Origin of the sequence: Bacillus sp. MRMR6 (genome assembly GCF_001940785.1) — a bacterium.
In the GTDB taxonomy this organism is placed as follows: Bacteria; Bacillota; Bacilli; order Bacillales; family Cytobacillaceae; genus Neobacillus.
Genome location: NZ_MSLS01000032.1, coordinates 1 through 55,956, shown reverse-complemented (window position 1 = coordinate 55,956; position 55,956 = coordinate 1). Strand labels below are relative to the sequence as shown.

Below are 55,956 nucleotides of genomic sequence, written 5' to 3'. Positions count from 1 at the left end.
TGATGCGTGAAAATATTCATCACGGCTATTTGGCTCTGTACTAAAGAGAAAAGAATAAATGAGCCGATATTCAACGAGCATAAAGATACATGTCATGTAAGCAATGGATAGCAAATAACGGAAATTCCAGCCCTTTCTGCGTAACACATCTACGATCCATAGCATTCCCATTGAACTAAGAAAAAAGAAAAATCCGAGAACGATACTTGCATAAAAGGGCAGCAGGGTTAGGACAAGGAATTCCTTCCACCCTCCACCGCCGGCTCTAATCGTTAGAAAGGCCCAAAGCGCAAGAGGCATCCCTAACGTACTCAGCATCCCCGAGGGCCAAAATGGAGTAAGTGCAAAGGCTATAGCAGTGGAAGTCTGAATAAACAGCCATTGCTTACCTGGCAGCAAGTGTTTTTTTAGCAGTAGATACATCCCCAAAAAGGCAATAAATCTAGTTAGTGCCTGGCTTAAACCATAGGCAAGCATCGTGGGAAAAAGAGCATACAGCCACACAATGATGCTATATTCTGTCCCAAAAGCGTTTCTTGGAACACCATTAATGATCTGCGGAATACTAGCATTCACGTCGCCAAACAACTCACCACTTTCCGCCAGTACCTTATACCATGCTAAATTCGAATCCAAATTATCATGGACTCTAATGTGTGCATTTTCTTGGAGAATAAAGAGCGGAGATAGATATATGGCTATAATCAGCAAAGCTAAAAAAATGTATCTTCGCTCTTTCTTCGCTTCTATGATCACCCTCTACACCCCATAAATCTCATTTTTTTACATGTCATTGTTTAATAAAGTTCGCATCACAGAAGTAAATTATTCCTATTTAACGTAAACGGGTATCCCAATAAGTCCTTTAACAGAAAAAAAATAACCCTCCAATAGTCGGAAGGTTATTCTATATAAACTAATAGTTATTTGTCTTACTACGATAATCATTTAGAAGAAGATCGAGTTTTTGGCTGCATTGCACAACGTCCGGATTTGAATATCCATAGGTTTTTGCTAAATCAATCATTTCAATTCTCGTTTTTTCAATTGTAGATAACAATAAGTTCATGCTTGCCTCCATTGTCCCAACCTCCTTCATGTTAATACCATATTTATATTAATAACCTAAATTTAATGGCTTTTATACACGAAAACAAGCACTAAAATAAGAAATATTTGAATCTTTCGTGAACCTTATAATAAAATATTCGCATTTAGTGTAATAATTTAAGTAGGTTATTATTAGAAAGTTCTTATTCGTTAATACTAGGGATCTATAGTCTATAAACCGAGGTGACGTTGATGACGAACCGAATTTTTCTAAGCTTTTTACGATTACCTCTATTATTACGTGTATTGTTAATTGCCTTGTTTGTCTTTCTGCTCTTTGGTGTACTAATTCATTTACTAGAACCCGAAACCTTCCCTACCGTTGTAGATGGAATTTGGTGGGCAATCATTACTACTTCGACTGTCGGTTATGGAGATTATGCCCCTCATTCCATATTGGGCAGGCTTACAGCGGTCTTGCTAATCTTCTTAGGGGCTGGAATTGTATCTACCTACTTTGGTACATTAGCTGCAGCAGCGGTTACAAAGCAGGATGCATTCTCCGAAGGGAAAATCCCTTTTAAGGGTGAAGGACATATCATCATCATTGGCTGGAACGAAAGATCTAAAGAGTTAATTAGCAAATTAACGCAACCCAACCACTCGCAAATGATTGTCTTAGTCGACGAAACCCTAGAGTCCAATCCAGTTCATTCACGATTAGTCCACTTCATTCAAGGAAAAAGTCATGTAGACGACACGATTATAAAAAGTAATATTAAAATGGCGGAGAAAGTATTAATTACTGCTGATCGAGGAAATGATGAACTTCAATCTGATATGAACAGCATCTTGGCGCTCCTGACGATAAAAGGCTTGTGTTCTGAGGTAAAGTGCATTGTAGAAATTTTAACCGCTGAGCAGGTGGTGAATGCAGTCCGTGCAGGGGCAGACGAGGTCATACAATCAAATAAGTTAACAAGCGTCTTTATGATAAACAGTCTCCACTCAAATGGTGATGGTCTCTTGCAAGATTTTGTCCATCAATTACAGGAAAGCAGGTTATCTTCCTATATGGCTGATGATCCTTCAGTAGGGAAAAGCTATCTAGAGTTAGGACAAGAGTTATTTAGTACAGAGCGATTCTTAATCGGTGTCAAAAGGGGGGAGGAAACAATCTTGAACCCCTCCCACCCATTTTTAATAAAAAAGGAAGACCAGCTGCTTATCTTTAAATAATGCTTAAAGTTTCAAGGCGGCTTCGAGTTCTTCAACAAGCCTTTTCCCAATATGGATGTATTCTTCAGGAAAACTTGCATCTTTATCCACAGGTTCTTGGAATTGGTTTACCGTACCTGAAAAAGTGCCCACGTCTGCATGGTCATCCAGTCCAATTTGGTATTTATGGGACAATAGGAATGGCCGGCCGAGTTCGACCGTGCAATTCCTAGCATCCAATTGACCATCAATAGATGTAAAGGGCAGCCTTAAGAATTGATAGCCGACTTCGTCATCGATTTTATAGTCGAAAGCTCCGTGATCATAATCCCAGTTTCCGCCGATGGAATAGCCCGCTGGCTTTAGTGTCTGTTCAAGCTTATACAGGTCAAATTGTTTTCCTTCTACTTTTGACGGTATTTCAATCATTCTGATAACCCCCTTTAATTCCTTATTTATTAGTTATCCCCAATTTATAAAAAAAGAGTGCTGAAAATTAAATTCAGCACTCTTGTCTTTACTTTGGATCATCGTGTTATTCTTGCGATTATAAACGTTTTTCTAGTTCTGCTTTTTTCTCTTCGAAGCCTGGTTTGCCTAGTAGTGCGAACATGTTTACTTTGTAAGCCTCTACACCTGGCTGGTCAAATGGATTAACACCTAGGAGATATCCGCTCATCGCACATGCTTTTTCAAAGAAATAGACAAGGTATCCGAAGGTGTACTCGTCAAGTTCCGGAATGGAAACAATTAAGTTAGGAACTCCACCATCTGTATGGGCAAGCATGGTCCCTTGGAATGCTTTATTATTAACAAAGTCAACCGTCTGTCCGGCAAGATAATTCAATCCGTCCAAGTCTGTATCAGCTTCTTCAATCGTTAATTCATGGCGAGGTTTTTCGACCTTGATTACCGTTTCAAACAAGTCTCTGCGACCTTCTTGAACGTACTGTCCAAGAGAATGAAGGTCAGTTGAGAAATTTGCAGAAGATGGATAAATACCCTTTTGGTCTTTTCCTTCACTTTCCCCAAACAACTGCTTCCACCACTCAGCAAAATATTGAAGTCCTGGTTCATAGTTAATCAGCATTTCAATCGTTTTCCCTTTATTATAAAGAGCATTTCTTACTGCTGCATATTGGTAAGCTGCATTTTCTTCAAGCTCAGAATGGCCGAAGTCATTTACTGCTGCTGCAGCTCCCTCCATCATTTTTGTTATGTCAGCTCCGCTAACTGCGATTGGAAGCAGACCAACTGCTGTTAGAACGGAGTAACGGCCTCCTACATCGTCTGGAATGACAAAGGATTCATACCCTTCTTCTGTAGCTAAAGTCTTAAGAGCACCTCTGGCTGTGTCTGTGGTAGCATAAATGCGTTTACGCGCTTCTTCCACCCCATACTTCTCTTCTAGAAGCTTACGGAAAATACGGAAAGCAATGGCAGGTTCTGTAGTCGTTCCAGATTTAGAAATTACATTTACTGAGAAGTCCTTGCCATCTAGTAAATCCATAACATCTCTCATATAAGTAGAACTTATATTATTTCCAACAAAAATGACCTGCGGGGTACTGCGCTTTTCCTTCGGCAGTGCATTGTAGAAGCTATGCTGAAGCATTTCAATCGCTGCTCTTGCACCTAAGTAAGATCCCCCGATCCCAATGACTAGTAACACATCGGAATCCTGCTTAATTTTTTCAGATGCTTTTTGAATGCGGGAAAACTCTTCTTTATCATAATTGGCAGGAAGGTCAATCCATCCTAAAAAGTCATTGCCCGCACCCGTTTTTTCGTGCAATGAATGGTGTGCTACCTTAACAGCATCACGCAAATATGTAAGTTCATGTTCTCCAAAAAAGGTGAGTGCTTTCGAGTAATCAAAACGAATATGAGTCATGTATGATCCTCCAGTATTATAGTTTCATTAACACTTTAACTAAAGCTGACAAGATTATCAAGGAACGTCTATCATTGTAAGCGTACCCAATTTCGATATTTTTCTTACAAAACAGAAAATAATGTCGAAAAGGCTCGAACTTGAAAAGTCCGAGCCTTGAAAAACTATAAGGATTCACGATAAATTGCAAATACATCTTCACGATTTAACTTTTTAAAATTCCCAAATTCTCCATAGACCATAGCTCTGTCAACCATCAGCTCAAGTTTACTATCATCAATCTCATAATCGGCTAATCGAGCAGGTGCACCGATCCTATTCCAAAAGTCTCGTAATTTCTGAATCCCTTCAAGACCTGCTTCTTCAGCACTCTTGCCCTCTGGGTCTACTCCAAATACTCGGACCGCCAGCTGCTGGAATCTTTCAGGTTTAACCTCTAAATTATGCTTCATCCAGTGCGGGAATAGAATCGCAAGTCCTCCGCCGTGTGGGATATCATAAACGGCTGAAACCGCATGTTCAAGATTATGGGTCGCCCAATCACCGTGATATCCCATATTTAAGATGCCATTTAAAGCCATTGTCCCACAATATAGGATGGTGGCTCTATGTTCATAATGTTCCAGATCAGCGAGTAATTTTGGTCCTTCTTCCATGACAGTCAAGAGCAACGATTCGCACATTCGATCCTGATACTGGGTATTTTCTTCTAAGTGGAAATAGTGCTCTAATACATGTGACATCATATCAACAATCCCATAAATGGTTTGATCCCTTGGAACCGTAAAGGTATTCACCGGATCTAATATGGAAAATTGCGGGAAGGTAAATGCACTTCCCCAGCCATACTTTTCGTTCGTTTCCCATTTAGTAATAACAGAACCAGAGTTCATTTCTGAACCAGTAGCTGCTAAAGTTAACACTGTTCCAAACGGCAGGGCTGCTTTTACACCTGCTTTTCTTGTTACAAGATCCCAAGCGTCACCATCATACTTCGCCCCGGCTGCAATTAGCTTTGTGCAATCGATTACACTTCCTCCGCCAACCGCTAAAAGAAAATCAATACCTTCGCTCTTACAAATCTCAACACCCTTACGAGCTGTCGTAATTCTAGGGTTTGGTTCAACTCCGGGGAGTTCAAACACCTGTACATCAATTTCATTTAAATATTGAATGACCTTGTCATATAGACCGCTTCGTTTAATGCTTCCTCCGCCATAAACTAGTAATACCTTTTTCCCGAAACGGGGAACTTCTTTTTTCAATTGTTCTAGCTGGTCTTTGCCAAAAATTAATTTTGTTGGGTTATAAAAAGTGAAATTTTTCATCTTAGCACCATCCTTTCCTAACCATTATTATTTAAAAAATTTTTTTTTGCAAAAAAGATGGTTCTTCCTTTTTTTGTAATAACATTGAATAATTTCAAGAAAAAATATCAAGCTAATAATGCTTTCCCAAATATTATTAGGAGGAACTAAAATTGAGTACAATACAACGCATTGCCCTAATCCTTACAATTATCGGTGCTATTAACTGGGGATTAATTGGATTTTTCCAATTTGATCTTGTTGCATCTATTTTTGGAGGGCAAGATTCAGCACTTTCTCGAATAATCTATGGACTAGTTGGAATTGCAGGTCTAATTAATTTAGGACTTCTCTTTAAGACAAGTGAAGGTTATGCAAAAGAACCAGAAACACAAAGATAGTTCAAAAATGTCCTTGCAACCAATGCAAGGACATTTTTGTGTGACTTTTTTAGGTTTAAGGTTATATCCACCCTCTAAAGTTCGAGGCTTCTGCAATTTTCTTAATGCCGACCATATAGGAAGCTAGACGCATATCGACCTTATAGTTTTGAGCGAGATCATACACTTGATTAAACGAATGATTAAGCCTTTTGCGTAATTTACTTATTACTTCCTCTTCGCTCCAGTAATACCCCTGCTTATTTTGCACCCATTCAAAATACGAAACCGTCACTCCCCCTGCCCCAGCTAAAACATCTGGAACAAGCATTATCCCCCGTTCTGATAATATCCTGGTGGCTTCTAAAGTTGTGGGACCATTTGCAGCCTCTACAACAATTTTTGCTTTTATGTTATGTGCATTTTCGCTAGTAATTTGAGTGGAGATGGCCGCAGGGATCAAAATTTCACATTCCTGTTCGAGTAATTCCTCATTTGGAATGGTATCATCAAACAATGTTGTAATGGTTCCAAAGCTATCTCGCCGGTCAAGCAGGTAGGCTATATTTAATCCATCAGGATCGTAGAGTGCCCCATAAACATCCGAAATCCCAATAACCTTTGCCCCAGCTTCGTGCATAAACTTTGCAATGTAACTGCCTGCATTTCCGAATCCTTGTATAATCACTCGAGCACCTTTGATAGATATTCCCCGTTTTTTTGCTGCCTGCTCAATACAGAAGAAAACACCGTGTGCCCCTGCTGTTTCCCGGCCCTCTGAGCCACCAAGCACAAGGGGTTTTCCAGTAATGAAACTAGGGGAGTCAAATTGGCGGAGACGACTGTACTCATCCAACATCCAACCCATGATTTGTGAATTTGTATACATATCGGGTGCAGGGATATCCTTTGTTGGACCAACAATTTGGCTAATAGCACGAACATACCCCCGGCTTAATCTTTCAAGTTCTCCCATGGACATGCTTCGTGGATTACAGATAATCCCTCCTTTTCCGCCGCCAAACGGCAAATCTGCAATTCCACATTTGAAACTCATCCAAATAGCCAGTGCTTGTGCATCTTCTACACTAATCCTTGGATGAAAGCGGACACCCCCCATAGTTGGTCCGATTGCATCATTGTGCTGAGTCCTAAATCCACTGAATACCTTCGTAGAACCATCATCCATTCGAACAGGAATCCGAACTGTGAGGGTTCTTAGCGGCTCCTTTAACAGTTCATAAAACCCTTGATTATAGCCTAGCTTCTTTAATGCTTCATTCATAACGATCTGTGTGGATGCAAGCAGATTTCGTATTTCTCTGCCTTTATCATCTACACCGTTTGTTACATCAGTAGTCCCCATATTTGGCACCCCTAAGAACTCTTACTCTTGCCTAACATCCTTGACTTTATATTTCTATTGTAGCCGAGCAAGCAAAAAGAATGAACCATCCTAATAAACATTTGTAAAAAATAAAAAAGACTTAGACACACTGAAAACATTTTTTCAGCAGTCCAAGTCTTTTATCTTATTTCTTAACTAAATCTTCGCTTTGTGATTGGTCAATCCACTCTTGAAGTTTTTCTTTTAATGTGTTGAAACCTTGTTGTCCTTCCACCTCAGGAACGATTGCAGCAGCTTGACGTTTGCGCGGTTTCTTTGGTTTAGCAGCTTGTTGTACAGGTGCTTCTTCCGTAGCACGAATAGATAAACCAATCTTACCAGCACCTTCATCAATTGATAAGACTTTAACCTGTACTTCATCACCAACTTTAAGGTGGTCATTAATATCTTTTACATAGCCGTGTGTAATTTCTGAAATATGCACAAGTCCTTGTGTATTTTCGTCTAATGCGATAAACGCACCATAAGGCTGAATCCCAGTTACTTTACCTGCTAAAACACTTCCAGTTGCAATTTTTTCTGTCATGAAAACACTCCTAAGTATATATTATTTATCCCTTTTATATGCAATATAAAATTATAGCACAATCTTGAAATTTAATCAAAAAAAGCTTTTAATCGAACTGGTTGAGAACGTTAACATAATAGTCGAAATTGGAAGCAAATCCCTGTAAGTAATATATGGTAAGATATAGAGGGGTAATCTCGTTCCAAGGAGGTGAACAGCTTGAATACCATTGGGCAAAAGATTAAAACTCACCGCGAATTACTTAATATGACCCAGCAGGAATTAGCACAAAGGGCACGAATTGGTACACACACCATTATAAAATACGAAAATGGTGAACAAATTCCAAGCAATCAAACAATCTTGAAATTATCAACTGTTCTAGATATTCCAGCATCTGAGCTTTTAGATCACGAACCAAACTCGGCAATTAATCACCCTTTATAGTATTAGTCATTTGAAGCGGTTAAATCAACCGCTTTTTGTTTTTTTCTTTTATTTGGTGATAGGAGTATAGATAACAAAATTATTGGCTATCCTTTATGTATAAGCTTTCTAGTATTCCCCCTTTTTGAAGTGGACAACTGATCATGATCAAGTTGTCCTTTTTTTTGTGTAAAAAAAAAACGGCCGCAAGGCCGTTTTTTAGAAGGAGCATGATTCACTTTCTTTTATCATTAGTAGTTCCTTTGCGACGTTTAAGCATTGTTCTATTGGGATGATTTTTTCGAATGAAAATTCATAGATGGTTTGAATTCTTTCTGCTAGTGCTTGAGGGTTATCCAGCTCGTGGACTGCTTGAATGGTATCAGCAATTTCAGTGTCATAGTCCCCATTCTTTAATTCAAATGGGTCCCATTCATTGAGCAGGTCGACAAGTTGCAGATTTGCCTTCATTAAACTTTCCATACGGATTAACTCCTTTCTATTTTAATACATATTCTGCAAGAACGGTTTGAAGCTCATAGATGTTTAGGTTTTTATTGAATTGTTTTTGAAGAGGCAGTGCATTGCCTGATATCCAGATTTTTAATTCTGCATCAAGGTCAAAGCTCCCTGCTGTTTCAATACTGAAATGTGTAATACTTTTATACGGAATTGAATGATATTCAACCTTTTTTCCTGTTAAACCTTGTTTATCAACTAATATCAACCGCTTATTTGTAAAAATAAATAAGTCTCTAACTAGCTTATACGCTTTTTCAATTCTCTCATTTGCTGAAAGGATTCTAGCAAATTCTCTCCCAGCCTCTGCTGGACTTACTTCAGAAGCATTTCCCATCATTCCATCAAAAAAACCCATTGTCTTCACACCTTTTCATCTCTATTTTAAGTATACTTTTATTTAACGCTATGAGAAGCCCCAGATTCTTTTAGTAAAAACGCCAGCATTTCTTCACCGGGGATGATTGCCTTGCCCCCACCTTGTGCAAAGGAGGCACTCCCGCCGCCTTTTCCATCAATTAATTGGTTGGCACTTGTAATGGCTGCTTTCATATCTTCATCCCGAGATGAACCTCTTGCACAAACTAACTGCATTTGACCTTCATTGACTGCAACGAACAGAGTCATGACATCAGGATTTACAGTTGTTATGTCCCTTGCTAGCTTTTGCAACTCCTGAAGAGTGCGATTTTCAAATAATTCACTAATCACCTGGTTTGCGTTCTTATTTGCAAGCAATTCTCTAGCTTCATATTTAAGAAGTCTTTCCTTAGCATCTTCGAGTGTTTTTTCGAGTATCCTTCTTTGCTGGAGAAGCCGTCCAACAGCCGTTTCCATTTCAGGTTCCGGAGAATTAAGCAGTTTCGTAAGTTCTACCATAACCTTCTGTTTTTGACCCAACTGTTTACTAACACGATTTCCACAAACAAACTGTAAACGGATTTTCTTTTTTTGTTTTTCCCAACCCAATATTTTTATAGACTGCACTTGTCCTGTTGAGTTAGGATGTGTGCCACCACAACCATTGTAGTCAAAATCTGGAATAATGACCAATCGAATATCAGCTTTTACCTTTGTTTCTTTTCGCAAGGAATAGGTGGATAATTCATCTTCGCTTACCCATTTAACATGAATAGGTCTATTCTCCACTATTATTTCGTTTGCAGCTGCCTCTGCTTTTTGTGCGTCCTCTTCCGTGATGTGATTTGTGTCTAAATCAATGGTTAGAATTTCTTTTCCTAAATGAAACCCTATGGTCTTGTACTGAAACAAGTGATCAAATGCAGCAGAAAGGATATGCTGTCCGGCATGCTGCTGCATATGGTCAAATCTAAGTTCCCAATCAATTTCTCCATGAACTTCACTCTTGGATTCGGTTATTGGCTGAACCAGATAATGACGGATTTCTCCGTCAACCTCTTCCACGTTTATTACCTTCTGTCCATCAATTGTCCCTAAATCACAGGGTTGTCCTCCGCCTGTTGGGTAAAAAGCTGTAGCGCTCAATACTAAATACCAGTTATTCCCCAGGTCCCTTTCCTGTTTTATTACACTTGCTTTAAACGCTTTAAGATAAGGGTCTTGATAATACAATTTGTTTTCGATCATACTTCCACTCCCTATGTGCTTTTAAATATAAAAAAAGGAACAGTTATTGTTCACTGTTCCCCTTTATTGATGATTGTTTCATTATTTTTTCTTCTAATTCTTTTGCTTTTTTGGCTTCTCGCTTTGAGATATTTATGATCCATTTCATGGTAAGCAGAGCCGCTATCATAAAAAGGATAAAGGTTACTGCTGCTGGGCCGTATTCCGATTTATCTTCAGGAAAATATAAAAATAACGATAGTACAAATGGCTGAAACATTTTTTTCTCCCTTTCATTTAAAGGAATAACTATTTTTATTCATTATAGCAACAAAAATCGTTTCTTACCATTTGAAACATTCGTAAATATTTCTAGTTACTTTAAAACGGTAATTTTCTTAAGGATTACATCTTCTTCTGGCTTATCCTGGGCTCCTACTGGTGTCTCAGCAATCTTATCTACTATGTCCATTCCCTCAATCACTTGTCCAAAAACGGTATGACGATTATCTAGCCAAGGAGTTCCTCCTCGTTCATCATAAGCGTCAATAATTTGTTCTGGAAAGCCTGCCTTGTTCATCTCATCCTTCATCGCAGGATCAAGTGACGTCTTTTGAACAATAAAGAACTGACTGCCATTTGTGTTTGAACCTGAATTTGCCATAGATAAGGCACCGCGGATATTAAAAAGACTAGTAGAGAATTCATCTTCAAAGGGGTGGCCATATATACTTTCTCCACCCGTTCCGTTCCCATTAGGGTCGCCGCCTTGAATCATAAAGTCATTGATTACCCGATGGAAAATCAGACCATCATAGTATCCTTCTTCTCCGTGCTTAACAAAGTTTTCAACTGCTTTTGGAGCCTGTTCAGGAAACAATTTAATTTTGATTATTCCCATAGAAGTTTCCATTTCAACCAATTTTTCATTTTCAGAAACCTCATTTGTAAGCTGAGGATAAACTGCGTCAGTCACTTGATTACTCCCTTCCTTATCCGCTGTTTTTTGCTCTGTTTCTTGTGCTGCTTCCTCTTTTTCCTTGCTTGTCCCACATGCTGCTAAAACGAGCACAGCCATTAAAAATGTTAACCATACTTTCAAACTATTTCTCATTATCATCCCTCCACTTTTATAATTTAACCGAAATCATCCATTTTTGCACAATGTTTTTATTTTTAAATTTTTCATAGTAAAATAAAGTAATCAGTGGATATTGGAGGGGTTATATTGTCAGAGTTTCAAATAGGGGATAAGGTTACGGGCATTTATAAAACAGGGAAATACTATGGGGAAATCACCGAAATCCGACCTCAGCATTATACGTTAAGAGTTTTAGCTGTTGCAAAACATCCGATGCAAGGCGATTTGCATAATCCTAGAGAAGCAGATGTGATGATCTTTCACGAAAGAAGAGCACTGGCATTTAGGGAACAAGCGAATATTCCAAAGCAAATGGTTAAACATTTTACTGAAGATCTCCCAGAATATCAAACTTCTTTAAGAGAAGCCATTGATAAATTAAAAAAGGAGTTAACTGAAAACTCTTCACCTTGGGCAGAACTTAGCCTAAAAAGTATCACATCTCTAGAAAAAGATTATTTCTAATCATAATATAAACACACAAAGGCCAAATCAATATGAATGATTTGGCCTTTTATGCAAACTCATTTAGAAGCTTTGAGAAATCTACACGGTCACCAATTGTGGTTGGTTTTGGTTTTTCTAAATACCTTTTATCCTTTTCCACTAGACGGAATATATTATAAGTGGTCAGGGCATCATCCAGGGCTCGATGGTGTCTGCCTGTCCCTTCTTTTCCATATTCCTTAACTGCTTTCCATAATCCTGTTTGATTCTGGTCACCAAAGAAGCGTTTATACTCCATTGAGAGATCTAGTTCTGAGGCTTTAAAAGGAAATACTACTCCGGCCTCTAAACAATTATGTCGGAGTACCTTCATATCCATATTTCCCCAAGTAACAATTGTCGTTTCAATATTTTTATTGAACTCTTCTAGCTTTCGGTTGAGTTCATAAAAAGATATCCCATTGTCCACCTGCTGTTGGGAAATATGTAAGAATGATTTACAACGCTCCGATAACATAGGAAATTTAAGCGGAGTTACATAAGAAGAAAATTGTTCTTTTATTTGATCATTCACAACCAATACAAGCCCGACCTCAATAATCTCTGCATAGAATTCCTTCATTCGAACATTCCGCTCTGGCATGGTAAATTCAAAGTCAATAAAAATATGCTGCCGTGCTTCCTTCATTCTTACACCACCTTTCTATATATCTTTTTTACTACTATTATATTGAGAAACCTGTACAAAAAATTGTACTTATTATCTATTTTTTTTACATTATATCATGGAAACAGCAGAAATATTTTCAATTTTTACACAATGGCAGCGAAAAAATAAAATTTTACATTTACTAGTTATTTCTTGATTTTAAAAATAGCCATTGTACATCTTGAAACACAGATTAAACGATCGCGTTCATCGGTAATTTTGATATCCCATACCATGGTTGTTCGTCCCTGATGGAGTATGGTTCCTACCGCTGTAACGGATCCTTCCGTAATGGGGCGTACGTGATTGGCATTTATTTCAAGACCTGCTACACCTTCTGTTTCTTGGTCAACCAACTCGTAGGCTCCGATACTCGCAACCGTTTCCGCTAATGCGACTGAAGCTCCTCCGTGTAATAATCCAAATGGTTGGCGAGTACGTTCGTCTACCGGCATGGTCGCGATCACCTTTCCAGCCTCTATATGCGTTACTTCAATCCCCAGAGTTTCAATTAATGTGTCTTTTAACATGATTAACTTCCCTTCTAATTTATTTAGTTAATGTTTATATATTCGCTTTCAAAAATAAATTCCCTTTTATATAAGGGGATTAAAAAAAGAAAAAACAGCTCAGTAAGCTGTTTTTTCTTGATATTAATAAGGGATACCGTAGCCTGGGACACCGTAGCCTGGGACACCATAACCTGGATAGCCGTAGCCTGGGACCGGACCTATAAATGGTGCTGGACCTACAAATGGTGCTGGACCGAAAAAAGGTCTAGGACCGATAAAGGGTCTAGGACCCAAAAATGGACGCGGGTAGAGTAATGCACTTCCTAATAGTCCGCCTACCAGACCACCTAGTAACGGAATACCGAAACCCAATGGTGCAAATCTACTGTTACGTGTTTGGTATGGACTTTGATAATAATGCACGCAGCCTTACCTCCTTCTTCATCTATCTTGCCTACACTATTGCATATGCGAAATTAGAAGAAAATGAGTGGGCCATGCAAAAAATCTACCTGTTTATTTAGGTGAAATTGGTTCAAAGCGCTCAACAAATAAGGCAAGTGTCCTGGTCATAACACCTGTAGCACCAGCAGGACCGAGGTCATAGTCTTTTGAGGAAGTAGATGTCCCAGCAATATCTAAATGTACCCAAGGGGTATCTTCGGCAAACTCACCGATAAAGGCACCTGCTACGATTGCATGCCCTTCTCGTCCTGGTGAATTATTTAAATCAGCAACCTGACTATTTCTCACTCTTTCTTTATCTTTTTCAAATAAAGGGAGCTGCCAAACCGGTTCGCCGGCCTCTTTCGATGCCTCAAGTACTTGTTGATAGAGTCGATCATGGTTTGTCATCGCTCCAGTAGTATGGACACCCAGGGCGACAATCACCCCACCCGTTAAAGTCGCTACATCAACTAAATATTCGGCACCATGGTGCTTGGCATACGTGACGGCATCTGCTAAAACAAGCCTTCCTTCCGCGTCAGTATTCAGCACCTCAATTGTTTTTCCACTCATCGAGGTTATGACATCATCGGGTTTAAAGGCATTACCACTAATCATATTATCTGTAGAAGGAATAACAGCTACAACGTTTTGTTCAGGCTTTAGTTCACCGATAATTTCCATCGCACCAAGGACTGCTGCTGCACCACCCATATCGGTCTTCATGCCAACAATTCCATCCTTTGGTTTAATTGAATAACCGCCAGTATCAAATGTGATACCCTTTCCTACTAAACCAATAACATCCTTCCACTCATCTTTTCCTTGATATTTAACGACAATCATTTTCGGAGGCTCAGTAGAACCTTGATTTACAGCAAGGAAAGCCCCCATTCCGAGCCTCTCAAGATCCTGCTTTTCCAATATTTCCACTTCAAAGTTATATCTTACAGCAAGTTCTTCTGCATAGTTAGCCATGTCTGTGGCAGTTAACAAATTACCAGGAGTATTAACAAGTGTTCGGGCAGAGTTCGTTCCCTTTCCGAATGAATATCCGACAGATAGCGAGGCCTGAATCTCCTCTTTGTCCTGGTTAGCACTATAAACTACGATTGATTCTAGCCTTTTTTCCGGTTCATTTGACCTTTGTTTATAGTCATCAAATTTATAGGTAGATAGTGCAAATGCTTGACTAGTGGCATGTGCGGCATCTAAGTGATCAACTGAATCATTTGTGAGAGTATCAAACAGAATGGCAGTTTCACCTAGCTTATTAGCCTGAAGGGATTTAAAAACCTTCCCTAATGCTTCATTCAACTTTTCAAAGCTGTATTCCTTTTCTTTTCCAAGTCCAACAAACCAGATTCTTTTAGCACCGATTTTCCCAAAACTATGTACTTTGCTCATGCTCTTAAACTTTGCTGACAAATCACCTGATTTTACTAGCTCGGTTAATTGTCCAGCAAATAATTCGTCTAGCTTTGCTAATTCACCATTGAATTTCTCCGGTTTATCAAATAATCCGACAATTAAACCCTCATGCTCCGTAGAAAATTGAAATTCTTGCTTTACCTGAAACATACTGGTGTTCACCTCCAAATAATTACCTTATTTATTATATCGGAAATAGCCATCTCTTTCGACTCTCTAATGATCCTACATGTATAAAAATCGATCGCGGGCTTTGGTAATGCTATTTTCCCATAAAAATAGCAGGCTTAGCCTGCTTGTTATTTTCTCTCAGACCCTATAAATTGCTGACGAAAAACTTGCATCGTCTCGTCCTCATTTAAAGCTTTTAACTGTTCTTCCGTAAGTTTCCCATTACCCTCTTGAACAATATAAACATCGATTTTCTTCTTACCCCACATATTATAGACATCATCTACGGTTTCATAGTACAGGTCCACCTTATCGCCTTTAATGGCACCGCCTTTATCTGCCACCACTCCATAACCGTAGCCAGGGATAAATAGAATCGTACCAATCGGGAATACTTGTAAATCAGCTGCCACCGTAGAGTATAAATCACGCTTAACCTTTACACCTGAATACGTAATACCATATTCAGGATGCCCTTCATTCTTTCCAGTTGATTCGTATCCTGCCGTATAGCCCGTTGCAACGACTGTCTTTTTCGGATATTTTGACCAATCGAAGGCATCCTCCAAAGCTGGCGGAGGTTCTGCCATTGCTTTCTTTGGTGCAAATACAGCATATACGAATTGCTCTTGTACCTTTTTAAAATAAACTCCAATATGACCCAATGTATGATGTAAATTAGAACTAGCTTCTTTGGCTTTGTTCTTTTCCTCTACTTTTAGTCCATCATAGATAAGAGATTTTGCATCGACTCCGGTGATGGATTGATATGTTACAAGCAGTGCCAAGAAGAAAAGAATTGTCATCAAGAATCGTTTGATCCATTTTTTCATTTTATTCATTAAAAATTCACTCCTCCCAAAATATTCATTTCCCAAGATGGGAAAAAATATTCAAAAAAAGGAGTATGGCATCATTTTATTCAAAAAATACGGCAATAAAAAAAGACCTTATTAGGCCCTTAGAACATTTGATAACCATTTTTTCTAAGCAGTTTGATTGTAAACCCAGCAGCAATTGCTCCAGCAAGACCGCTAAGCAGGATCAGAATATCTGCAGTTGCTAACGAAGTTATTTTTTGTCCTAGCTCAAAAAATGCTGCTTCGCTATTTGTAATATACTCAGTAAACTTCACTTTATCTATAATAAGAACAGCTATTAATGGATAAATAAGGGCCATAATCCATGACATTCTTAATAGCATATTAAGAATAAAACCAATTCCAAAAAATAATACAAAAAATAATAAAATCGAAATAATTAATACCACTATGCTCATCTGCATTGATATTCCCCCTTTACGCACACTAATAAGTTTACTTAAAGTCCGAAAGGGAGTCAATATAAGCGCATGTGTTACTTAAAGAAAAAAATAGCCTCCGATATGAATCGCGGAAGCATCCTTTTTACTCTTACGATTCAATTGTTTTACTTTCTAGTCACCTTTCTTTCCTGTCCCCCCACAGCAGGTACATGTTTCAGAACCTCCTAGGAGTAATTGAAAATATCCAATCCCAGCACAGTAATCACAATTTTTTGTTTCCAAAGTTGTCGTTTGCATCCAAATCATCTCCTTTAAAATATTATTTAAATTTTCTGATAATATATCAAAAAAACCTAAATTAGAAAAGGATGAAATTCACCCAAATCAGAGGAAGAAAACGGATACATACTATATTTTCTTGCATTTACGATTGGTTGCTTAATTTTTCGGAAAATTAAAAAAATATTTTATATGCAGTATAGTGAAATTGCTCGCCTGGGTTTAATTGATCATTCCCTGGTTTACAATCTGGTATATTTTGTTTAATTAAATAATGTAATAAAATCGAAGCATCTTTTTCTAATAATAATTCTTCTGGTTCCATATACTTTGCCTCATATAGTTCATTTTCTTGGTGCTTTATTTCTCCACCTGTTAGAGGTTCAAGCAGAAACAATAACATATTATCGCTAATTTCTTCCGCAATGACACCCGTTCTAAGCCCGATCAGTCCTTTAACTTCACAGTTAATACCCGTTTCTTCTCTAACTTCTCTAATAACTGCCTCATCTGCAGTCTCACCTTCGTCCACAAACCCTGCAGGCAGGGACCATTGTCCTTTTAAACCTCCATAGCGCTTTTTTACAACAAGCCATTTACCATCAGAAGACTTTACTAACCCAGACACAGCTAACCAAACCTTACCGCGTTTCTCCTTACCCATACTACTCTCCTCCAATCTAATCTTCTTCTAATCATAACAAAAAGGGCAGATCGCTCTGCCCCTTATCTTAAACCTATAATTAAAATACGTTAAACTTGCCTTTTTTCAATACTAGACCCGCACCGCCAATCATATATAAAGAGCGGTTATCAACTACTTTCTTCATAAGCGAAGCCTTAGAGCCGGTAACTTTTTTACCAAATACAACCCCAATTGCATCGTCGTGACCAAGTGAACAAACAGTTCCTTTGTTTTCAAAACTGAAGGTTTCAAGCTCAGACTGGTTACGAATTAATGCCGCTAGGTTGCGAGCCACTACTTCACCTTGCTGCATAGCAATTTGTGCTGTAGGCGGATATGGTCGATTGATTTCTTCATTGATAATAAGTGAACTATCACCGATAATAAAGACATCATCAAAGCTAGGGACACGAAGGTCGGGCTGTACCTTCACACGGCCTCTCATTGCATCAAAACCAGATTTTTCAATGATAGTATTTCCACGAACACCCGCCGCCCAAACAACTGTGTTTGCTTTAATTTCGCGTGGTTCCTCCTCACCCTTAGCAACAATTATACCTTCAGGTGTAGCTTCTTTAATAGCCGTTCCAATTAAAAATTCTACGCCTTTACGCTCTAATTGAGATACTGCGTAGTTCACCAATTCAGGATCAAATCCCGGAAGAACAGTTGGAGCAGCTTCAACACAGATAATTCTTACCTTTTGGAAGTCAACATCATATTCATGACATAACTCAGGAATACGATTGGTTAATTCACCTAGAAATTCAATCCCAGTGAATCCTGCACCCCCGACAACAATTGCCAACCGGTTATCGTTCTTTTCTTCTTCCATATTATAGGTCGCAAACTGATATTCAATATGCTCACGTAATTGGCGAGAAGAGTTAACATTGGTAATACCAAATGCATATTCTTTTAAGCCTTTAATTCCAAAGGTTTCTGGTTCGCCGCCAAGGGCAATAACTAAATAGTCATATCCCACTTCACCTTGTTCCAGAATTACTTTTTTATCTTCTTTATTGATTTCAACTACTGTGCCTTGAACAAAGTCTACCTTACTTTTGTCAATAACATCACGAATATCATAACGAACACGATCATGGTGCAATGTACCCGCAGACGCTTCGTGCAGCCAAGTAGTTTCGTAATGATAGTCATTTTTATTAATTAATACGATATCCGCTTCATTTACACCCACTAACTTTTGCAAACGAACTGTAGTCATAAGTCCGCCATATCCAGCTCCAACTATTACAATTTTCGGCTTTCTCAAAGTGATCACATCCACCTTTTTTATTTTGTATAAAATTTGTTTTTCTTATCTTCCTCTGCATCCAATAAATTTATTTTGATTTAAGGAAAAAAGTTTGTGATATACTTCACGTACCACTTCATAAAAATGTTCTGTTTTTGTCACAAAATAGTAACAATATATCCACAATACATCTTATGCTATTCACTTCATATTTTCAAGTCATTTATCTAATTTATATTAGGAATTTTTCTACATTTTTCAGCCAAATTATAGGATAACACAAAGATTGTAAGCGCTAAACATGTGAGGATTTTTTTATTTTGTGATATGATTAAAAATAGAGTTTATTTATATCTACATAGCTGGGGGGATACGGTGTGCTAGAAAATCAAAAGGTTTATGATATAACCATCATCGGAGGCGGCCCAATCGGTCTTTTTACTGCTTTTTACGGAGGAATGAGACAAGCGTCGGTAAAAATCATTGAAAGCTTGCCACAATTAGGCGGGCAATTATCGGCTCTTTACCCTGAAAAATATATTTACGATGTTGCTGGTTTCCCAAAAGTTCGAGCACAAGAATTAATTGATAACCTTAAAGAGCAAATGGCTAAGTTTGAACCTGCTATTGTGTTGGAACAATCTGTTGAAAAATTAGAGAAGCAGGAAGATGGAATCTTCAAACTAACGACAAATTCAGAGGTTCATTATTCAAAAACAGTCATCATCACAGCTGGCAATGGTGCTTTCCAACCGCGGCGTTTGGAGCTTGAAAGTGCGGTACAGTACGAGAAGAAGAACCTACACTACTTCATTGATGAATTGAATAAATTTGCCGGTAAGCGAGTTGTTGTTTTTGGCGGCGGAGATTCAGCCGTTGACTGGGCATTAATGTTAGAGCCGATTGCTGAAAAAGTCTCTATTGTCCATCGCAGAGACAAATTCCGTGCCCATGAGCATAGCGTTGAGAACCTGCATAGTTCAAAGGCAGAAGTAAAGACTCCTTATGTGCCAGCTGAGTTAATTGGGGATGAAGGTGGTATAAAGCAAGTAGTCCTTGAAGCTGTTAATGGCGGCGAGAAGGAAACCATTGATGTTGATGCTGTTATTTGTAACTATGGATTTGTATCTTCCCTCGGTCCAATAAAAGAATGGGGCTTAGAAATCGCCAAGAACTCAATTGTTGTTAATTCAAAAATGGAAACAAATATTCCTGGCCTTTATGCAGCAGGAGACATTTGTACATACGAAGGAAAAGTAAAATTAATTGCCTGCGGATTTGGCGAAGCACCTACTGCGGTAAATAATGCTAAAGCATATATGGACCCTAAAGCAAAAATTCAACCTTTACACAGCTCGTCTATGTTTGATAAATAAGAAAAAAAGCGTCCAAGACGCTTTTTTTTCTTAACATTCCTCTGGTGTACCTGTAGCTGTGGCCGTTCTGAATGACGAGCCGCAGCCGCAGGAAGCGATGGCATTTGGATTTTCGATCGTAAACCCGCCGCCCATCATTGATTCCTTATAATCAATTTTCGTACCTTGTAAAATGGCAGCACTTTCTTTTTCAACGAGAATTTGAATTCCATGCTGTGCTAATTGAAGATCTTCATCTTTTACTTCGTGCTCGAATCCCATCCCATAAGATAATCCACTGCAGCCTCCACCCTTCACACTAACACGAAGGTGCGCACCTTCTTCATCATTGTGTTTCATCATATCTTTTATATGCAGAGCCGCAGCTTCCGTCAAAATCACAACATCGTTACTCATACTATTCCTCCCTTTTAGGGTCTTTTATTATAGTATATACGCAGTACCATCCGTACTCAACTAAATTGAACCAAATCAGGCACTTCCCTAGCTATTGTATTAGAACATTGGATTCTCATCTAAATGCTTGTATATGTTTTCAACCAATTCATCAGGAGTATTCCCCATGACAACTTCTCCATTAACTAAAGCGTATAAGGAAGAAGCACATTTGCCACAATAGCCAAGACATCCATATTCAATAATATCCATGTTTGGATCTCTTTCTAATGCTTCAAGTGCTTTCTGTGCACCGCTTGCGAGATTGCTAATGCAAAATTCAATAATTGGTTTAATCATGAGTTTCACCTCTCCATTAAAATTATATCCTACTCTTTTTATTCCGAGACGTCAATTACCACGCTTCAATGATATTGTCAAGAAGTGAAACTTACATGTTGTTATTTTGACACAATTCGGATATACTCATAATGGTTTAATTACTATTCTAATATCTTTTACATACATTCATGAAGCTTGTAAAAAGCTATTTTCTACATTAGAGACTTGACTACCGGAATAAAAGGGGAATAAAAAAAATGAAAAATCTTGTGGTTCTCGGTGGAGGCTATGGTGGTATGAAGATTTTAAGTGAACTTCTGCCCAATCAGCTTCCTGAGGATGTTATGATTACACTCGTTGATCGTGTACCTTACCATTGCCTAAAAACAGAATACTACGCATTAGCAGCGGGTACAGTCTCTGATAAAGAACTCCGCGTTGGTTTTCCAGAACACCCGCAGCTCTCGATTATCTATGGTGATGTCATCGGCATTGAATTGGACAGCAAGAAAGTCCTGTTAAATGGTGACAGGACAGTTTCCTACGATGAATTAGTCATTGGCCTTGGCTGTGAGGATAAATACCACGGTGTTCCTGGTGCAGATAAGTTTACCTATAGTATTCAAAGTATCGAAAAGTCTCGTTTAACCTACTCTGTTCTAAATAACCTAGGACCGGGTTCTGTCGTCGGAATCGTTGGTGCAGGTCTTAGTGGGGTTGAACTCGCTAGTGAATTAAGTGAAAGCAGAGGAGACTTGAAAATAAAGTTATTTGACCGTGGAAATCATATTCTCTCTGACTTTCCAGATCGTCTAAGTAAGTATGTAGAAGGCTGGTTCCATAAACATAATGTAGAAATTATCAACAATTCCAACATAACAAAGGTTGAAAAAAATACACTTTTCAATCATGATCAACCGATAACATGTGATGTAATTGTATGGACTGCTGGAATACAAGCTAATAAAGTGGTCCGAGATCTAGGAAAAGACAAGGATCGCTTAGGTAGATTAACTATTACCCCACATCATCATCTTCCAGATGATGATAACGTTTTTGTCGTCGGCGACTGTGCCAGCCTGCCGCACGCACCTAGTGCACAGCTTGCAGAGGGTCAAGCAGAACAAATTGTTGAAGTTTTAAAAAGCCGCTGGAAAGGTGAACAACCACCAGCAACTTTTCCGACTATCAAATTAAAAGGTGTTCTCGGATCTCTAGGGAAAAAACAAGGTTTTGGCATGATGGCTGACCGAGCAATCACAGGCAGGGTAGCCAGGCTTCTAAAATCTGGTGTTCTCTGGCTGTATAAGTATCATAATGGATAATAAAGTGAAACTTCCATCAATGGGGGTTAGTTGAACTAACCCAAGCTTTTACGGGATAGAAAGAAGCATCCAAACATAGATTGGATGCTTCCTCTTTTTTACAAAGCTTTGTAGCCATATTTCTCTAACTCAGCAAAAATCGTTTTGAGCCTTGGGTTGCCCTCACCAACGACTTTATCCCCTATCACCACAACAGGATAAAACATGTCCTCCTCAATGACCCTTTGAGCGAAGGCTGCTTTTTCACTCACATTTGGCGGTTGATGAATATCAATATAGGCCATCTTAATTGAATATGTAGGAAATTTGCGTGAGATAGCAGCCTCAAGCCATTCAAAGGTTTCTTTAGAGGACGGTAAATTAACACAACTTGGGCATAACTGTTCAGCACCGTAAATGACAACTTCAACTTCCATTTGTTTATCAACTCGATCCTAGTTTTTTTTTATTTTACAACATTCAAACCATAAATACATAAAATATGTCTGCAATTGTGCGATTTCCCATTTCATGAGAATGGATTTTTAACTCCGATGACATTATAATAAAGGTAGGAAAGGAGACGATAGTATGACAGAAACAGAAATGATGTTTGAGCAAGTTCAGGAAGTATTAGATAAATTACGTCCATTTCTTCTTAGAGATGGCGGAGATTGTGAATTAGTTGATGTTGAGGATGGTATCGTAAAACTTCGATTGTTAGGTGCATGTGGGACCTGCCCAAGCTCCACCATCACATTAAAAGCTGGTATTGAAAGAGCTCTATTAGAAGAAGTACCAGGCGTTGTAGAAGTTGAACAAGTTTTTTAATTAAACTTAGAATAGTGCAAGGTACCCACCTATCGGCGCCTTGCGCTAGACACTAGATCAAAGCGATTGCCTAAGCAATCGCTTTTCCTTTTTTAGGTTACCTCACTAACAACCACTCCAGTACGGGAATGTTAACTGCATTAAGGGGTGCACCAGCTGATTGATAAAATTTGCTTAGAAATCGTTCATACTCAGTTGATTGCTTTAAAGTCCGATCCAACTGCTCTTCAAGCAGTCTTTTTTGTTGTTCAGAACTAGTTATATAGTAGTTTTCGATACACTCAAAGTAATGCAGTGGAAATAATAAACGGGCAAATAACAATCGCCAGGAAAAAGCTGATAAAGGCGAGACATTTTGGTACTCGATAAAAAATTGTCTTAGTTCCTGCTCATAGGTTTGTGTATTACGGAAGTATCTTTCTCTCGTCCATTCTGCCAAGTCACGACTGCGATGGTCAAATACCCAATCAAATGGATTTTTAATATAATAATTCGAGCCCCAAGACCCCCTAGAAAAACGTTCATGACATACTGTACCCCCATCAGATTCCACTGGTTCATCATCTAGCTCTGTATCGACTAAATACTGGATGCTGTTTTCCGTTAAACCAAGGTAATATGGAAACGATTCAACAAACATCTTTTCAAATTCATTCTCAGGGGTTTGATAGAGCAACTCACTCCATACCTTTTCAATCTGATCTAGACGTTTCTCCCACAATTCCTTCCATTGTCCAATCCTCGAAATTCTCTCAATTTTAAAAGGAACTACTTTCCCACGTTCATGGAATTTGGCCAGCCTCCTGCCAAGATTTAGATTTTGCTGTTTCCCGCTAAGACGGCTCGCCAACACGCAGAATTGCTCTTCCTCCCAGGTTGTAATCAAATGACCTTCTTTCGAACGCATAAAGGCTGGAACATGCTGGTCTCCATAGCTTCGTAAATGCTCCACTATTTTTTCTAGCTCATCAATATCTTCTGCCTGCCGACCTCCGGCCCTTGTTATGACATATAAATTGCCATTTCCTCTTACAGCGTCAAAACGATCTAGTTTTACATATTCTTCCCCCGTTATCCCGTACTGTTCCTCCAACAACTTTTTTAACATTCTCTCACCTCTTTTAATTCTTCTTCTAATTCAATATATATGTGTAAGATTTTAAAAATTGTTTTCTTCAACTTGGATAAATCAAGAATAATAAAACAACATTCAGTGTACTATGTAAGGGAGACAGATGTTTGTTACTTTTCAAATTCAACATGCATATGTTATGAATTAAGAGTATATATATAGTGAAAATTCAAAGAAAAGGTGATTGAGGCATGGCAGAAGACAAAAAAGTCGATTTAACAGAAGAAACAGCACGGAGATGGATTAAAGAAAGAGGCGTTGACGTTCAGGACATTGCCGATTTAGTCTATTTTCTACAAGAAAAATATCACGAAAACTTAAAAATGGAAGACTGTCTTGCAAATGTGGAAAGAGTGCTTTCTAAGCGTGAGGTTCAAAACGCAATTATTACGGGAATCCAACTCGACATGCTAGCCGAAAAGGGAATGTTAGAGGAACCTATTCAATCCATAATCAAAACGGATGAAAGTCTATATGGAGTAGATGAAATATTAGCGTTATCGATTGTAAATGTGTATGGTTCAATTGGATTTACCAATTATGGTTATATTGATAAACTAAAACCTGGTATTCTGGCTCGTCTAAACGATAAATCAACAGGTGAATGTCACACATTCCTAGATGATATTATTGGGGCAATCGCTGCAGCCGCTTCAAGCAGACTTGCACACCGGGCTGCGCATGTAGAATAAATGAGAAAGGATGGATTAATTCCATCCTTTTCTAAACCTCCCACTCGTCTAAGGAGTCAATCGTGTATGTTGGCATCCGGTTGTAATTTGATAATAGTTCCTTTGTCGTAACACCCGTATGGACTAATAATGTATCCATTCCCGCGTTCATCCCTGCTAAAATATCTGTATCATAATAATCTCCCACCATTAACGTTTCATCCTTAGAGGTACCCAATACTTTCAACGCTTGATCCATAATAATAGATTCTGGCTTTCCAATAAAGATTGGTTTCGTTTGTGTTGACACAGAAATCACTGAGGTAAGTGATCCATTACCAGGCAGGAGCCCTCTTTCTGTTGGGATGGCAATATCTCCATTTGTAGAAATAAATGTAGCACCGTTACGAACGGCTAAACAAGCAACAGACAGCTTTTCATAGCTGATTGAGCGGTCAATTCCTACGACGACAAAGTCAGCATTCTCACCTGCAAACTGAAAATCCTTTTCTTCCAAAGCGGTACGAAGCCCTTCTTCTCCAATCACATACACGGAGGCATTCTTCTTTACAGCGTAGATGTAATTAGCGGTCGCCTGACTTGTCGTGAAAACTAGCTCTTTTTCAGCAGGTATATCAAAATCTCTAAGTTTCTCTGCTACCTGTGCTGGGGTCCTTGATGAATTATTTGTTACAAATAAATAAGGAATTGAATTGGCCGTTAAACTCTTCACAAAATCTACAGCAGCATCAATCCGCTCTGATCCTTTATACATGGTTCCATCAAGGTCAATGAGATACCCTTTATACTTTTTCATGACAATCACTCCTCTAACTATACTTTCCATCATTTATTAAAAGATATTCAAATATAAAAGGACCGCAAGGAGCGATCCAGAATTATTTTTTAAATGCGGATACTGGTCCTAGTTCGTTTACTAAATACTGACGAATGTTCTCTGAAAATGCGGCCAGTTCCTGTATATGGCTCTCAAATTGAGTTTGTAACTCATTATGATTAATTTCTGTGTACATTTGCACAAGAACCTTACGATACTTTACAATTTCTTTTAAACTTTTACCAGATTTTGCTGTAATGACTTTTTCATCCTCTAGGATTTCAATAATGTCCTCATAACTGCCTGGGTCCCGCATAATAAAACCATCAATCATACTATTCCCAACATCCAGTATTGCTTCTATCATCATATGGGTCAAGCGCTCTAAAGCTGCTTTCTCAAGAGGTGTAGACCATACATTTTTGCTTTCAAAAATAGATATTTGTTTTTCTAAAAACACCAAGATTTCTTCCATCTTCTCACGGTCAACAAAATACACATCTTCACTTCCTTTAAGTTCCCTATGTCCCTACTTCTTTAAATAGAGTAGTAGGCCGTGCATAGAAGTAGCCCTGGGCTAAATCTACGTTATTTCTTGTTAAAACTAGGGCCTCATGTTCGTTTTCAATTCCTTCCGCAACAACCAATGAACCTGTTTCTCTGGCTACTAAAAGCAATCCCTTTAACATGGATTCTTTAACTGTATCTTTATCGATATTTTCAATTACTGATCGGTCAATTTTGATAATATCTGGCATAATTTCGCTAATAGTATGCAAGTTTGAGTAGCCTGCTCCCGTGTCATCCACAGCAATTCGAAAACCCATTACCTTTAGCACCTTAATATTGTATATAAAGTCCTTTAATCCTTCAATGGAGTCTCGTTCGGTTACTTCAAAAATAATTTGTTTTGGAGAGATCCCCTTATACTGTTGAAGCAGCTTTTTTACTTCGCGCGTAAATCTGATATCCCCTAGGGTAACCGGAGTGCAATTGACAAAAATATCTTTGCGGCACTTCGTAGATTTAATTTGCTGTAGCATCTTTTCGATCACGACCATCTCTAGTTCATAAAGCTTCCCAGTTTGTCGAGCTACGGAGAAGAGTGGCAATGGTAATTCTAGCGCAGTGCCCTTTGGACCTCGAGACAGCATTTCCCATGCACGAATTTCATTAGAGGCGACATCAAATATTGGTTGAGTAAGCAAGGTGATCGCTTTCTCAGATACAATTTTGTTGATGGTGTATATCATCTCATTCATCTCTGAATGTATTCTCTTTTCAGCCATCGCAATCGCCTGTCTGTGTGCTCTAAGTACCGATTCTTGAATCGAGTATACCCCTTATTTTACCCCATTGCATTACATTTTTAGCTTTTTCCATGTAACGACAGGTCATTTATTTTTCAACCCTCTCAAACTTTAGCATCCAGCAAATTACTTATATTGTACCACAATTGAATATGTAGGCATTACTATGGTAGAAAATTTTAACATTTCCACTTTTAAGAGACGTTTATTCCCCTCATCAGATAAAGTTTGGTAAGATAAGAAGATAAGATAATAAATAAAGGAGTTTTCAACGATATGAAAGAACGTTATTACTTATATAATGATCTTGAAGATACAAAAACAAGGTTTGTCAGTTTTGTCGGGGACAATCAGCGATTTGATTTAGCCATTGTTCAAACAGACCGCCATTACGGGAAACATCTTGTCCTCGATCTACAGGGCAGTCGCTTTGCTATTATTGGTGAAGACGACCTAAAGGAAGAGGGCTACTTAGAATACGCATTCCAGTTAAACGAAGAAGATGCTGAAGAGCTGCGTTCCTTCCTGTTAGAATTGATTTAAATCTTATTCATGTTTTGTCACGACTTTTAACATACTATGAAATAAAGGAGTGACAAACATGGACGATAAAGAAACAAAAGAATATTTCGACTTATCCAATGTTGAAAAACAAAAAAATTATCTTACTGCAGAAGATTATCCAGAAGGTCCTTACGGTTCTCCCATCGGGAAAAACACCCCCGTAGAGAATAAAAGCACCCCATGGAAAGAGGGACAACGGTTCTATAGCAACTTCAATTACGAGAACAAATCTTTGCACGAAGGCCTACCGCGCCAAATGGAAGGCTCACACCCCCCACACGACGACCCCGATACACACAAACAACCGCCCTATAATACATAAAACAAAAAGAAGGCTCAGGATGACTGAACCTTCTTTTAATATGGAATTTGATAAGGGCTGGTCGAACCAAGAACAATGTTGATTGAGCGGAAAACTACCCTCAACATTAAATCACCTTACTTTTTAACCTTTTTCAAAACAAAATAAGCACAGCCGAAATTACAGTATTCATATAGATATTCATTTAATGTACTGATCTTCGTATCAAAAGTAGACTTTTGATTTTGGTCTTCGAAGAACCCCTTCAACCGAAGCTGACCGTATCCCCAATCTCCAACAATATAGTCATATCTAGACAATATATCACTATACCTGGACTTTAGCGCTTCCTCATTAAATCCGTCTCTGTGTTCATGCAAAATTTCATAAGTGACACCATTGATTATTATCATAAAAATCACCTCATTTTTACCAGACAACTCTACTACCCATTATAACCGATTCACCATCAATTACTAAGAAAAAAAATGTCGTTTTGGATATTCTAAAAATAGGAGGTGCTTTAATTGAAAAAAATCACCATGGTTATAGGATTATGTTCATTGCTGACAGCCGGATGTGCCAACGATACTGCCAGCCGTGATGTGTATGAAGAGAGCGGCAATACGATTAATGTCAATAATAAAAGGACTGAACTATATAAAGAGGGCGGTAATACGAATGCCAGAAATGTAAGTAATGATTATGGCTTTGTCCGCCATCAGAAGAGTCCTATCATGGGTGACAATCAGGCAACTGAACATTATGCAGCCATTGATCGTGAACAGGTTGCCAATATCATTAGCGGGATGAGCACCGATATCCCAAATGTAAATGATGTTGCAACACTTGTAACAGACCAAGAAGTTTTAATTTCGTATAGCACGGACTCAAAGGACCGTGAACTAACCGCAGACCAAGTAAAAAGAACAGCTATGTCAGTCATCCCAAGATTTTATCATGTTTATGTTAGTGATAATAAAAACTTGATGCGCGATATAGAAAATTTATCCTACCTGCATTCAACAAATAGAAATGCCCGCAATTCAGTTAACCAGGTCATAGAAATGATGAAGAAATCTCCTCAAGGCTACCGAATGAATAGCAGTGAAGATGAAAATGGAATAACACCTGACGATAACATGGGTAATAATAATCAATAAAGAAAGAGTTCAGTCTAATTGGACTGAACTCTTTTGGTTACGCTTCTTTGGCATTTTGCTCACCAAGCAACTGTTTATGCTTAGCTGCCGCATTTACCTGCTCATCAGCGTGGTAGGAAGAACGAACAAGTGGCCCTGCTTCACAGTGGCTAAAACCTTTACTTAAGGCAATGTCTCGTAATTCAGTAAACTCTTCAGGTGTGTAGTACCTTATTACCTTTAAATGATGTTTAGAAGGCTGTAAATACTGTCCAATAGTCATGATATCAACGTTGTTTGCTCTTAAATCATCCATAACTTCGATTATTTCTTCCTTTGTTTCGCCAAGGCCTACCATTAAGCTGGACTTTGTTGGAATGGAAGGCTGCATTTCTTTTGCCCTCCGAAGGAACTCAAGGGAACGATCATACTTTGCACGAGCTCTTACTCTTGGTGTCAAGCGTCTGACGGTTTCAATATTATGATTTAAAATATCTGGCTTTGCATCCATTAACATTTGGAGATTCTCTTCCTTACCTCCCATATCGGAAGGAAGGACCTCTATACTAGTAAATGGATTTTTTCTGCGAATGGCTCTAACTGTTTCTGCAAAAACGGCTGCACCGCCATCTTTGAGATCATCACGAGCAACAGCTGTGATGACAGCATGCTTTAAATTCATTAACTGAACAGAGTCAGCCACTCGTTCTGGTTCTTGCCAATCGAGCTCTGTTGGCAGTCCAGTTTTTACTGCACAAAAACGGCATGCACGGGTACAAACATCACCAAGAATCATAAAAGTAGCTGTTCGGCGTACAGCCCAGCATTCATGGATGTTTGGGCAGCGCGCTTCCTCACAAACTGTATGTAAATTCTTCTCGCGCATCATCTTCTTCAAGCCCGTATAGTTTTCGTTCGTATTTAATTTTATTTTTAACCATTCCGGTTTCCTAATATATTCCTCTTGCTTACTCAATACTTTCACCCCTTCTAATCCGATAAAAAGAGTTTCTACCATAGCCACTTTAACATACAGAATAGAGAACAACAAGTAAGTTCTTTGCACAACGAATTTTTACCAGTTATTAACCATTATGAAAAAGCCAAGAAATCATAAACTAATCTTGTACATTAATTGGAAGGAGGATATTTGTGCGTGCATTACTGATAATTGGGACATTCCTTATATTCTTTTCCTCCACTTTCACGGTCAGAGAGGCTTATGCAAAAGAACCTGACGAGTACCAGGAAAGAATGAAGCTTTATCACAAGGTAGAAACAGTTACACACATTCCCTGGTATTACCTGGCCGCTATAGACCAATATGAAAGAAATATCCGTGCAGTTCGCAGGGACTTACCTAAAGTGGAAAGTTTAATTGGCATCTATTTTTCACCAGAGAAATGGGCTGGTTTGACAAACCCAAACCCACAAGAAGAAAACCCGGCAATCATCCAGTTTTTTAGCGGTATGGGCGTGGATGGAGACGGTGATGGCAAGGCGAGTTTAGAGAGTGATGAGGACGTTCTATATGCATTTGCCCATTACCTCCTTTCATACGGAACAGACCAAGATAATTTAAAAATTGGCTTATGGAATTATTATAAGCGGGATAAAACAGTTGGAATCATTGTTGGCAAAGCAAGAATGTACCGTCATTTCGGAAGAATTGACCTAGATACCCATGCTTTTCCTGTACCAATTCGGAGTAACCACAGCTATCGAACCACTTGGGGGGATGCCCGGGGCTGGGGTGGCCGGAGAATACATGAAGGGACAGATATTTTCGCTGGCTACGGTGTCCCAGTTAGAGCTACGAACTATGGAATTGTAGAAATGAAGGGCTGGAATCGATATGGCGGATGGCGTGTAGGAATCCGTGATATTAATAATACTTATCATTATTTTGCCCATCTAAGCGGTTTTGCAAAGGACTTGAAGGTAGGCCAAATCGTCGAACCTGGAACGATTATTGGCGGAGTTGGAAGCTCTGGATACGGGCCGCCTGGTACATCAGGAAAATTCCCTCCACACTTACATTATGGTATGTACAAGGATAATGGCCGTACCGAGTGGTCCTTCGACCCGTACCCGCATTTAAGATTATGGAAACAGCAGGAAATTGCTCGCAATCGAAAAAAGTAGGACTGTCACCTTGTGACAGTCCTCTCTTAGTTTCCATTGGTCGGTAATTCTATGGATGGCAGTGTGCTGCCTCCTCCATTATAAAACTGCGGTACCTCACCTTGTATCAATCTTCCTCCAACTGGGATTTTCTGTTCAAGCATAGTGATTTTTGTAGCAAAAGGAGTAATAATTTGAACCGAAACCTCTAAGTGAATGGCGACATCAATCCATGTATTATTTATTCCGATTGGAGTGGGTTTAAATTTAACATCAGGTCTTACTTCGCCGATTGCATGGAATCGCACTGGTATCTTAGGTCCTAAATTACCAAGCAGGGCCATGCCGGTTGCCTGCCCTAGTGGTACATTCCAGACAATCCCATTTGTATCTGCTGCTTCTAGATCAATCTCTACATCCGTTAGTTTTTCTAAAGAAGACAGTTCCCCTTTCTCTGCAGCATTTAGGTTTTTCTGTATTTCACTAGTGATTTCCGACAGTTTTTGGTTGATTATTTCAGTTTTAAGACTGGCGCTAGGAGGTGCCCCGTTAGTACCAGGTTCAATAGCAATGACATCTCCAACCTCTACTGTCTTTTTATTGATAGCTTTATTAATTACCAATGAAGCAATCTTTTTTGTTTGGACTTCAGCATATCTCATTAACACTGGCTCAATCCCTTTATTAATTGCCCATATACCAATAGCCGTTGAAAAAAGAAAAAACACGAATGATAGCAGCATTACATATCGGAAAGGTAACGGCCCTCTTTTTCGCCCAAGCCGCCTGCGAAACTTTACCAAAAAAATCCCCCCTTACAAGCAATGTATGCTTGTAAGGGGGGAACTAGCCTATATAATTTTTAAAAGAAAGCCCTTAGATCATTTTTAGCAGGGCATCTTTACCGATCATCCCTTTTGTGATACCTAATGCTTCTGCTTCTAGTGTTACAGATTCCATAGGGGAATTTAGGAGTTGTTCAATTGTCTTTACCCCTACAGCTCTAGCCGCAACGATTTTGCGGTCCTTTAATTTCTCATTTAATAAGCCAACATCTAAAGCACCACACATAATATACCCCTTATCACTGCTTACAGTCAGCAGCGTAGTTTTTGGGAGTAATACGGTAACAGCTAAAAAAGTATGACCGTTAATCTCTACTGGTGAAAGTTCGATCAAAATCCTACACTCCTTTCCTTCCTATAAATTATGTTAAGGATTGAAAAAGCGTGTATAGCTAGGACTGTTTTGTAGTTTCCAAGATAAAACATCCCGAAGAAATTCAGGGAGGTAATATGTCTTTTCCTTATTCTTTAATAAATCAGTAAAAAAATGACCAAAGGTAAACATATCAGGAATCGCAATGCTATAATTCTTTTCTGATTCCAGTTCCGTTCCCTTTATGAAAATCTGCTCTTCTCTAAACAGAATTTGATCATAAACACTGGTTCCCATAATCGTTCCTCTAAAACCTAGACCTTTAACTTCCTGGATGGCCCAGTCACTTTGACGTGTTTCTAATAAAAGCTGGGTTAATTCCTGGCCTGTCAGCACGATTTTGCATGGATTAATCGGATGTGGACAAACTTTTAATAAATCAAATTTAGTGACCTTCCCCGACAAAGGTCCCAACAGTAAGCCTGCATTGATAAACGCACAATCGGCTTCGCACCATTCTCTTAGGGCACTGCATAGAATTTTTGCTAATGGTGTCTCTGTTAAATGATCATGATGAAAGGGCTCAGACAGCGAAATAATCATTTGGTTTAACTTCTTTTTGCCTTGATGGTACAGTTCATTCGCCTGTAGTTTCTCATCAGGAACAGCAGGCAAACTCATTACTTCATGTAATCTTGCCTCTTTATTCTGAATCTTTTTCTCCATATCCAGAGAAATAGTAACCTGCCCGACAAAATTCCCATGCTTCCCAGCACCCGCAAGGAGGGTTCCCCCCACTAGTTTCCCTTCTGGCAGTTTATGATGTGTATGACCACCTAGGATCACATCAATCTCTGGACATTCAAGGGCTATCTGCTCATCAATAGTAAATCCAAGATGAGACAGAACGATGATGACATCCGATTGTTTTTTTACTAAAGGCAGCCACTTTTTCAACTCTGCAATCGGCTCGGTAAGTTCCCAGCCCAATAGTTCATAGAGAAGTGTGAAATAAGCAGTAACCCCAATAATCCCTATCCGTGTGCCTTCGTTTGATTGATAAATTTTAAACGGGCTGACCCAATGTGGATGCCTAGTATCTTTATATAAATTTGCTACAATGACATCAAATTCAGCCTGATTGTATAATTGATTTAAATCATCAAAGGAAAAATTAACTCCCTCATTATTACCAATTGTAATAGCTGTATAGTGGCAGTCATTTAAAAGCTTTACATTTCCCTGCCCTTTTGTACCATCAGCAAGTGGATGCCAGCGGTCAATAAAATCACCAATATCGAATAGAAAAAAACAATCGCCTGACTTTTGATGTTCTAATCTTTTTTCTGAAATAAAGTGTTTTATTCGCGGCCAGCGTTTTAAGTGACTATGAACATCATTTGTATGATAAATTTGAATGGTTTCCATTCTAGTTGTTCATCCTTTTTTTAACCAATAATCCCTTGATAAATTAATCTTATGCCAACTACGATTAATATGGTTCTTAGTATCAAAACAATCGTTTTACTTTTAAATTTAGAATTTAAATACACTCCCACTTTTGCACCGATCCATGCCCCCGGTACTAATGCTAAGGCAATCATCCAATCCACATTTCCAAGCGTAATATGGGTGATGGAACTAAGGATCGATGTAGGTAAGATCATAAACATGGATGTTGCCGTCGCAACATGTGGTGGAAAGAAAAAGAATAAGATCATGGTTGGAACCATTAAGGAACCGCCACCAACACCTAAGATTCCAGATAAGAAACCAACCACTAATGAAATTAAAATTCCGATGGCAGGATTAAAACCATACTCAAAGGTTTTGCCGTTATTATCTGTAAAGGTACGTGCAATCCCTTTGTCTTTACGATATGGTATAGGTTTAAATTTATCTTTAAAATAGAGGACGAGTGAAACGAAAATAATAAAAAGCCCAAAAAATAAACTAAAGGAGTCTAAATCTAGCTTTTCTGTTACCCATGCCCCAAATATGCTTCCTGGTCCACTCCCAATCAGAAAAATAAGGCCGCTCTTATAATCGACCGTTTTATATTTTAAATAAGCTAGTGTTGAAGATAAGCCTGTAAAAATCATAGTAAACAAGGAGGTTCCCACGGCAACCTGTGGTGAGATATAGCCAAAAGCTGATAACGATCCAAGGTAAAGCAGAGCAGGCACAACAATAATCCCTCCGCCTAGACCTATTAATGAACCTAGTGAACTGCCGACAATCCCAATTAACACTAATAAAATCCATTCCACTGCCTTTTCTCCACCACCTTAAAATAAATCCAACTGTCTAGGAGCCAGATCCTCATATTCAAGTTCCAAAAGGTTAATCATTTCTTTTGCATTGTCTGAGGCGTCTCCACCTGAATTGTTGTTAAAGAGAACATAAAGATTCTCAGATTCCTTTGCTAACTTTTGTAAGCTATCCGCCCACTGTTCTAATTCCTGTTGATTGTACCGATATAAGTATCGGACTTCGCGCCAGTTTTCAGCATTCCTCTTTTGCCAGCCATGGACATTTCGGCCATGAAACCGGATTAAGAGTTTCTTCGAGTTTACGGCCTCCAACACTGTCGGAATAGATCCCTCACCAGCTTGTGGTTCATCACAAATACTATGAATCCAGTTTTCATTTTTCATAAACTCCAGGGTTCTATCTCGGTATTGTGGATAGAACCAAGATTGGTGTCTAAACTCTAGTGCACAAGGAATCTCTTCCATTTCACTTTTAATCCATCTTAGATATTCAACATTCTCCCTTTGGCACGCAAACCAAGGAGGAAATTGAAACAAGACCATTGCTAATTTATTATTTACTATGTACGGTACTAATGATTCTTTAAAGGCCGTAAACATCTCTTTAGTGCTGTCGAAAGGGATTTCACCTCGCTGATGTCCGGTCATTCCTTGGTAGGCCTTAACAACGAACTGAAAACCAGCGGGTGTTTCCTTGACCCACTTCGCTGCATTTCTTTGTGGCTGAATCGCGTAGAATGCAGAATCAACTTCCACCGTCGGAAAATGAGCAGCATACTCCTTTAACTTATTTCTTGATGAGGTTTGGTTGGGATATAAGCGATCATGGTCTCCCCATCCCGTTACACCTACGTAAATCAAATTCAAGCACCTCCACCAATAATAATAGCATATCTGAAATTACCATGAGTGAAAGAGACTTTTATGAAAAAAAATCGCCTGCCATTAAGGCAAGCGATTTTTTGCTTTTTATCCGATAGACCCTTCCATCTCGAACTTGATGAGACGGTTCATTTCAACTGCATATTCCATAGGTAATTCCTTCGTAAACGGCTCGATAAAGCCCATAACAATCATTTCTGTTGCTTCTTGTTGGGAAATACCACGGCTCATTAAGTAGAAGAGTTGCTCTTCAGATACTTTAGAAACCTTCGCTTCATGCTCAAGTGAAATGTTATCATTTAGAATTTCATTGTATGGAATTGTATCAGATGTAGATTGATTATCCATAATCAAAGTGTCACATTCAATATTCGCACGAGCACCATCCGCTTTTCGTCCGAAATGAACGATTCCACGGTAGGTTACCTTACCGCCATGCTTGGAAATCGATTTGGATACAATTGTTGAAGATGTGTTAGGAGCTAAGTGGATCATTTTCGCTCCAGCATCCTGGTGCTGACCTTTACCAGCAATTGCAATCGATAATGTCATTCCTCGGGCACCTTCGCCTTTTAGAATAACCGCTGGGTATTTCATTGTTAATTTTGAACCAATATTACCATCGATCCATTCCATTGTTGCATTCGCATCACAAACTGCACGCTTTGTTACAAGGTTAAAGACGTTGTTTGCCCAGTTCTGAATCGTTGTATAGCGGCAATAAGCATCTTTCTTAATAACGATTTCAACAACAGCACTGTGAAGTGAGTTAGTTGTATAAACAGGAGCCGTACAGCCCTCTACGTAATGAACGTGTGCACCTTCATCAACAATGATAAGAGTACGTTCAAATTGACCCATATTTTCAGAATTGATCCGGAAGTAAGCCTGTAATGGCGTATCCACCTTAATGCCAGGAGGTACGTAAATGAAAGATCCACCGGACCAAACCGCAGAATTTAGTGCAGAAAACTTATTATCCGTCGGCGGAATGGTTTTTCCAAAGTGCTCACGGAAGATTTCTTCATTCTCTCTAAGAGCAGAATCGGTATCTTTAAAAACGATACCCAAATCTTCAAGTTCACTCTTCATGTTATGGTAGACAACCTCGGATTCATATTGAGCAGAAACCCCAGCAAGATACTTTTGCTCTGCTTCTGGAATTCCTAGCTTATCGAACGTTGCTTTAATCTCTTCAGGGACTTCATCCCATGATTTCTCCGATTTTTCGGATGGTTTTACATAGTAAGTGATTTCGTCAAAATTTAACGAAGCCATATCCCCGCCCCATTGTGGCATTGGCATTTTGTAAAAATGCTCAAGTGATTTCAAACGGAAGTCGAGCATCCATTGAGGCTCATTCTTAAGCTTTGAAATTTCTTTTACAATCTCACTTGTTAAACCACGCTTTGAGCGGAATATGGAAACGTCTTTATCGGCAAAACCATATTTATAATCACCGATTTCTGGCATTTTCTTAGCCATCGTCATGTTCCTCCCTTATTAGAAAAGCGGAAGCGCCTTGTTTAAGAACGACAAGCATAAGACAGGCGCTGACAGAAGGCCGCTTTTTGCCTTCCGAAGTGATTGGCTTATGACTCGAGTCCCTAGGCGCTGGAGCTGGACACAGCCACTCCTACCGCATTTTCTTCATTTATTGTTGTTCATCTTCCTTAAGACCCTTTTCCATGGCCTTCCACGCTAAAGTGGCGCATTTAATCCTGGCTGGAAATTTGGAAACACCTTGAAGAGCTTCAATATCCCCTAAATCAAGATCATCTGCATCTTCGTAGTCTTTTCCTTGTATCATATCGGAAAAAATCTTTGAAAGCTTTAAAGCTTCCTCTACGTTTTTCCCCTTAATCGCCTGGGTCATCATCGAAGCGGATGACATCGAAATCGAACAGCCCTCTCCCTCAAATTTAACATCAGTGACAATTCCATTTTGAACGTTAAACGTTAATTGAATTCTGTCACCGCAAGTGGGGTTATTCATATTAATCGTATGACTGCCATCTTCTAAAATCCCACGATTTCGGGGATTCTTATAATGATCCATTATCACCTGGCGGTAAAGTGCATCTAAATTATTAGAAGACATCGCTGAAATACTCCTTTGTTTTTACAAGTCCTTCAACAAGTTTGTCAATTTCTTCCTCCGTATTATAGAGGTAGAAGCTTGCACGGGCTGTAGCAGAAGCTTTCAGCCATCTCATTAAAGGTTGTGCGCAATGATGTCCAGCTCTGACGGCAATCCCTTCTGCGTCTAGAACGGTTGCAACATCGTGCGGATGAACATCACTAATATTAAACGTAATAAGTCCTGCCCGTTTGGCGGGATCCTTTGGTCCGTAAATCGTCATTCCTTCAACAGCTGACATCTTATCCATAGCATATGCGGCAAGCTTATGCTCATGTTCAGCAATATTGTCTAATCCAACTTGATTCAGAAAGTCAATAGCAGCACCAAGTCCAATTGCGCCGGCAATAATTGGAGTGCCTCCCTCAAACTTCCAAGGGAGTTCTTTCCAAGTTGAATCATACAATTCAACAAAATCAATCATTTCCCCGCCAAACTCAATTGGCTCCATCTTTTCAAGCAGCTGCTTCTTTCCATAAAGGACGCCGATTCCAGTAGGGCCACACATTTTATGACCCGAGAAAGCTAAGAAATCACAATCCAGGTCTTGGACATCAATCCTCATGTGCGGTGCACTCTGGGCAGCATCAACTACCATAACCGCGCCATTTTCATGAGCAATCTCCGCAAGCTCTTTAATGGGATTGATTACGCCTAATACATTCGAAACCTGCATCACCGATACTACTTTTGTGTTCTCGGTAATCGTTGCACGGGCGTTGTCAAGTGAGAGTGTGCCATCTTCCTGTAATGGGATATATTTTAACTGTGCACCGGTTCTCTTAGCCACTTGCTGCCATGGGATGATATTACTATGATGCTCCATATAGGTAATCACAATTTCATCTCCAGCTTTTAAATTTGCCGCAGCATAGCTTGCTGCGACAGTATTTAAAGCTGTTGTCGTCCCTTTTGTAAAGATAATCTCTTGTGTGGACTTTGCATTTATAAATTTACGAACCTTTTCCCTTGAACCCTCGTAAGCATCTGTTGCACGTGTACCTAATGTATGAACACCACGATGGACATTGGAATTGATTTCTTTATAATATTTTTCCATTGTTTCAATTACTTGAATAGGCTTTTGGGATGTTGCAGAACTATCCAAGTAAACTAGAGGATGACCATTTACTTCTTGGGTTAGAATTGGAAATTGTTTGCGAATATCCTGGATATTCATTAGCGTACTTTCCTCTCGATCACTTCTGTTAGCTGCTTTTTAACTCCTTCAATTGGCAGTTGATTAACCACTGGAGCTAAGAAGCCATGAATAACTAAACGTTCCGCTTCTTTCTTAGGAATACCACGGCTCATTAGGTAGTAAAGCTGTATTGGATCAACACGTCCTACTGATGCAGCGTGGCCTGCCGTTACGTCATCTTCATCAATTAAAAGTATTGGATTGGCATCACCGCGGGCCTTTTCGCTCAGCATAAGGACACGAGATTCCTGCACAGCATTGGACTTTGAAGCACCATGTTCGATTTTTCCAATACCATTGAAAATTGAAGAAGCACTATCTTTCATTACACCGTGCTTTAAGATATATCCTTCAGTATGCTTTCCAAAGTGTACAATACTTGTTGTAAAGTTCTGAGTCTGATCTCCACGTCCTACCACAACGGTTTTCGTGTCTCCAATAGCACCGTCACCGATCAGATTAGTAGTGTTCTCAGAAATCGTATTACCTTCATTCATTAACCCAAGTGCCCATTCAATACGAGCATCTCTGCCAGCTATTCCACGCCGGTTAACATATGTTGTAATGCCTTTAGCAAGATTGTCAACAGCACCGTATTGTACTCTTGCATTTGCTTTCGCGATCACTTCTGTCACGATATTTACGACACTATTAGCTGCATCCACGGTAGATATATAATTTTCAACATAAGTTACAGAGCTGTTGTCATCTGCAACAACAATCACATGATTGAAAAGGCTCGCTTCCACATCATCGTGCAAATATACAGCTTGAATTGGATCAGCAATTTCTACATTTTTCGGGATGTATAGAAATGCTCCCCCGTTTACAAGTGCTGCATGTAATGCTGCTAAACGATGTTCATCCACCTTAACAGCTTCCGTCATGAAATATTTCTCAACGAGTGCGCTGTGTTCCTTGATTGCTGTAAAAATATCTGTAAACACCACACCTTTTCCTTTTAGCTCTTCTGTTAGAGTTAAAAAGGCAGGGGTTTGGTTTCGTTGGATATATAAATTGTTATTTACCGCATCAATATCGACTAATGCTTTCACTTCCGCTGGTAATTCAGAAAGGGCAGTGAAAGGCTCGCTTTTTACGGTATGTTGAGTGAATTTTGTGAAATTCCACTTATCAATTTTCGTTTTATCCGGTCTTGGCATAGGAAGTGTTTCACTCTTTTCCAATGCTGTTAATCGGAGTTCTTTAAACCAAGCAGGTTCGTTCATTTCTTCGGAGAAGGAACGAACATTTTCCTTATCAAACGGTAGTTTCGTTTCTGTTGTCATTGTAATCCCTCCTAACACTCAAACTTTACGCTTCTTGCCCAACTGTTTCATCTTCAATTCCTAACTCTTGCTTGATCCAGTCATATCCTTCTGCTTCTAAGCGTTGTGCTAGCTCCGCCCCGCCAGATTTTACCACACGGCCTTGCATCATCACGTGTACATGGTCAGGAGTGATGTAGTTTAACAGGCGTTGATAGTGAGTAATAATTAAACAACCGAATTCTTCCCCACGCATTTGATTGATCCCTTTAGAAACAACCTTTAAAGCATCAATATCCAAACCAGAGTCAATTTCGTCCAGAATGGCCATTTTCGGTTCAAGCATCATTAATTGAAGGATTTCGTTACGCTTCTTCTCTCCGCCTGAGAAACCTTCATTTAAATAGCGTTGCGCCATATCTAAATCCATTTCAAGATATTCCATTTGCTTATCCATTTTTCGGATGAATTTCATTAATGAAATTTCGTTACCTTCGCCAAGACGGCTATTAAGAGCTGAACGTAAAAAATCAGCGTTAGTTACACCGTTAATTTCACTTGGATATTGCATTGCCAAGAAAAGACCGGCACGAGCACGCTCATCGACTTCCATTTCAAGAACGTCTTCGCCGTCTAGAGTAATGGTTCCGCTAGTAACTTCGTACTTTGGATGCCCCATAATCGCAGAAGATAAGGTGGATTTTCCGGTTCCGTTTGGTCCCATGATTGCATGGATTTCTCCACCTTTAATTTCAAGGTTTACACCCTTTAAAATTTCTTTCCCATCAATTGCTACATGTAAATCTTTGATTGTTAAAGTTGACCCAGCCATGTTTATACCTCCGCAAAGAAAGTTTTGTATCTTGAAGATCAAAAAAGTATTGATCTCAACTTCCATTCTCATTTTATTCTCATTACAATCTTATAACAAATCGTATTTGTTAGCAACTCTTATGCAGTAATAACCGTAGTGATAAGAGTTCTCATTTTCACTTAACATCATCCAACTGAGAATAACTCGTTTATTATTTGTATGCCTTTTTTGTGTACAGCTTTATGTATAAACATACTTTAAAAATGATACCTTATTTTTCACTTTTTTGCCATGTTCATACTTATATATTTCTTACCCTATTTTCACCTATTAAATTGATTCAATGTACTTTTAGGCAAAAAAGAGAGTCAGTAGATTTTCCACTGACTCTCTACATATATATTATTCAGATACGGTTACTACAGCACCTTTGTATTTTTCACGGATGAAGTCCTGGATTTCCTTTGATTTAAGAACTTCAACAAGTGCCTTGATTTCTTCTCGGTCTTTATCCTCTGAACGAACGACAACAAGGTTTGCCGGTACAACGTCATCACCTTCGAAAGCAATTCCATACTTACCGATATCAACATTTCCTTCTAGTGCGTAGTTTGTATTAATTACGACCGCGTCACCTTCACCACTTTCAAAAGAAGTAGCTAATAACTTTGCTTCAATTAAAGTTGAGAAATCAAGGTTCTTTGGATTTTCAACAATATCCTCGACCCTAGCATTTGCGCCTACGCCTTCTTTAAGCTTAATTAAACCTTCTTTTTCAAAAATTGGTAAAATACGTCCATGGTCACTTAGGGAATCACTCATAATGATTTTAGCGCCATTTGGAAGATCTTTTAAGCTTTTATAATTCTTAGAATAAATGCCGATAGGTTCTTTATGAATATCACCAACACTTACAAAATCAAAATCCTTATTTTCTTCCATTTGCATTGCTAAGTATCCTGGTGTTTGGAAGTAGTTAGCATCAAGATCCTTATCCCTTAAAGTTACGTTTGGAAGGATATAGTCTTGAAAAACCTGTACTTCTAAATCGATGCCTTTTTCCTTTAATAATGGTTTTGCCGCTTCGAGTACTTCTGCATGTGGTACAGCAGATGCACCAACGATTAATTTTTTGTTACCTGTTGTTTCTGAAGAATTGTCTTTTTCACCAGCACATGCAGTTAATGCAATTGCTAAAATTGCTAATAAAATAAAACGAAATACTTTTTTCATCCTCTAATTCCTCCTGTTATCGTTTATCAGTTTTCTTTGTAAAATAATCTCCAATAAATTGGATGATAAAAACCAAGATTAAAATCGCGATTGTTGCAACTAAGGTAACGATTGGTCTGTTTCGCTGGAAACCTTCCAGGTAGGCAAAATGTCCGAGACCACCAGCTCCAATAACGCCGGCCATTGCTGTAAAGCTGACTAGAGAAATAGCTGTCACTGTGATTCCTGAAATTAATGCCGGTAAGGATTCCGGTATTAAAACTTTAAAAATGATTTGTCCATTTGTTGCTCCCATCGATTGTGATGCCTCAATAACACCTTTATCGATTTCCCTAAGTGCAATCTCTACCATGCGTGCATAAAAAGGAGCTGCACCAATAATTAGCGCCGGTAGGGCAGCATTTGCACCAAGGATAGTGCCAAGTAAAAATTTTGTAAATGGAATTAATAGTACAATTAATATGATAAAAGGGATAGATCTAAAAATATTTACAAATCCTGCAATAAGGACATTTACCGGCTTATTTGCCCATATGTTCCCTTTATCCGTTAAAAATAATAACAGACCCAAAAGTAATCCTAAAACAAAGGTGGCAAACACAGAAATGGAAGTCATATACAAGGTTTCACGTGTTGCCTCTAATAAATTTTCCCATTTTACCGTTTCTAAAATGTTAGCCATTACTGATCACCTCCACGCCAACTTGTTGAGAGTGAATATAATCGATGGCTTTCTGTATTTCACGGAGTTCCCCGTCCAAGTGGATAAATAATGTTCCGTATGATCCGTTTTGGGTGTGTGAAATCTTCCCTTGGAGAATATTGACTATAACATCAAAGTCACGAATAATATGGTTGATTAATGGCTTTTCTGTTACTTCCCCGACGAATGAAAGCTGAACTATTTTCCCATGGGTATAAAGTTCAAGTAGATGTCCAATTGTTTCTTTTGTTTCTTCAGTTTCCGTAACCTGCTCGACAAATCGTTTCGTAATCTGCTGTTGAGGATTTTTAAACACCTCTAACACCTTTCCAAGCTCGACAATTCTACCACTTTCCATAACTGCTACTCGGTGGCAGATTTTCCGGATAACATGCATTTCATGTGTAATTAACACAATTGTTAGACCCAATCTTTTGTTTATATCTACTAACAATTCCAAAATGGATTCAGTTGTTTGCGGGTCGAGAGCAGATGTTGCTTCATCACAAAGCAAAACCTTCGGATTATTCGCAAGTGCCCTAGCGATCCCTACCCGTTGCTTCTGTCCGCCACTTAGTTGGGAGGGATAAGCATTTTCTCTGCCTTCTAGTCCAACTAGTTTGATTAATTCACTTACCCGTTTCTGTCTCTCAGGTCCTTTGACACCAGAAATCTCAAGCGGAAATGCTATATTTTCAGTTACTGTTCTAGACCAGAGTAGGTTGAAATGTTGAAAAATCATACTAATTTCCTGACGTGCTTTGCGCAGCTCACTGCCTTTTATCTTAGATATAACTCGGCCAGCTACGGTAACAGAACCTTCAGTTGGAAGTTCAAGCCCATTCAGCATCCGAATTAATGTACTTTTACCAGCACCACTATACCCGATTACCCCAAAAATTTCGCCCTGATTTATTTCTAAGTTCACATCATCAACAGCTTTTAGCTGTCCATGTTTACCGGGAAAAACTTTTTGGGCACCCTTTATCGTAATCATGCATTCACCTTCTTTTTACCGTTTTATCAAGCTTCGTCCATATAGTATTTATTGAATATAGGGTTTGATTGTTTTCACAAAAACATTCTTATACTAGAAAAGTAAAATGCCCCTCTGCGCAGGCAGAAAGGCATTGTTAATTAGACCTTTCTCCCATCTCCCAAAGCACAAAGCTTTGTGTGAATTGGCACCATTTCAATTTACATTGACGGTTGCCGGGCTTCATCGGGCACATCCCTCCACCTCTCTTGATAAGAGCTATAGCATACTATATTCAATTAATACGTTCACTAATTAAAGTAATATTTAAATCAACGAAAGCAATCGTAACACGGATAAAAAAAGGTGTCAACGGAAATATTCAAATGACACACTTTTAGCAAATTTTAAGCTTTTGCTTTAAGAGAAGCAATACCAGTGGCCGTTTCAATTGCTGCTTCTAAGTCTTCAATCAGGTCCTCAACATTTTCGATCCCGATTGAAAGGCGAACTAAGTCTTCTGATACTCCAGAAGCCTTTAAACCTTCTTCATCTAATTGCTGATGTGTAGTGCTTGCCGGGTGAATAATTAAACTCTTTGCATCACCAACATTGGCAACATGGGCAAAAAGGGAAATAGAATCAATTAACTTAGCTCCTGCATCTCGTCCGCCTTTAATCCCAAATACTATGACAGAACCTGCTCCTTTTGACAAATATTTCTCAGTAAGCGGGTAGTCAGGATGTGAACGATGTCCAGGATATGAAACCCACTCAACAGCAGGATGATTAACTAAGTAATCAACAACCTGCTTTGTGTTAGCTACATGCTCTTTCATCCGCACATGAAGGGTTTCAAGTCCAAGTATAAATTGAAAGGCGTTTTGTGGACTTAATGCAGGCCCTAAATCTCTTAAAAGCTGTACACGTGCCTTAATTATATAGGCAACCGCACCTAAGGCTTCTGCGTAGACAAGATTATGGTAACTTGGATCAGGTGTAGTGAATCCTGGAAACTTAGCTGAATTCCAATCAAATTTTCCAGCATCAACAATAACTCCACCTAAAGTTGTACCATTTCCGAGAAGCCATTTTGTAGCTGAATGGATGACAATATCTGCTCCATATTCAATCGGTCTGCACAAATACGGTGTAGCAAATGTGTTATCAATGATTAACGGGATCCCTGCTTCATGTGCAATTTCAGCTACCTTTTCAATATCAAGAACCCGTAAGCTTGGGTTCCCAATTGTTTCAGCAAACACGGCCTTTGTCTTTTCGTTAATAGCCGCACGGAAGTTTTCTGGATTTTCAGGGTCTACGAACGTAACTTTAATGCCGTATTTCGGAAGAGTGACGGCAAATAAATTATATGTCCCTCCATACAATGTGGAAGCGGATACAATTTCATCACCGGCTTCAGCGATATTTAGGATGGCAAGTGTAATCGCTGCCATTCCACTTGCAACCGCTAATGCACCTACTCCACCCTCTAACAATGCAATTCTATCTTCAAAAACGGTAACTGTTGGGTTATGAATCCGCGTATATATGTAGCCTGGTTCCTTTAAACCAAATAAATTAGCAGCGTGTTCTGTATTTTTAAATTGGTAGGCATTATTCTGGTAGATTGGTACAGCACGAGCTCCTGTTACAGGATCGGGTGATAACCCGCCATGGACACCTAATGTTTCAAAACGATAATTTTTTTGATTTTCTCCCATACTAACACTCCTTCTAAATAAAATAAAAAATCCTCTTCAAAAGAAGAGGGATTAGGCTCTTCTTATCGGCCAGAGACTTTGCTCTGCTGGAATTAGCACCGTGTTGTTAAACCGGTTGCCGGGCATCGTCGGGCCAGTCCCTCCGCCTCTCTGGATAAGAGTTTATTGAATTGATAGAAATTTCACGATATTAAAAAAATGATACACTAAAGCAATAAAATCAGTCAATAGATTTTAGGAAATTATTTCCGTTTGTTGGTGCTCAGGTGCCAAATAAAAAATTGATTCCAACAATAGTACAGTCCTAAAAGAAGCAGTGACCTTTAGCTGTCCATTTTTATAAAGGCGTCTGAGGCTGTCTCTGCCTTCAAGTAATTCTTGGATAGCCTTCTTATTACCAGATATCTGACAATCAACCAATTTATTCAGATCTTTATCAATTAATATCGCAGTTCCACGATGAAATGCCACGAAAATCGAATCTTCACCTATACAAAATTTTACCGAAAGCTTCTCTGCGTGATCTATCAAGCGAAGTACATGCTTACGCTCGTTAAGCGTTTTTAAGAAGTTATGTAAAGTGTCTTTCATACCGTTCACCTCAATTTACTGACTATCCTTATATATTCAGTAAATTGCTAAAAATTCCTGTAACATTTGGTCGACAAATAACTGCTTCTTTTTTACAAAAAAAGCAGATGCAAAAAAATTGCACCAGCCTTTAATTACCAATATTGTTTTATCTTATCGAGCAAATAAGGTACTGAATGAAAGGCATAGATTGTTTCTTTAACTTCACCATTTTGTAAAAAAATCAGACATGGGACACTTTCAATACTAAGGTTCTTAGCTACTTCAGGATAGAAATTTAAATTCATTTTTCCTATTTTAACATCAACCATTTGAATGATGATATTAAGCATTCTTGACGCCACCTGACACGTACCACAAATAGGTGTATAAAAATAAACTAAACCTGAGAAATTAGAATTTGTTGCGGTTAAAAATTCATCACGGCTCCACTCATCCATCGCTTTAGCCCATTTCCAGAAACTCAGCGTGAACATCCATATTCGCTCCGATTAGAACGGTAGCAAGATGTTTAACTGGTGCGGTTGCCACTTCCCGATACATGCGATCGATGTAAAGATGTTCCGCCAAAGGAAATTCCCTTTTTAATTGTTTTCTCAGTTTTTCCCCAGCATCATCTGCATCTACCAGGATATAGACCTCCTTGTCTTCAAGGAAATCAATTAGTTCATCCAGCTTGGTCATACTAATGGTCCCATTTGTACAAATAATTTCGATTGGATCCTTCAGTATGCTTTTAACTTTCGTCTTATCCGATTTTCCTTCTACAATAAGAACCTTATCACCGTACGAGTCATTCATGATTCATCACCTATATAAAGAAGTCGTTTTATTAATGTTAACATATTCCAAAGTATAAATAACGTGTTAAGGTATATTTGCTTACACAATAATATATTTTTGTTTGCTCCCACAAAGTGGCTAACACCAACCGCCATCATCACAATCGGTATACTTCGCATCTGGCTGTTCTGTGACCGTTACATGTTGGTAGATTTTCTTTTGTTCAACCTCAAAATGGTGATCAAGCTGAACCTCCATATCATTATTCGGAATTGTAATCTTTCCTATTGGTGTATTCTCAAGGTATAATTCAATTTCGCCATTTTTCATTTTTCCGATTACTCGATCTGTTACATCAATCTTTTGCTTTTTAAGGCTCATGTATGTTTCACCCTTTACACTGAATTTTATTATAGTGTCCCCTTAATAGAAGAAGGAAAGCGAAAACATTTTTCCATATCTGATGACTGGTTTTAATGGACAGAGAAGAGGCTGAATTTGAGGCTATTGTCCTATTGGGTGCCTCTATTGGACAAACTGCCGCTGTTATAGTGAACCTCTGTCCGATTGAAAGCCTCTATCGGACAAACTGCCGCTAGTTTAGTGGTCCGCTATCCGATTGAATGCTGTTGGTGATTATTAATGATACGCTAAAAAAGGTATAATCCTTCTGATATGGGATTATACCTTTTCTGCTCTATTTTAGTCTTCTTTAACCATTTCTTCGTATTGTTCTGCAGTCATTAGGTTTTCTAATTCGCTGCGGTCAGATGGTTCTATGACAATCATCCATGCTTTTTCATATGGGGAATCATTAACAAACTCAGGGCTGTCATTTAAATCTTCATTAACCTCTACCACTTTCCCGCTAACTGGTGCGTAAAGCTCAGAAACGGTCTTTACTGATTCAACGCTGCCGAATGGCTCATCTGCAGTTACTTCATCGCCAACTTCTGGAAGCTCAACGAAAACGATGTCACCCAACTCAGACTGAGCAAAGTGTGTAATCCCTACACGAAGCTTTTCTCCTTCTTCTTTTACCCATTCATGCTCTTCAGAATAACGCAATTCCTTTGGTGTAGTCATGAAAAAATCCCTCCATTATCTTTTTAAAATTTATCATCGATATGATCGATTAACACATTTAGTTTTGTGTGAAGTAAGTAAAGACCTACAGCCACATTTTCTCATACTCTTCTTCTTTAAAACCAACTGTTACCTTAACCCCATCTGTTAAGAGTGGCCGTTTAAGTAACATCCCATCAGTAGCAAGTACATCTAGGAGTTCATCATCGGAAGCAGACTTTATTTTATCTTTAATGCCTAGTTCACGATATTTTTGGCCGCTTGTATTAAAAAACTTCTTTAATTCGAGACCGCTGGTTTTATAAAATCCTTGCAGCTCCTCCCGAGATGGAGGGTTCTCAACAATATGTACTTCCTTATAGGAAAGATGATGATCATCCAGCCATTTCTTTGCTTTCCGACATGTACCACATTTGGGATACCAGTAAAAAGTTAAAGCCATCTGTTTCACCGCCCTTTGCCCTTCTATTCCTTGACGTTACAGCGTCACTTGAATCTTACCATAACGAGAAATAATAGTAAAAATTGTACATTTTAGAGATTCGACTAATTTCGCAAAAATTCCTGCTGCTGAAACAAAAAAACAGGCTCCTGATTTCATCTAGGAGCCTGAGTATTAAAAATTAAACAATATACCGTTCCGCTTCAATTAAGACATCTGCGGCTTCACGTTTCTTCGCAATCACGTTAATAGGTGTATGACGAGTAAATTTACGAAGTGAAGAAAGCATCATGCGCAGTGTATCACCCTGCTCGATTGCAACCAATGATTCTTTTGCGATCGCTTCAATTTGATTGAACGCCTCTTGACAGAAAATTTGCGTATAAAGAAGCTTTTGTTTATTTTTTTCTAATCCAGTGTTCGCAATAGCTTTTTCAGTACGTAAAACAGAGGATTCCATAGCATAAACGTATGAAATAATATCTGCGACATTAGCTAAAATTTCCTGCTCTTTTTCAAGCGCCTTGCCAAATTTCTGTGCTGCTAACCCTGTAGATAGAAGGGCTATTTTCTTTGCATTTCTCACAAGATACTTTTCTTGGGCAAGTGGTTCGTCACCTGGTTCCTCCGGCATTAGCATCATGAGTTCTTCCTGCAGCGCCATTGCCTTTTGGAAAAGCGGCAACTCACCTTTAAATGCTTTCTTCAGTAAAGTACCTGGAACAAGGAGGCGGTTGATTTCGTTTGTACCTTCAAAGATTCGTTGAATACGGGCATCACGGTATGCTCTTTCAATTGGGTATTCCTGCATGAACCCATATCCGCCATGAATTTGAACACCTTCATCAGTTACATGTGCCAATACTTCACTACAGAAAAATTTATTTAATGAACACTCAATCGCATACTCTGCAATGGAGTTTGCAACCAGCTTAATATCCTTTTCTTCCTCTGTTGTAAGCTTACCTTGGTGATCTTCATATAAACCAATGGTCCGGTATACAGAGCTCTCAGCAGCATAAATCTCTGCAGCCAATGTCCCAAACTTTTCTTTTGTTAAGTTAAATTGAGAGATTGGTGTTTTAAACTGTTGGCGTCCGTTTGCATATTTAACCGTTATTTCAAGCGCTTTCTTTGAACCACCGACACTTCCGACAGCCAGCTTATAGCGACCGATATTAAGGATGTTAAAAGCAATCACGTGACCTTTTCCAATTTCTCCTAATAAATTTTCTACTGGAACGGCTACGTCTTCTAAAATAAGTGTACGAGTAGATGAACTCTTGATTCCCATTTTCTTTTCTTCAGCACCTGTTGAAACCCCAGGGAAATCACGATCAACAATGAATGCAGTAAACTGCTCTCCATCAATTTTTGCATACACCACAAAAACATCTGCAAATCCTGCATTTGTAATCCATTGCTTTTCCCCGTTCAGAATGTAGTGAGTGCCTTCAGCATTTAGTTTAGCTGTCGTTTTAGCTCCAAGAGCATCAGAGCCTGATCCTGGCTCAGTTAAAGCATAGGCAGCAAGTTTTTCACCTGATGCTAATGCAGGTAAATATCTCTTCTTTTGTTCTTCATTCCCAAATAACACAATCGGTAATGATCCAATTCCAACGTGTGCACCATGGGAAAGAGAAAATCCAGCGCCGCCCGCCATTTTTTCAGTTAATAGAGAAGAAGTGATTTTATCCAAGCCTAGGCCATCATATTCTTCAGGTACGTCAGCAGCTAATAGACCAAGGTCCCCTGCTTGCTTTAGAAGCTTTACGGTACGGTCAAATTCATGGTTTTCTAAGTGCTCGATTTGTGGAACGACTTCTTTTTCAACAAAGTCTTCTGCTGTTTTAGCAATCATTAAATGTTCTTCTGTGAAATCCTCTGGTGTGAAAAGTTGATTATATGAAATATCTTCAATTAAAAAGCTTCCACCTTTTATGATTTTATCCGTTTGCTGTGCCATTTTAGTTTCCTCCTAATTTGTTATTTGGGGGTTGGAATCCCCCCTTTGATTCGCTTAAAGTAATTCAAATACGCCGGCTGCTCCCATTCCGCCGCCGATACACATGGTGACCACACCGAATTGTTGTTTTTTGCGCTGCAGCTCATGTATTAGAGATAATGTCAGCTTTGCACCTGTACAGCCTAGAGGGTGTCCAAGAGCGATTGCTCCACCATTAACATTTACTTTTTCTTCATCGAGACCAAGCTCACGAATCACTTGGATGGATTGCGATGCAAATGCTTCATTTAATTCAAATAAGCTGATGTCGGATACCTCTAAGCCAGCAAGCTTCAATGCTTTTGGTACTGCCACAACCGGTCCAACGCCCATTATTTCAGGCGGAACACCGCCAACAGCAAAGGATCTGAATTTGGCAAGCGGCTTTAATCCAAGTGATTCCGCTTTCTCGCGGTCCATGATCATGACAACAGCAGCTCCATCGCTTGTCTGTGAAGCATTACCTGCTGTCACTGTACCCGTTACTGAAAATGCAGGACGAAGACGAGCTAACCCCTGCATGCTCGTATCAGGACGGACCCCTTCGTCTTGAGAGAACAGAAAAGTTCGTTCATCAAGCTTGTTGTCCTTCCCTACAAAACGGTTGGTTACGCTAACAGGCACAATCTCATCAACGAATTTCCCCTCTTGTATCGCTTTAAACGCACGCTGATGACTTCTTACCGCAAAAGCATCTTGTTCTTCACGTGTTATACCGTATTTCTTTGCAACAGCCTCCGCTGTATGCCCCATACCCATATAATATTCAGGCGCACTTTCTACTAACTTTGCGTTCGGTCGAAGCACGTGGCCGCCCATAGGCAGTAAACTCATTGATTCAGCACCACCTGCAATCGCGGTGTCTGTATGACCAAGCATAATCGATTGAGCTGCATAAGCAATTGTCTGCAGACCGGATGAACAGTAACGGTTTACCGTTACTGCAGGGACCGTATGGGGCAACCCTGCTAATGCGCCAATGTTGCGAGCCATATTCATCCCTTGTTCTGCTTCAGGTGCTGCACAGCCAATAATTAAATCATCAATATTGCCTTCGTAATTTCCGGCACGCTTTAATGTTTCTCTAACAACCAATGCTCCTAAATCATCAGGACGAACTTGGGCAAGCGATCCCTTCTTTGCCTTACCTACCGGGGTTCTTGCACCGGCTACGATTACCGCTTCTCTCATAAACGTTCCCTCACTTTCTACTATATTTTGAATAAAACAATCTATGAGTCTAGTTACGTAATGGTTTACCTTTTACCAGCATGTGCTGCATGCGCTGCTGGGTCTTTAGTTCGCCAATTAAGCTTAGGAAGGCTTCTCTTTCAAGATTTAATAAATATTGTTCATCCACTTCTGTTCCATATGGCACTCTGCCTCCAGCAATGACAAACGCGACCTTCTTAGCAATCTTTAAATCATATTCAGAGATATACCCTGACAATTTCATTCCTTCTGCACCTAATAATAAAGTTGCATACCCAGTTTCACCTACTACTGGAATACTTCTCTTTACTTTTGGTCTGTATCCTTGTTCGTGAAGAGCGAGAACTGCCTGCTTTGCATCATATAATAAGTGGTCGCCGTTCACACTAACACCATCCGCTAAGCCTAAGAAATTATTTTCACGCGCTTCTGCTCCTGATGTTGATACCTTCGCAGTGGCAATTGATTCAAACACTTTATTGGCTACGGCTTGAAGGTCAACAGGCACACCATTTGGCAGCCCTTCTAAATGCTTAATGTACAATTCCTTGTTACCGCCGCCGCCAGGAAGTAAGCCTACACCTACTTCTACTAGACCCATATAAGTCTCTGCAGAGGCTTGGATATGTGCAGCCGGCAGACAAACCTCTGCTCCGCCTCCCAATGTCATTCCAAACGGTGCAGCAACAACTGGTTTCGCACTGTATTTAATTTTCATCATCGCATTTTGGAAATGACGGATCACCATATCAAGTTCGATAATGTTATCATCCTGCGCTTCCAATAACATCATCGCGAGATTGGCACCTACACAGAAGTTCTTACCCTGGTTTCCGATGACAAGACCCTTATAGTTCTTTTCAACTTCATCAACGGCAAAGTTTATCATTTGGATAATATCTAGACCAATTGAATTATTAGGAGAGTGAAATTCAAGGAGTGCTACTCCATCACCTAAATCAACTAAGCTGGCCCCGTTATTCTTTTTAATAACACCCTTTTGCTTCTTTAATTGTTTCAGATTAATGGCCTTTGGATTACTCTCTACTAAACGGTATTCTCCATCTTTGTAGAAGAATTGTTCTCCATTTTCTTCAATGTAAAAAGATTGATGGCCCTTCTCTAGCATGTCAGTTACCCAAACTGGCACCTCTAAACCGTCAGCCTGCATTTTCTGCATTGATTTTTCAAGACCGATCGCATCCCATGTTTCAAAAGGTCCCATTTCCCAGCCAAAGCCCCATTTCATGGCACGGTCTATTGAAACGATATCATCAGCAATTGCACCTAAAAGCTGGGCAGCATAAACAAGAGACTGGCTAGTCGTATTCCATAAGAATTGTCCAGCACGGTCATTAGCAAATACAAGCGCTTTCATTTTGTTTGCAGTTCCTTTTTCCTGCTTACTCAATTCAACAGCCGGTGTAGAAAGCTTCTTGCGTGGGCCATACTCTAATGTATTTGGATCCAATTCCAGGATTTCTTTGCCCTTTTTCAGGAAGAAGCCCTGGCCAGATTTACTGCCGATCCAGCCGTTCTCAATCATCTTTTTCATAAAGGCTGGTACTTCAAAAACTTCCTTCTCTTTGCCCGTCACCTTTTCATATACGTTGCCTGCCACATGAGCAAATGTATCTAACCCTACCACATCAAGGGTTCTAAATGTAGCACTTGATGCCCTGCCAATTAAGGGACCGGTAATGGAATCAATTTCTCCGACACTATAACCGCCTTTAAGCATTTCTTGAACGGTAATTAAAAGTCCATACGTACCTATACGGTTCGCGATAAAGTTCGGAGTATCCTTTGCGACAACAACACCCTTACCTAAAACGTCTTCACCAAATCTTTTCATGAATAAAAGGACTTCTGGGTCAGTATATTGAGTAGGAATAACCTCGAGCAATTTAAGGTAACGTGGCGGGTTAAAGAAATGAGTGCCGAGGAAGTGCTTTTTAAAGTCCTCAGACCTGCCCTCTACCATTTCTTCTACAGAGATTCCAGATGTATTGGAGCTAATAATACTGCCTGGCTTACGGTATTGTTCAACCTTTTCAAAAACCTGCTGTTTCACACTTAGATTTTCAACGACAACTTCAATTACCCAGTCAACTTCGCTAAGTTTATTTAAATCATCTTCAAGGTTTCCCGCTTCAATGAGAGCTAAATTTTTCTTTACAGCAAGCGGCGCTGGCTTTTGCTTTAGTAATTTTTGAATCGAGGATGCACTGATTCGATTCCGAACCTGTTTATCTGCTAACGTTAATCCTTTTTCTTCTTCTTCTTTTGTTAGTTCGCGTGGCACAATATCCAATAGTAATGTTGGGATACCGATATTCGCTAGGTGGGCAGCAATCCCCGAGCCCATAACTCCTGATCCAAGTACAGCTGCTTTTTTAATTAATTGGTTCACCATTGTCTCCCCCTTCAGAAACATTTGAATGAATGCTCATTCATTTTTATTCCAAAAAAAATCCGCTTATGAATGAGTTACTACTATTTACTATAGAATATTTCAAAAATTTGCGCAATCATTAAACGCGGAAAATTGAAATTTTTTTGAACATTTAATTTAAACATAATTTTATTTATTAGGGAATCCTATATTCGAGGTGATGAAAATGGGCAAAGTGAAGAAAGACCCTTCTAGAGCAGGGGTTAGTGCTGCAAGCGTCCAAGGAGATGCTGGACCTGGCGGAGAAAACAAGGGCGGCAAAAACAAAGTCAATAGCCAAAATAACCAGTATAAACGATGAAAAAACAGGCTTTTAGGCCTGTTTTTCATTTATCCCGCATTAACGGGCAGTAAGACCCCCACCTCAAGATTATGAGTGAAAACGAGAAAGTCTAGGTGGGGGATAACTGCCCGTAAAAGCCCGATAAGTTCAACTAACCATCAGTGGGGGATGAAGAAAACCCCCACTGATGGAAGTTTCACTTTATTACTTCTTAAACATTCCTTTTAACACGAACCATACATTTGCTGGGCGCTCTGCTAACCGGCGCATAAAATAGCCGTACCAATCATTTCCGAATGGCACATAAACCCGGAAGGTGTAGCCTTCTTTAACCAATTCAATATGTCTCTCAGAGCGGATGCCGTAGAGCATTTGAAACTCAAACTGATCTCTAGGAATCTTAAATTCTTTCTCTATTTGCTTTGTATATTGAATCATTGCCTCATCATGGGACGCAATGGCAGTGTAGTTTCCATTTAGCATGTGCTTTTTTATAATTTTTTTATAATTTTCATCTACATCCTTCTTTTCCGGGAAGGCTACCTCTGGGGATTCTTTGTATGCTCCCTTAACAAGTCGAAGGTTTGGATGATAGCTATTTAAGTCGTCTATGTCAGCTTCCACACGATATAAATAAGCTTGAAGAACGGTTCCGACATGATCATAGTCCTCCCGGAGTTCTTTGAAGATATCAATTGTTTTTTGACAGCGCTCGTAATCTTCCATATCAATCGTTACAAAAACATTATATTCTTTTGCAGCATCAAGGATTCGGCGCATATTTTTCATCACAAGCTCATCAGAAATATCCAGACCCATAGAAGTCATTTTTAATGATAGCTGCGAATTTAATTTCTCACAGCCAATGGCCTTGATGGCTTCAATAGAGTGGTCTGTTCTTTCAATTGCTTCTTTTTCGTTATCAACAAATTCTCCTAAATAATCAATTGTCACTGCAAGACCTTTACTATTTAGCTCTTTTATTAATTTAACAGTCTGCTCAATCGTTTCACCTGCGACAAAGCGTGAAGCTCCGAAACGCAACCCATACTTCCTGGCAGCCTTTGTTAGTGTTTTATTTTGTGATAAAAAAAGAAAGAAGTTTTTCATGATCTGTTCCATTCTAATTCCCCCTTGTAAACGTTAACAAAAAAGTTCTCCTCTATATTTTGCCCGTGACCATTTTATATTTTATCATCTTAATTACTTTTTGAATATAACTTTAAAACCAAATTTCCCATACTACTCTATCGGTATTCAGGCAGCTATTAATTGGTTAAAAAACGGCACAAAAATAACATCGAAGTCTCTTCGATGTTCAGATTGTCGAGAAAGGGTAGTTTTCTCGGCAATTTTTCATTTTGTTTGATTTAAAAATTGATTGTTTTTGATTTAATTGCCTATGTACCAAGGCCTGTTGATTTCCCCTCCAGGTGCTTCGCTTTCCGCGGGCGTGCCGGGGAGCCTCCTCGTCGCTACGTGGAGGGCACTGAAAAAGTCCTTTGTTTTGAGGCAGTTGAAGGTTGATTTTATCAACCCTTCAACTGCTTTTTATTTTATAATTAAGGTAACAAGACTTTAAAGGTGGTACCGAAATGATTTCCTTTCAAGATTCATTCAATCTTAGCCCATATATAGGAATTTATGATCTCATTGTTCCAAAAGATAATATGCTTCGCCAAATTAAAGAACTAGTCGACTTTTCATTCATAATTGAAGAATTAAAAGATAAATATTGTCTGGATAACGGTCGCAATGCCGTGCCACCAATTCGAA

At 39.1% G+C, this 55,956-nt stretch carries 68 protein-coding genes and 2 riboswitches (1 of these 70 only partly in view); of the genes, 14 read left to right on the top strand and 54 right to left on the bottom strand.

Annotation, left to right across the window (positions count from 1 at the left end; translation table 11 throughout):
- Both BTR25_RS21790 and BTR25_RS21785 read right to left on the bottom strand, forming a co-directional pair.
- Window positions 1-756, bottom strand: the 5' end (the start) of a protein-coding gene (locus tag BTR25_RS21790; RefSeq protein WP_075690128.1) for a DUF6044 family protein. 918 nt of this gene lie to the left of the window's left edge; the window shows 756 of its 1,674 coding nt (coding positions 1-756); the start codon lies at window positions 754-756; the stop codon falls past the left edge of the window.
- 160 nt (window positions 757-916) lie between these two features.
- A complete protein-coding gene (locus tag BTR25_RS21785) occupies window positions 917-1,081 on the bottom strand; it encodes an aspartyl-phosphate phosphatase Spo0E family protein (protein ID WP_254842770.1) in 165 nt (54 codons plus the stop codon).
- Window positions 1,082-1,302: 221 nt separating this feature from the next.
- Between BTR25_RS21785 and BTR25_RS21780 the strand changes: the two genes are divergently transcribed.
- Window positions 1,303-2,289 (top strand): ion channel, encoded by a 987-nt coding sequence (locus tag BTR25_RS21780; RefSeq protein WP_075690127.1) that lies wholly within the window; start codon window positions 1,303-1,305, stop codon window positions 2,287-2,289.
- A 3-nt stretch (window positions 2,290-2,292) separates the two neighbouring features.
- Here the strand turns inward: BTR25_RS21780 and BTR25_RS21775 are convergent, their stop codons facing one another.
- From BTR25_RS21775 to BTR25_RS21765, 3 genes are all read right to left on the bottom strand, one after another.
- A complete protein-coding gene (locus BTR25_RS21775; RefSeq protein WP_075690126.1) occupies window positions 2,293-2,697 on the bottom strand; it encodes a YugN-like family protein in 405 nt (134 codons plus the stop codon).
- A 118-nt stretch (window positions 2,698-2,815) separates the two neighbouring features.
- Window positions 2,816-4,162: a glucose-6-phosphate isomerase gene (locus BTR25_RS21770; RefSeq protein ID WP_075690125.1), complete on the bottom strand. Its 1,347-nt coding sequence runs from the start codon at window positions 4,160-4,162 to the stop codon at window positions 2,816-2,818.
- Between the two features lie 164 nt (window positions 4,163-4,326).
- The gene (locus BTR25_RS21765) at window positions 4,327-5,490 is read right to left on the bottom strand and encodes an iron-containing alcohol dehydrogenase (protein WP_075690124.1); all 1,164 of its coding nucleotides are present in this window, start codon (window positions 5,488-5,490) and stop codon (window positions 4,327-4,329) included.
- 152 nt (window positions 5,491-5,642) lie between these two features.
- On the opposite strand from BTR25_RS21765, the gene BTR25_RS21760 reads away from it, so the two are divergent.
- Window positions 5,643-5,870, top strand: a complete 228-nt coding sequence (locus BTR25_RS21760; protein WP_075690123.1) for a DUF378 domain-containing protein — start codon at window positions 5,643-5,645, stop codon at window positions 5,868-5,870.
- A 61-nt stretch (window positions 5,871-5,931) separates the two neighbouring features.
- Here BTR25_RS21760 and BTR25_RS21755 read toward each other — a convergent pair whose 3' ends face one another.
- Window positions 5,932-7,215 carry a Glu/Leu/Phe/Val family dehydrogenase gene (locus BTR25_RS21755; RefSeq protein ID WP_075690122.1) on the bottom strand — a complete coding sequence of 428 codons (1,284 nt, stop codon included), beginning with the start codon at window positions 7,213-7,215 and terminating at the stop codon, window positions 5,932-5,934.
- 166 nt (window positions 7,216-7,381) lie between these two features.
- Window positions 7,382-7,783 (bottom strand): S1 domain-containing post-transcriptional regulator GSP13, encoded by a 402-nt coding sequence (gene yugI, locus BTR25_RS21750; RefSeq protein ID WP_075690121.1) that lies wholly within the window; start codon window positions 7,781-7,783, stop codon window positions 7,382-7,384.
- A 201-nt stretch (window positions 7,784-7,984) separates the two neighbouring features.
- Here yugI and BTR25_RS21745 point away from each other — a divergent pair, with 201 nt between their 5' ends.
- Complete coding sequence (locus BTR25_RS21745) at window positions 7,985-8,212, top strand: helix-turn-helix domain-containing protein (RefSeq protein WP_075690120.1); 228 nt, start codon at window positions 7,985-7,987, stop codon at window positions 8,210-8,212.
- A gap of 198 nt (window positions 8,213-8,410) precedes the next feature.
- On the opposite strand, the gene BTR25_RS21740 is transcribed toward BTR25_RS21745, so the two are convergent.
- From BTR25_RS21740 to BTR25_RS21720, 5 genes are all read right to left on the bottom strand, one after another.
- The gene (locus BTR25_RS21740; RefSeq protein ID WP_075690119.1) at window positions 8,411-8,674 is read right to left on the bottom strand and encodes a DUF1871 family protein; all 264 of its coding nucleotides are present in this window, start codon (window positions 8,672-8,674) and stop codon (window positions 8,411-8,413) included.
- Window positions 8,675-8,690: 16 nt separating this feature from the next.
- The gene (locus BTR25_RS21735) at window positions 8,691-9,068 is read right to left on the bottom strand and encodes a PH domain-containing protein (protein ID WP_075690118.1); all 378 of its coding nucleotides are present in this window, start codon (window positions 9,066-9,068) and stop codon (window positions 8,691-8,693) included.
- 38 nt (window positions 9,069-9,106) lie between these two features.
- Entirely contained in the window at window positions 9,107-10,318 is a 1,212-nt protein-coding gene (locus tag BTR25_RS21730) for an alanyl-tRNA editing protein (protein ID WP_075690117.1), read from the bottom strand.
- 43 nt (window positions 10,319-10,361) lie between these two features.
- Window positions 10,362-10,577 carry a hypothetical protein gene (locus BTR25_RS21725; RefSeq protein ID WP_075690116.1) on the bottom strand — a complete coding sequence of 72 codons (216 nt, stop codon included), beginning with the start codon at window positions 10,575-10,577 and terminating at the stop codon, window positions 10,362-10,364.
- A 96-nt stretch (window positions 10,578-10,673) separates the two neighbouring features.
- Window positions 10,674-11,411 carry a peptidylprolyl isomerase gene (locus BTR25_RS21720; RefSeq protein ID WP_075690115.1) on the bottom strand — a complete coding sequence of 246 codons (738 nt, stop codon included), beginning with the start codon at window positions 11,409-11,411 and terminating at the stop codon, window positions 10,674-10,676.
- A gap of 114 nt (window positions 11,412-11,525) precedes the next feature.
- On the opposite strand from BTR25_RS21720, the gene kapB reads away from it, so the two are divergent.
- Window positions 11,526-11,903 (top strand): kinase-associated lipoprotein KapB, encoded by a 378-nt coding sequence (gene kapB, locus BTR25_RS21715; protein WP_075690114.1) that lies wholly within the window; start codon window positions 11,526-11,528, stop codon window positions 11,901-11,903.
- Window positions 11,904-11,952: 49 nt separating this feature from the next.
- On the opposite strand, the gene kapD is transcribed toward kapB, so the two are convergent.
- From kapD to BTR25_RS21675, 9 genes are all read right to left on the bottom strand, one after another.
- Window positions 11,953-12,573 carry a 3'-5' exonuclease KapD gene (gene kapD, locus BTR25_RS21710; protein ID WP_075690113.1) on the bottom strand — a complete coding sequence of 207 codons (621 nt, stop codon included), beginning with the start codon at window positions 12,571-12,573 and terminating at the stop codon, window positions 11,953-11,955.
- 167 nt (window positions 12,574-12,740) lie between these two features.
- Window positions 12,741-13,124, bottom strand: coding sequence for a hotdog fold thioesterase (locus BTR25_RS21705; RefSeq protein ID WP_175596849.1), 384 nt, complete (start codon window positions 13,122-13,124; stop codon window positions 12,741-12,743).
- A 123-nt stretch (window positions 13,125-13,247) separates the two neighbouring features.
- Complete coding sequence (locus BTR25_RS21700; RefSeq protein ID WP_075690111.1) at window positions 13,248-13,529, bottom strand: hypothetical protein; 282 nt, start codon at window positions 13,527-13,529, stop codon at window positions 13,248-13,250.
- A 93-nt stretch (window positions 13,530-13,622) separates the two neighbouring features.
- The gene (locus tag BTR25_RS21695) at window positions 13,623-15,134 is read right to left on the bottom strand and encodes a leucyl aminopeptidase (RefSeq protein WP_075690110.1); all 1,512 of its coding nucleotides are present in this window, start codon (window positions 15,132-15,134) and stop codon (window positions 13,623-13,625) included.
- Window positions 15,135-15,283: 149 nt separating this feature from the next.
- Window positions 15,284-15,997: a 3D domain-containing protein gene (locus tag BTR25_RS21690; RefSeq protein ID WP_075690109.1), complete on the bottom strand. Its 714-nt coding sequence runs from the start codon at window positions 15,995-15,997 to the stop codon at window positions 15,284-15,286.
- Window positions 15,998-16,116: 119 nt separating this feature from the next.
- Window positions 16,117-16,440: a YuiB family protein gene (locus tag BTR25_RS21685; RefSeq protein WP_075690108.1), complete on the bottom strand. Its 324-nt coding sequence runs from the start codon at window positions 16,438-16,440 to the stop codon at window positions 16,117-16,119.
- Window positions 16,441-16,590: 150 nt separating this feature from the next.
- A complete protein-coding gene (locus BTR25_RS27815; protein ID WP_175596848.1) occupies window positions 16,591-16,716 on the bottom strand; it encodes a YuiA family protein in 126 nt (41 codons plus the stop codon).
- Window positions 16,717-16,873: 157 nt separating this feature from the next.
- Complete coding sequence (locus BTR25_RS21680; RefSeq protein ID WP_075690107.1) at window positions 16,874-17,362, bottom strand: NUDIX hydrolase; 489 nt, start codon at window positions 17,360-17,362, stop codon at window positions 16,874-16,876.
- A 79-nt stretch (window positions 17,363-17,441) separates the two neighbouring features.
- Window positions 17,442-18,659, bottom strand: coding sequence for an NAD(P)/FAD-dependent oxidoreductase (locus tag BTR25_RS21675; protein WP_075690106.1), 1,218 nt, complete (start codon window positions 18,657-18,659; stop codon window positions 17,442-17,444).
- A gap of 359 nt (window positions 18,660-19,018) precedes the next feature.
- Here BTR25_RS21675 and BTR25_RS21670 point away from each other — a divergent pair, with 359 nt between their 5' ends.
- The gene (locus BTR25_RS21670) at window positions 19,019-20,017 is read left to right on the top strand and encodes an NAD(P)/FAD-dependent oxidoreductase (RefSeq protein WP_075690105.1); all 999 of its coding nucleotides are present in this window, start codon (window positions 19,019-19,021) and stop codon (window positions 20,015-20,017) included.
- A gap of 30 nt (window positions 20,018-20,047) precedes the next feature.
- On the opposite strand, the gene BTR25_RS21665 is transcribed toward BTR25_RS21670, so the two are convergent.
- Together BTR25_RS21665 and BTR25_RS21660 are read right to left on the bottom strand one after the other, a co-directional pair.
- On the bottom strand, window positions 20,048-20,413 hold the full coding sequence (locus BTR25_RS21665) for a HesB/IscA family protein (RefSeq protein WP_075690104.1): 366 nt from the start codon (window positions 20,411-20,413) through the stop codon (window positions 20,048-20,050).
- A gap of 99 nt (window positions 20,414-20,512) precedes the next feature.
- Window positions 20,513-20,752 (bottom strand): YuzB family protein, encoded by a 240-nt coding sequence (locus BTR25_RS21660; protein ID WP_075690103.1) that lies wholly within the window; start codon window positions 20,750-20,752, stop codon window positions 20,513-20,515.
- A 239-nt stretch (window positions 20,753-20,991) separates the two neighbouring features.
- Here BTR25_RS21660 and BTR25_RS21655 point away from each other — a divergent pair, with 239 nt between their 5' ends.
- The gene (locus tag BTR25_RS21655) at window positions 20,992-22,059 is read left to right on the top strand and encodes an NAD(P)/FAD-dependent oxidoreductase (RefSeq protein ID WP_075690102.1); all 1,068 of its coding nucleotides are present in this window, start codon (window positions 20,992-20,994) and stop codon (window positions 22,057-22,059) included.
- 98 nt (window positions 22,060-22,157) lie between these two features.
- Here the strand turns inward: BTR25_RS21655 and BTR25_RS21650 are convergent, their stop codons facing one another.
- Window positions 22,158-22,475, bottom strand: a complete 318-nt coding sequence (locus BTR25_RS21650) for a YuzD family protein (RefSeq protein WP_075690101.1) — start codon at window positions 22,473-22,475, stop codon at window positions 22,158-22,160.
- 154 nt (window positions 22,476-22,629) lie between these two features.
- Between BTR25_RS21650 and BTR25_RS21645 the strand changes: the two genes are divergently transcribed.
- Complete coding sequence (locus BTR25_RS21645; RefSeq protein ID WP_075690100.1) at window positions 22,630-22,869, top strand: NifU family protein; 240 nt, start codon at window positions 22,630-22,632, stop codon at window positions 22,867-22,869.
- Between the two features lie 97 nt (window positions 22,870-22,966).
- On the opposite strand, the gene yutH is transcribed toward BTR25_RS21645, so the two are convergent.
- Entirely contained in the window at window positions 22,967-23,977 is a 1,011-nt protein-coding gene (yutH, locus tag BTR25_RS21640; RefSeq protein ID WP_075690099.1) for a spore coat putative kinase YutH, read from the bottom strand.
- Window positions 23,978-24,192: 215 nt separating this feature from the next.
- Here yutH and BTR25_RS21635 point away from each other — a divergent pair, with 215 nt between their 5' ends.
- Window positions 24,193-24,693 carry a phosphatidylglycerophosphatase A family protein gene (locus BTR25_RS21635; RefSeq protein ID WP_075690098.1) on the top strand — a complete coding sequence of 167 codons (501 nt, stop codon included), beginning with the start codon at window positions 24,193-24,195 and terminating at the stop codon, window positions 24,691-24,693.
- 31 nt (window positions 24,694-24,724) lie between these two features.
- On the opposite strand, the gene BTR25_RS21630 is transcribed toward BTR25_RS21635, so the two are convergent.
- From BTR25_RS21630 to BTR25_RS21620, 3 genes are all read right to left on the bottom strand, one after another.
- On the bottom strand, window positions 24,725-25,489 hold the full coding sequence (locus BTR25_RS21630; protein WP_075690097.1) for a TIGR01457 family HAD-type hydrolase: 765 nt from the start codon (window positions 25,487-25,489) through the stop codon (window positions 24,725-24,727).
- A gap of 82 nt (window positions 25,490-25,571) precedes the next feature.
- Complete coding sequence (gene hepT / locus BTR25_RS21625) at window positions 25,572-26,009, bottom strand: type VII toxin-antitoxin system HepT family RNase toxin (RefSeq protein WP_075690096.1); 438 nt, start codon at window positions 26,007-26,009, stop codon at window positions 25,572-25,574.
- 22 nt (window positions 26,010-26,031) lie between these two features.
- Window positions 26,032-26,799 (bottom strand): EAL domain-containing protein, encoded by a 768-nt coding sequence (locus BTR25_RS21620; protein ID WP_075690095.1) that lies wholly within the window; start codon window positions 26,797-26,799, stop codon window positions 26,032-26,034.
- Window positions 26,800-27,096: 297 nt separating this feature from the next.
- On the opposite strand from BTR25_RS21620, the gene BTR25_RS21615 reads away from it, so the two are divergent.
- Window positions 27,097-27,363: a DUF3055 domain-containing protein gene (locus BTR25_RS21615; protein WP_075690094.1), complete on the top strand. Its 267-nt coding sequence runs from the start codon at window positions 27,097-27,099 to the stop codon at window positions 27,361-27,363.
- A gap of 58 nt (window positions 27,364-27,421) precedes the next feature.
- Window positions 27,422-27,706: a cytosolic protein gene (locus tag BTR25_RS21610; protein WP_075690093.1), complete on the top strand. Its 285-nt coding sequence runs from the start codon at window positions 27,422-27,424 to the stop codon at window positions 27,704-27,706.
- 116 nt (window positions 27,707-27,822) lie between these two features.
- Here BTR25_RS21610 and BTR25_RS21605 read toward each other — a convergent pair whose 3' ends face one another.
- Window positions 27,823-28,098: a YutD family protein gene (locus BTR25_RS21605; protein ID WP_075690092.1), complete on the bottom strand. Its 276-nt coding sequence runs from the start codon at window positions 28,096-28,098 to the stop codon at window positions 27,823-27,825.
- A gap of 114 nt (window positions 28,099-28,212) precedes the next feature.
- Between BTR25_RS21605 and BTR25_RS21600 the strand changes: the two genes are divergently transcribed.
- The gene (locus BTR25_RS21600; RefSeq protein ID WP_075690091.1) at window positions 28,213-28,848 is read left to right on the top strand and encodes a YhcN/YlaJ family sporulation lipoprotein; all 636 of its coding nucleotides are present in this window, start codon (window positions 28,213-28,215) and stop codon (window positions 28,846-28,848) included.
- A 37-nt stretch (window positions 28,849-28,885) separates the two neighbouring features.
- On the opposite strand, the gene lipA is transcribed toward BTR25_RS21600, so the two are convergent.
- Window positions 28,886-29,845 carry a lipoyl synthase gene (lipA, locus tag BTR25_RS21595; protein ID WP_483295280.1) on the bottom strand — a complete coding sequence of 320 codons (960 nt, stop codon included), beginning with the start codon at window positions 29,843-29,845 and terminating at the stop codon, window positions 28,886-28,888.
- Window positions 29,846-30,012: 167 nt separating this feature from the next.
- Here lipA and BTR25_RS21590 point away from each other — a divergent pair, with 167 nt between their 5' ends.
- Complete coding sequence (locus BTR25_RS21590) at window positions 30,013-30,972, top strand: M23 family metallopeptidase (RefSeq protein WP_254842771.1); 960 nt, start codon at window positions 30,013-30,015, stop codon at window positions 30,970-30,972.
- 26 nt (window positions 30,973-30,998) lie between these two features.
- Here BTR25_RS21590 and yunB read toward each other — a convergent pair whose 3' ends face one another.
- The 23 genes from yunB to BTR25_RS21475 all read right to left on the bottom strand — a co-directional run bounded on the left by yunB (window position 30,999) and on the right by BTR25_RS21475 (window position 53,858).
- Window positions 30,999-31,754 (bottom strand): sporulation protein YunB, encoded by a 756-nt coding sequence (gene yunB, locus BTR25_RS21585; protein WP_075690089.1) that lies wholly within the window; start codon window positions 31,752-31,754, stop codon window positions 30,999-31,001.
- 73 nt (window positions 31,755-31,827) lie between these two features.
- Window positions 31,828-32,130 (bottom strand): YunC family protein, encoded by a 303-nt coding sequence (locus tag BTR25_RS21580; RefSeq protein ID WP_075690088.1) that lies wholly within the window; start codon window positions 32,128-32,130, stop codon window positions 31,828-31,830.
- A 33-nt stretch (window positions 32,131-32,163) separates the two neighbouring features.
- Window positions 32,164-33,537: a bifunctional metallophosphatase/5'-nucleotidase gene (locus BTR25_RS21575; RefSeq protein ID WP_075690087.1), complete on the bottom strand. Its 1,374-nt coding sequence runs from the start codon at window positions 33,535-33,537 to the stop codon at window positions 32,164-32,166.
- Between the two features lie 20 nt (window positions 33,538-33,557).
- Window positions 33,558-34,379 (bottom strand): sulfite exporter TauE/SafE family protein, encoded by an 822-nt coding sequence (locus BTR25_RS21570; RefSeq protein ID WP_075690086.1) that lies wholly within the window; start codon window positions 34,377-34,379, stop codon window positions 33,558-33,560.
- 18 nt (window positions 34,380-34,397) lie between these two features.
- Entirely contained in the window at window positions 34,398-35,243 is an 846-nt protein-coding gene (locus BTR25_RS21565; protein ID WP_075690085.1) for a DUF72 domain-containing protein, read from the bottom strand.
- Between the two features lie 108 nt (window positions 35,244-35,351).
- A complete protein-coding gene (gene sufB / locus BTR25_RS21560) occupies window positions 35,352-36,749 on the bottom strand; it encodes a Fe-S cluster assembly protein SufB (protein WP_075690084.1) in 1,398 nt (465 codons plus the stop codon).
- Between the two features lie 169 nt (window positions 36,750-36,918).
- Entirely contained in the window at window positions 36,919-37,365 is a 447-nt protein-coding gene (gene sufU / locus BTR25_RS21555) for a Fe-S cluster assembly sulfur transfer protein SufU (protein WP_075690083.1), read from the bottom strand.
- On the bottom strand, window positions 37,355-38,584 hold the full coding sequence (locus BTR25_RS21550) for a cysteine desulfurase (protein ID WP_075690082.1): 1,230 nt from the start codon (window positions 38,582-38,584) through the stop codon (window positions 37,355-37,357). The genes sufU and BTR25_RS21550 overlap by 11 nt, the downstream gene beginning before the upstream one ends.
- Window positions 38,584-39,894, bottom strand: coding sequence for a Fe-S cluster assembly protein SufD (sufD, locus tag BTR25_RS21545; RefSeq protein ID WP_075690081.1), 1,311 nt, complete (start codon window positions 39,892-39,894; stop codon window positions 38,584-38,586). The genes BTR25_RS21550 and sufD overlap by 1 nt, the downstream gene beginning before the upstream one ends.
- A gap of 25 nt (window positions 39,895-39,919) precedes the next feature.
- Complete coding sequence (gene sufC, locus BTR25_RS21540) at window positions 39,920-40,705, bottom strand: Fe-S cluster assembly ATPase SufC (RefSeq protein WP_075690080.1); 786 nt, start codon at window positions 40,703-40,705, stop codon at window positions 39,920-39,922.
- Between the two features lie 384 nt (window positions 40,706-41,089).
- Window positions 41,090-41,920, bottom strand: coding sequence for a MetQ/NlpA family ABC transporter substrate-binding protein (locus tag BTR25_RS21535; protein WP_075690079.1), 831 nt, complete (start codon window positions 41,918-41,920; stop codon window positions 41,090-41,092).
- Window positions 41,921-41,936: 16 nt separating this feature from the next.
- Window positions 41,937-42,602: a methionine ABC transporter permease gene (locus BTR25_RS21530; protein WP_075690078.1), complete on the bottom strand. Its 666-nt coding sequence runs from the start codon at window positions 42,600-42,602 to the stop codon at window positions 41,937-41,939.
- Complete coding sequence (locus BTR25_RS21525) at window positions 42,595-43,620, bottom strand: methionine ABC transporter ATP-binding protein (RefSeq protein WP_075690077.1); 1,026 nt, start codon at window positions 43,618-43,620, stop codon at window positions 42,595-42,597. Before BTR25_RS21525 ends, BTR25_RS21530 begins: the two co-directional genes overlap by 8 nt.
- A 150-nt stretch (window positions 43,621-43,770) precedes the next feature.
- Window positions 43,771-43,878, bottom strand: a riboswitch (SAM riboswitch).
- Between the two features lie 128 nt (window positions 43,879-44,006).
- Window positions 44,007-45,323 carry an O-acetylhomoserine aminocarboxypropyltransferase/cysteine synthase family protein gene (locus BTR25_RS21520; protein WP_075690076.1) on the bottom strand — a complete coding sequence of 439 codons (1,317 nt, stop codon included), beginning with the start codon at window positions 45,321-45,323 and terminating at the stop codon, window positions 44,007-44,009.
- Between the two features lie 59 nt (window positions 45,324-45,382).
- Window positions 45,383-45,484, bottom strand: a riboswitch (SAM riboswitch).
- Window positions 45,485-45,557: 73 nt separating this feature from the next.
- Window positions 45,558-45,914 (bottom strand): hypothetical protein, encoded by a 357-nt coding sequence (locus BTR25_RS21515; RefSeq protein ID WP_075690075.1) that lies wholly within the window; start codon window positions 45,912-45,914, stop codon window positions 45,558-45,560.
- A 134-nt stretch (window positions 45,915-46,048) separates the two neighbouring features.
- A complete protein-coding gene (locus tag BTR25_RS21510) occupies window positions 46,049-46,354 on the bottom strand; it encodes a thioredoxin family protein (RefSeq protein WP_075690074.1) in 306 nt (101 codons plus the stop codon).
- Window positions 46,355-46,358: 4 nt separating this feature from the next.
- Window positions 46,359-46,715: a toprim domain-containing protein gene (locus BTR25_RS21505; RefSeq protein ID WP_075690073.1), complete on the bottom strand. Its 357-nt coding sequence runs from the start codon at window positions 46,713-46,715 to the stop codon at window positions 46,359-46,361.
- A 120-nt stretch (window positions 46,716-46,835) separates the two neighbouring features.
- Window positions 46,836-47,078 carry a YusG family protein gene (locus BTR25_RS21500; protein ID WP_075690072.1) on the bottom strand — a complete coding sequence of 81 codons (243 nt, stop codon included), beginning with the start codon at window positions 47,076-47,078 and terminating at the stop codon, window positions 46,836-46,838.
- 321 nt (window positions 47,079-47,399) lie between these two features.
- Window positions 47,400-47,783 (bottom strand): glycine cleavage system protein GcvH, encoded by a 384-nt coding sequence (gene gcvH, locus BTR25_RS21495; RefSeq protein ID WP_075690071.1) that lies wholly within the window; start codon window positions 47,781-47,783, stop codon window positions 47,400-47,402.
- Between the two features lie 85 nt (window positions 47,784-47,868).
- A complete protein-coding gene (locus BTR25_RS21490; RefSeq protein ID WP_075690070.1) occupies window positions 47,869-48,225 on the bottom strand; it encodes an arsenate reductase family protein in 357 nt (118 codons plus the stop codon).
- Window positions 48,226-48,406: 181 nt separating this feature from the next.
- Window positions 48,407-50,191, bottom strand: a complete 1,785-nt coding sequence (locus BTR25_RS21485) for an acyl-CoA dehydrogenase family protein (RefSeq protein ID WP_075690069.1) — start codon at window positions 50,189-50,191, stop codon at window positions 48,407-48,409.
- Window positions 50,192-50,245: 54 nt separating this feature from the next.
- Complete coding sequence (locus BTR25_RS21480) at window positions 50,246-51,421, bottom strand: acetyl-CoA C-acetyltransferase (protein ID WP_075690068.1); 1,176 nt, start codon at window positions 51,419-51,421, stop codon at window positions 50,246-50,248.
- Window positions 51,422-51,470: 49 nt separating this feature from the next.
- Window positions 51,471-53,858 carry a 3-hydroxyacyl-CoA dehydrogenase/enoyl-CoA hydratase family protein gene (locus tag BTR25_RS21475; RefSeq protein ID WP_075690067.1) on the bottom strand — a complete coding sequence of 796 codons (2,388 nt, stop codon included), beginning with the start codon at window positions 53,856-53,858 and terminating at the stop codon, window positions 51,471-51,473.
- 205 nt (window positions 53,859-54,063) lie between these two features.
- Between BTR25_RS21475 and BTR25_RS21470 the strand changes: the two genes are divergently transcribed.
- Window positions 54,064-54,198 (top strand): YuzL family protein, encoded by a 135-nt coding sequence (locus tag BTR25_RS21470; protein ID WP_075690066.1) that lies wholly within the window; start codon window positions 54,064-54,066, stop codon window positions 54,196-54,198.
- A gap of 186 nt (window positions 54,199-54,384) precedes the next feature.
- Here the strand turns inward: BTR25_RS21470 and BTR25_RS21460 are convergent, their stop codons facing one another.
- Window positions 54,385-55,302, bottom strand: a complete 918-nt coding sequence (locus BTR25_RS21460) for a proline dehydrogenase family protein (protein WP_075690065.1) — start codon at window positions 55,300-55,302, stop codon at window positions 54,385-54,387.
- 473 nt (window positions 55,303-55,775) lie between these two features.
- Between BTR25_RS21460 and BTR25_RS21455 the strand changes: the two genes are divergently transcribed.
- A partial coding sequence (locus BTR25_RS21455) for a transposase (RefSeq protein WP_483295224.1) occupies window positions 55,776-55,956 on the top strand: 181 nt, incomplete at its 3' end.

Bases quoted from the DNA above. Each gene is read 5' to 3' on its own strand.
- sufU (WP_075690083.1), bottom strand. From the start codon at position 37,365: ATGTCTTCTAATAATTTAGATGCACTTTACCGCCAGGTGATAATGGAT.
- sufD (WP_075690081.1), bottom strand. From the start codon at position 39,894: ATGACAACAGAAACGAAACTACCGTTTGATAAGGAAAATGTTCGTTCC.
- lipA (WP_483295280.1), bottom strand. From the start codon at position 29,845: ATGGTAGAAACTCTTTTTATCGGATTAGAAGGGGTGAAAGTATTGAGT.
- BTR25_RS21500 (WP_075690072.1), bottom strand. From the start codon at position 47,078: ATGAGCCTTAAAAAGCAAAAGATTGATGTAACAGATCGAGTAATCGGA.
- BTR25_RS21505 (WP_075690073.1), bottom strand. From the start codon at position 46,715: ATGAATGACTCGTACGGTGATAAGGTTCTTATTGTAGAAGGAAAATCG.
- BTR25_RS21730 (WP_075690117.1), bottom strand. From the start codon at position 10,318: ATGATCGAAAACAAATTGTATTATCAAGACCCTTATCTTAAAGCGTTT.
- BTR25_RS21605 (WP_075690092.1), bottom strand. From the start codon at position 28,098: ATGATAATAATCAATGGTGTCACTTATGAAATTTTGCATGAACACAGA.
- BTR25_RS21785 (WP_254842770.1), bottom strand. From the start codon at position 1,081: ATGGAGGCAAGCATGAACTTATTGTTATCTACAATTGAAAAAACGAGA.
- BTR25_RS21680 (WP_075690107.1), bottom strand. From the start codon at position 17,362: ATGGGTAAGGAGAAACGCGGTAAGGTTTGGTTAGCTGTGTCTGGGTTA.
- yugI (WP_075690121.1), bottom strand. From the start codon at position 7,783: ATGACAGAAAAAATTGCAACTGGAAGTGTTTTAGCAGGTAAAGTAACT.
- BTR25_RS21645 (WP_075690100.1), top strand. From the start codon at position 22,630: ATGACAGAAACAGAAATGATGTTTGAGCAAGTTCAGGAAGTATTAGAT.
- BTR25_RS21525 (WP_075690077.1), bottom strand. From the start codon at position 43,620: ATGATTACGATAAAGGGTGCCCAAAAAGTTTTTCCCGGTAAACATGGA.
- BTR25_RS21770 (WP_075690125.1), bottom strand. From the start codon at position 4,162: ATGACTCATATTCGTTTTGATTACTCGAAAGCACTCACCTTTTTTGGA.
- BTR25_RS21775 (WP_075690126.1), bottom strand. From the start codon at position 2,697: ATGATTGAAATACCGTCAAAAGTAGAAGGAAAACAATTTGACCTGTAT.
- BTR25_RS21685 (WP_075690108.1), bottom strand. From the start codon at position 16,440: ATGCAGATGAGCATAGTGGTATTAATTATTTCGATTTTATTATTTTTT.
- sufB (WP_075690084.1), bottom strand. From the start codon at position 36,749: ATGGCTAAGAAAATGCCAGAAATCGGTGATTATAAATATGGTTTTGCC.
- BTR25_RS21490 (WP_075690070.1), bottom strand. From the start codon at position 48,225: ATGGCTTTAACTTTTTACTGGTATCCCAAATGTGGTACATGTCGGAAA.
- BTR25_RS21630 (WP_075690097.1), bottom strand. From the start codon at position 25,489: ATGAAAAAGTATAAAGGGTATCTCATTGACCTTGATGGAACCATGTAT.
- BTR25_RS21705 (WP_175596849.1), bottom strand. From the start codon at position 13,124: ATGTTAAAAGACACATTAATTGAAACTCTGGGGATTGAAGTAACGCAT.
- BTR25_RS21650 (WP_075690101.1), bottom strand. From the start codon at position 22,475: ATGGAAGTTGAAGTTGTCATTTACGGTGCTGAACAGTTATGCCCAAGT.
- BTR25_RS21725 (WP_075690116.1), bottom strand. From the start codon at position 10,577: ATGTTTCAGCCATTTGTACTATCGTTATTTTTATATTTTCCTGAAGAT.
- BTR25_RS21660 (WP_075690103.1), bottom strand. From the start codon at position 20,752: ATGATTAAACCAATTATTGAATTTTGCATTAGCAATCTCGCAAGCGGT.
- BTR25_RS21485 (WP_075690069.1), bottom strand. From the start codon at position 50,191: ATGGCACAGCAAACGGATAAAATCATAAAAGGTGGAAGCTTTTTAATT.
- BTR25_RS21470 (WP_075690066.1), top strand. From the start codon at position 54,064: ATGGGCAAAGTGAAGAAAGACCCTTCTAGAGCAGGGGTTAGTGCTGCA.
- sufC (WP_075690080.1), bottom strand. From the start codon at position 40,705: ATGGCTGGGTCAACTTTAACAATCAAAGATTTACATGTAGCAATTGAT.
- BTR25_RS21690 (WP_075690109.1), bottom strand. From the start codon at position 15,997: ATGAATAAAATGAAAAAATGGATCAAACGATTCTTGATGACAATTCTT.
- BTR25_RS21510 (WP_075690074.1), bottom strand. From the start codon at position 46,354: ATGGATGAGTGGAGCCGTGATGAATTTTTAACCGCAACAAATTCTAAT.
- BTR25_RS21575 (WP_075690087.1), bottom strand. From the start codon at position 33,537: ATGGAAACCATTCAAATTTATCATACAAATGATGTTCATAGTCACTTA.
- BTR25_RS21765 (WP_075690124.1), bottom strand. From the start codon at position 5,490: ATGAAAAATTTCACTTTTTATAACCCAACAAAATTAATTTTTGGCAAA.
- BTR25_RS21535 (WP_075690079.1), bottom strand. From the start codon at position 41,920: ATGAAAAAAGTATTTCGTTTTATTTTATTAGCAATTTTAGCAATTGCA.
- BTR25_RS21755 (WP_075690122.1), bottom strand. From the start codon at position 7,215: ATGGGGACTACTGATGTAACAAACGGTGTAGATGATAAAGGCAGAGAA.
- BTR25_RS21695 (WP_075690110.1), bottom strand. From the start codon at position 15,134: ATGTTTCAGGTAAAGCAAGAATTTCAATTTTCTACGGAGCATGAGGGT.
- BTR25_RS21530 (WP_075690078.1), bottom strand. From the start codon at position 42,602: ATGGCTAACATTTTAGAAACGGTAAAATGGGAAAATTTATTAGAGGCA.
- BTR25_RS21460 (WP_075690065.1), bottom strand. From the start codon at position 55,302: ATGGAACAGATCATGAAAAACTTCTTTCTTTTTTTATCACAAAATAAA.
- BTR25_RS21665 (WP_075690104.1), bottom strand. From the start codon at position 20,413: ATGAGTAACGATGTTGTGATTTTGACGGAAGCTGCGGCTCTGCATATA.
- yutH (WP_075690099.1), bottom strand. From the start codon at position 23,977: ATGTTAAAAAAGTTGTTGGAGGAACAGTACGGGATAACGGGGGAAGAA.
- BTR25_RS27815 (WP_175596848.1), bottom strand. From the start codon at position 16,716: ATGCAAACGACAACTTTGGAAACAAAAAATTGTGATTACTGTGCTGGG.
- BTR25_RS21615 (WP_075690094.1), top strand. From the start codon at position 27,097: ATGAAAGAACGTTATTACTTATATAATGATCTTGAAGATACAAAAACA.
- BTR25_RS21740 (WP_075690119.1), bottom strand. From the start codon at position 8,674: ATGGAAAGTTTAATGAAGGCAAATCTGCAACTTGTCGACCTGCTCAAT.
- BTR25_RS21550 (WP_075690082.1), bottom strand. From the start codon at position 38,584: ATGAATATCCAGGATATTCGCAAACAATTTCCAATTCTAACCCAAGAA.
- kapD (WP_075690113.1), bottom strand. From the start codon at position 12,573: ATGAAGGAAGCACGGCAGCATATTTTTATTGACTTTGAATTTACCATG.
- BTR25_RS21475 (WP_075690067.1), bottom strand. From the start codon at position 53,858: ATGGTGAACCAATTAATTAAAAAAGCAGCTGTACTTGGATCAGGAGTT.
- BTR25_RS21720 (WP_075690115.1), bottom strand. From the start codon at position 11,411: ATGAGAAATAGTTTGAAAGTATGGTTAACATTTTTAATGGCTGTGCTC.
- BTR25_RS21520 (WP_075690076.1), bottom strand. From the start codon at position 45,323: ATGGGAGAAAATCAAAAAAATTATCGTTTTGAAACATTAGGTGTCCAT.
- BTR25_RS21655 (WP_075690102.1), top strand. From the start codon at position 20,992: ATGAAAAATCTTGTGGTTCTCGGTGGAGGCTATGGTGGTATGAAGATT.
- BTR25_RS21515 (WP_075690075.1), bottom strand. From the start codon at position 45,914: ATGAAAGACACTTTACATAACTTCTTAAAAACGCTTAACGAGCGTAAG.
- gcvH (WP_075690071.1), bottom strand. From the start codon at position 47,783: ATGACTACACCAAAGGAATTGCGTTATTCTGAAGAGCATGAATGGGTA.
- BTR25_RS21780 (WP_075690127.1), top strand. From the start codon at position 1,303: ATGACGAACCGAATTTTTCTAAGCTTTTTACGATTACCTCTATTATTA.
- BTR25_RS21610 (WP_075690093.1), top strand. From the start codon at position 27,422: ATGGACGATAAAGAAACAAAAGAATATTTCGACTTATCCAATGTTGAA.
- BTR25_RS21635 (WP_075690098.1), top strand. From the start codon at position 24,193: ATGGCAGAAGACAAAAAAGTCGATTTAACAGAAGAAACAGCACGGAGA.
- BTR25_RS21620 (WP_075690095.1), bottom strand. From the start codon at position 26,799: ATGGCTGAAAAGAGAATACATTCAGAGATGAATGAGATGATATACACC.
- BTR25_RS21735 (WP_075690118.1), bottom strand. From the start codon at position 9,068: ATGGGTTTTTTTGATGGAATGATGGGAAATGCTTCTGAAGTAAGTCCA.
- BTR25_RS21480 (WP_075690068.1), bottom strand. From the start codon at position 51,421: ATGAGAGAAGCGGTAATCGTAGCCGGTGCAAGAACCCCGGTAGGTAAG.